The sequence below is a fragment of the Pseudoalteromonas sp. TAE79 genome (assembly GCF_000498015.1).
Lineage (GTDB): Bacteria > Pseudomonadota > Gammaproteobacteria > Enterobacterales > Alteromonadaceae > Pseudoalteromonas.
In genome coordinates this window covers 1-41,641 of record NZ_AUTL01000270.1, presented here as the reverse complement: position 1 = coordinate 41,641, position 41,641 = coordinate 1, and the positions used below count along the sequence as shown (strand labels likewise).

The window sequence follows — 41,641 nt, the reverse complement described above, 5'->3', positions numbered from 1 at the left end:
CTCCCTTCCGGGCCTGACCAGGTTCGCCTGCTAGTGTTGCGAGAGGACCAATAAGACTACCATTGAGGGCCTTGGTTGGCGCGGGAGGGATTATCTCTACTTTTGCTCTGTTATTCAAGGGATAATCTAAAAAGAAAGTGCGATTGCATACTTCATATACAATCGCGGTGCATTTAGCTGTTTTAGTGCGTATTAATTGGTCTCTAACTGCGCTTTTATATTACGAAGTGCTGCTTTTACTTTTTTCATGTTTTCTGGACCCATGCGTAAAAGTTGTTTTTGAGCAGCAGGTAATTGCTCCCACTCCGAAAATGCATACTGATACGTTACTGAATCGCGAAGTAGCGGTAACTCACCTTCAAGCTCTGGTGTATCGAGTAATAAATCGATAGCATCTTCCAAGGTTTGATTAAACTCATCATCACCGTAGCCAATTTCACTGTAAGCATTATTTATAAGTGGCTTGTACTCTTCGTACATACGCACAGCTTGTGCTGCACTCATACTCGTAAATATTTTTACGTACGGTGTGTAACGCTCATAACTATTAGGGTTTATTGTTAGAATATCCCCTTCATTTACGCTAAACGCCTCTTCAGGTTGAACAACAGGCGTGTGTTTTTTAGCTACTTTGCCTTTAGCCAAGTTATCTACAAATACCACACCACGGCGAATTACATCGTCGGTTACCATTAAGCTCATTACTGAGTCGCTTAGGTACTCGTCCATTTTAGCAACAACAACCGCATCACTTTCGTTAAGCGTTGGTAATGGTTTTACTTCAGGCACCGGCTCACTTGGGCTTTGTGCTGGCACTTCAAGCTCTGCTGGCTTTTCTGGCATAACTGATGGTGCGTCAACTACGGGATCGTTTTCAGGTTTAAGCTCCATCATTGGTTGCTCTTTTGGCGCTTGCTCTACCTCTGTGCGTGTTTGTGGCTCATCACTTGGCTTTAATAGTACAAACGCGGCTGCGCACACAACTATTATTAAAATAATAACGGCGAAAAGAAAATTGTTATTAGGCGGACGTTTTTGAACATCTGACGCTTCTGGTTTATCTGACATACAAACTCCATAAAAATTAAAAGTGCGTTATCACTCAGAGTACTCTGAATGGAAAAAATTCATTATGAGTAGTAACTATAAATACATAACTATTTTAGCTTACAAATATAAACATAAGCTTACTGTACTTACTACTACTCAGTTATCCTTTGATTCTTCTAGCTTAAAGGCTTACAGTTAATAAATAAAGTAAAGACGTTGAACAGTTTAAACACCAATATGAAAATCAAGCAAGTCGATCCAGAAAAACCCAAAATAGCCCTATTATTAACGGGCGGTGGCGCACGAGCTGCTTATCAAGTGGGTGTACTTAAAGCGCTCGCTCATAGCATGCCGCGTACAGCTCCATTACCGTTTAGAGTAATAAATGGCACCTCTGCTGGGGCTATTAACTCTGCGGCTTTAGCATGTTACGCCTCTTGTGCACATTTAGCTGTACGAAAACTTGAATCAGTTTGGAAAAACTTTTCGACCTCGATGGTTTATAAAAGTGACTTCTTAAGCGTATTTGGTCATATTGCGCGTAATATTTTAACTAGCTTTCAGTCAGAGCATATTAATCACCCACCAGCGAGTTTGCTAAATAACCGCCCACTACGTGGTTTGCTCAATGAGATTTTAGACTTGCACCGGATAGAGCGTAACTTACACCGTAATTATTTAGATGCGCTGTCTATTACAGCTTCTAGTTATACGACGGGCGACTCTGTTGCGTTTTTTCAATCAAATACGCAAACACCATGGCAACGCGCTAAACGCGAAGGCCAAGCCACTCGTATTAACGTTGAGCATTTAATGGCGTCGAGTGCTATTCCTATGGTGTTTCCAAGTGTAAATATTTATAACCATTACTTTGGTGATGGCTCTATACATCAGCTTTCTCCCTTGAGTCCCTCGATTCATTTAGGTGCTGAAAAAATATTTATTATTGGGGTCGACCAGCCTAAAGAGCTTCACCCACCGGGTTATTCGCCGCATTACCCTGGCTTATCAGCTGTTGCAGGGCATTTACTTGATAGCGTATTTACCGACACTATGCAGTCGGATTTAGAGCGACTGGAACGCGTTAACCGCACTTTAGGATTACTACCCGCTCGTGATAAACATCAAGAACTTAAGCAAATTGATACCTTTGTTATTAACCCTTCGCAAAACTTTAACGCCATTGCCGCGCAATATTACGACGATATGCCGTGGGCGATTAAAGTATTACTGCGTACAATCGGTGTTAAAAAACATTCGCAATCGAGTTTGACCAGTTACCTATTGTTTGAAAAACGCTATACCCAACATTTAATGCAAATTGGCTATGAAGATGGCATGGCGCTGTTGCCTAAAATGCGTGAGTTTTTAGAGTTAGATTAAGTCAAAACAAGCACATTATTCTATCCCGTCGAGCAGGTAGTGCTCTACCCGCTCAACACGCCTTGGTTTACCTTGTAGTACTAAAACGTCGTTAGGTAACAAGGTTGTTTGCGCTGATGGCGTGTCTATTTCGGATCCTTCTCTGCGAAGTGCTTTTACGAGTACTCGCCGCTTTTCTAAATTTAGATCTTCAATTGTTTTACTCACGGCATAAGCTTGCTTGGGCAATGCTACAACGTGTAAATATTCTAATCGGTCGGTTGAGGCATCTTCGCTATCTTTAAAATACCCTGCGTAAAAACTTTGCATTAATGGATAACGATTACGTCGCTCTTTACTTACTCGGCGAACAATACGTGTCATGGGTACGCCCGACATAGACAACACATGCGACACGAGCATTAAGCTCGCCTCTAACGACTCGGGCACCACTTCGGTTACACCTAGCGCTTTTAAATAATCGAGCTGGCTGTCGTCACGAGTCCTAATAAGTATTTTAACGTTAGGTGCTATTTGCTTTATGGCATCAATAACAACTTGCGCGTGATCAAACTCAGTAAAAGTAATAATCACCAACCGAGCTCGCTCTACTCCTGCGCACTTTAAAATATCTTTTTGCTTAACATAACCAAATATTACAGGCTCGNCGCCAGCCGCTTTGCCTTCTTGTACAAGTATTGGATTACTTTCGATGGCAACGTAGTCTATTGCTTCGGGCTTTAAAAAACGCGCTATAGTTTGTCCAACACGCGAAAAACCACAAATAACAACATGATCGCTATAAAGTGTACTACTTTGTGGCTCACTCTCCAGCGCTAAACTTGGCCGATCGAGTATGCCCAAACGATTTAAAATAAATGGCGTTTTATCAATCAAAAATGGTGTAAATGCCATTGAAAGCACACCCAGTGCAATTAAAAATGAAGCTTGCTCTGAATTTAATAACTGGTGCTGACCAGCAAGTGCGATAAGTACAAAACCAAATTCTCCCATTTGCCACAACATAATGCCACAGGCGAGTGAATCTTGGTTTCGTTCATGCATTAGCCGCGCACTAAGTGCTACTACCGTAATTTTTAATATGAGTAACCCAAGCAATGCGCCGATAATTATTACTATGTGCGCCAGTACAAATAAAATATCTAGCTGCATACCCACAGTTACAAAAAACAGCCCCATTAATATATCGCGAAATGGACGTATATCGGCCTCTAACTGATGCCTATAATGGCTCTCACCTAACATCATTCCCGCTAAAAATGCGCCCAATGCCATAGACAAGCCAAACATATACGTTAAAAAGCCCGCAAATAGCGCTACTAATATAGTGGTAAGTACAAACAATTCATCGGTTCGTACTTGCGCTATTTCTTTAAATACAATGGGCAATACCCATTTACCAATTGCCCAAAGGAGCACACATACAAATGCACCTTTACTTAGGGCAAAGGCTAAAGCCCAGACAATACTTTGTGAGTCGCTTGATGCAAATAAGGGAAGTATTATTAATAGAGGAACAACAGCAATATCTTGAAAAAGCAGCACACCAACGGCTAACTGCCCTCGTCGCTGATTAAGCTCACCCGTCTCTTTTAATAGCTTAACAACCACCGCAGTTGAAGAAAGCGCCATAATTGTGCCAATAGTAAAGCTGGTGAGTAGGGAAAAGTCTAAACAATATAAGATAATAATGAAGAGTAAGCTGGTTATGCCTACTTGCAGAGATCCCAGTCCAAATACTAGGTTTCGCATTGCCATTAACCGCGAGATAGAAAACTCTAACCCCAAACTAAATAACAAAAAGACAATACCAAGCTCTGCTACAAACTCTATTTCATGAGATTGCGCTAACCAACCAATACCATGACTACCGGCTAAAACCCCAGTTGCTAGGTACGCTAAAATAGGCGGCAAGCCAATGCGTTTAAAAAACCACACAAAAAGCACTGCCGCTACTAATAAGCCAAAAATTTGAGCATTAATACTTTGCAAATGCAGCCTCGCGCTTAAATTAAACTAGTCGCTTGTAAGTAAATATAGCAACCATATGTTTTTCAGGCAATTTTAAAATATGGCACAAAAATAGCTTAGTTATTGCAAAGTAACACCCTCGGGGGAGTATTTAATGGAAAACGTCCATATTTTGACGCAACGTGTGTCTGGTCGCGGTGACTTTTTGCCGTTTTCGGCTGAACATTCACCAACAAACGAAATAACAGAAACACATAAACTCGTTACAGAGCTACAAACAAGCTTAGTGATTGAGGATGTTTTAGCTATATACGCAAAATTTACAAAACAATTGTTAAATTTTTCTGGTTTACAGTTTCAATCAACATTAGGAACTACACAAACATCAGAAAGTGACACAAATAGTACTCCCTATATTTTTGATTTAGCTATTGGTAATGAACACTTAGGGCAACTAATTTACTTTAGTAAGTTTCCGCTTGGCCAAGCAATTGAGAAAAAATTACATACATTACATACTGCGTTGGTTTATCCACTTCGTAATGCGATGATGTATAACCGCGTACTAAAGCTTGCCACAAAGGATGCGTTAACCGGTTTAAATAATCGTAGTCAATTTAATGACTTTTTACTTCAAAAGCTTGAAAACTGTCGCCGTTATCAACGTCCATTTAGTTTAATGTTGCTTGATTTGGATAACTTTAAACAAGTTAACGACAACTTCGGCCATAAAATTGGTGACGATACACTTAAAGAATTTTCAAAAGTACTGTGTAGTAGTATACGCGGCACTGATTCGGTATTTAGATTTGGTGGTGATGAGTTTGCTTTACTTATTGAAGACCCTGAGTTTACAACTAATAAAGTGATTGCTGAGCGTATAATGTGCTTAGTAAGAAAATCGCCATTAATGTCTAAGTATAAAGTAACAACCAGTATTGGTTTTACTTTAGCTAACAGCCAAGATTGCGAAACTGAGATATTTGCTCGAGTAGATAAAGGTTTATACAAAGCAAAGGCATCAGGTAGAAACTGCGCAAAAGCATATTAGCCTTTACTTAACTGCATTAAATAAAAAAGCCTAGCTTCCCCCGCTAGGCTTTGCACTTACCAATTTATAAATAAACAACGCAGCACAAAAACCAAAAAAGAACCCGCTAATTAAATTAAGTAATGCAGTAATAGTCGCAAGCGGTGTAAATAATACTAAAAGCAGTGGCAGGCTCACGCCTAAAATAAAAAACAATCCACCTTTACCTAACCAATAAGCTAATAAAAGTACTGCAGATGCAATCCCACCAGCGACTGCATAACCTAACGTAACTATATTTAACTCAAGTAAAACATTAGCGATAACAGCAATAAGCGCTGTTATTAGCATACCCATTGGCGCTTTTGTTACTAACGATAAGCCAACATGCGGCTGTTTACTCATTTATTTACACTCCCAAAAAATACCATTTTCATCAACATGCTTAGCACTTATAAAATAACCAACCACTTGAACTAATTCATCATTATAAAAAATAAGTGGCACACTGGCGCGTAGCCACGGCGCTATTTTTGCATCTTTAAACCAATGCTTAACTGTATTACTACCAGGCTTTTTAAGTGGTTTTATACGCGCACTATTGCAATTAAAGCGCACTATTACTTGCTCATTAGCGTGTGGAGGTCTTACACCGCTACCAGCCCTTTTAATTAATAAACGCCCATCAGCAAGTTTTAGTTCTGAATGATTCAGCTCTGTATCTGTTAATACTTCACTTGGTGTTACAAAATACAAATAACCTTGATGCCGGTGTATTTGTCCATCTAGCAAGTCGATACGCATCTGTGAGTCGTTTTTTGCGCACATTGCTTGATTAATAATTTGCTCAAGTTGCTTTTGCGATGGCATCACTTGAGTAAATAGTGCAAGCCACGCACGTACTATATTTGCAATGCGCGCTGCGCTGTATTCACTTATTTGGCTAATGCACAGTGCTTGATGCTCGTTAACACACTTATTTAAATCAAGCTGGGTATATTCATCAAGTAGATTTTGTTGTTGCTGTAGTAGCTCAATACTTCGTGCAGTGCATTGCTCAAACCCATTAAAGCGCTCAGCTAACACAGGCACTATTTTTGAGCGTAAAAAGTTACGATCAAAACTTTCATCTGTATTAGAGTCATCGGTTATGTGGCGAATACTAAACTGCGCTGCAAACGCTTCTATATCGCTTCGCTTAACGTTCAACAATGGCCGAAAACATACACGGCCACTTTGCAGCAAACGCTCTTTATACATAGCACCAAGCCCTTTTAAACCCGAGCCACGCTTTAAGCGCAGTAAGAACGTTTCTACTTGGTCGTTTAAATGTTGGCCCAGTAAAATAATGCTGCCTTGTGGGCTTAGTTCATCAAGCGCTTTATAACGGGCGTCGCGTGCTTGGGCTTCAAGACTTGTGCGCGACTGCTGATCAATGACAACTTTCGCAGCTTCAAAAGGCACACTAAGCTCAATACATACGTTTTTGCAAAAGCGTTGCCAGTCATCAGCATACTGGCTCAAGCCATGGTGAACATAAATAGCCGAGACATTAATTGCAGGGTTATCTGCTTTTAAAGTGCGCATTAAATGCAACAACACCACAGAATCAACGCCACCAGAGAGCGCCACTGCAAAAGCAGTGTTGCCTTGCTCAATATAGCTATTTAGTGATTTTTTTAATTGCTGATAAATTGCTGATTTATGCATATGGGCGCACTTTAATATAAAAACTCTGAACATTTTAAAGCAAAAAAGCCGCATAAGCGGCTTTTTTTTAACATTTAATGCGTTTAGCAATAACCAAACGACATTAAACGTTTGTAACGTTGGTCAAGCATTTCTTCAAGCGTAAGCGCTTGAAGATCAGCTAAGTCACGTTTTAGGCGTTCTTTTAAGTTACGTGCCATACCATCGTAATTGCGGTGCGCTCCACCTAGAGGTTCATCAATTAAATTACTGATTAAATCTAGTTCTTTCACGCGCTCTGCAGTTACACCCATAGCTTCTGCTGCAAGTGGTGCTTTGTCGGCGCTTTTCCAAAGAATTGACGCACAACCTTCAGGCGAAATTACAGAATAAGTACTGTACTGCAACATGTTAACTCTGTCGCCAACACCAATTGCTAATGCACCACCTGAACCGCCTTCGCCTATAACCGTACATATTGTCGGCACTTTAAGTGTCGCCATTACTTTTAAGTTACGTGCGATTGCTTCAGATTGACCACGCTCTTCAGCGCCAACACCTGGGTATGCACCCGGTGTGTCGATAAAAGTCATGATTGGCATTTTAAAACGCTCAGCCATTTCCATTAAGCGTAATGCTTTACGGTAACCTTCTGGCTTTGGCATACCAAAGTTGCGTTTAATTTTTTCAGCAGTGTCACGGCCTTTTTGTTGGCCAATAACCATTACTGGTTCGCCATCTAAACGCGCAACGCCACCTAAAATAGCCGGATCGTTAGCAAAAGTACGATCGCCAGCAAACTCGTCAAATTCCGTGAAAATGCGCTCGATATAATCTCGAGTGTAAGGACGCAACGGATGACGTGCTAACTGTGATACTTGCCAAGCGCCTAAATTAGAAAAAATCTCCTGTTTTTGTTTGGCACTTTTTTCTTTTAGTTTGCTGACTTCCTCTTCTAACTCAAGGTCTAATTCGCCAGCGCGGCTTATATTTTGTAATTCTTCAATTTTTGCTTCTAATTCTGCAATTGGAAGCTCAAAATCAAGATAATTGAGGCTCATGCTCTAAACTACCTAATTAGTTAAATTCTAGTTCTACATCTTGCGCTGCCATTAATGATAACTTATGTATTAAGTCGTCACTTGGCGTAACACACCATTCGATCCCAAGAGTTAATTGAGCCAACGCATCTGGACGTTGGTAATAAACCTTGATCGGACACGTTCCCATTTTATAGGGTTCGAGTACTTTTTGTAATTTATCGAAGAAACCTGCCTCGACTTGCACCATGTTCAGCGTCATTTTAATCGCTTTAATACGTTTTTCACGCGCTTGAGCAATGGTGTTTATTTCTCTGGCGGTCATTGTAATACCACCGGAGAAGTTATCAAAGCTGACCTGTCCAGATATTACCAAGATATTGTTAACTTGGAGCATATCTTGGTACTTTTCAAACTCGTCTGAATACAAGCGTACATCAATCCGTGCACTCTTGTCATCTAAAGTTACTAAGGCCCAACGATTTCCTTTTTTATTAATTAATACCCTTGAAGCAATCACTAAACCTGCGGCCGTTGCAAATACATCACGGTTAGTTGGCTGTAAATCAACTATTTTCCCGCTGGTATAATGCCTAAGCTCACGTCGGTACTGATTTATCGGGTGCCCAGTTAAATAAAGGCCTAACGTTTCTTTTTCACCATCTAACCATTCGTTATCGGTGAGTCCCGTGGCTTTAATAAAGGCTTGTTCAACTTCGTCAGGCTCGGTGGCTAATAAACCAAACAAATCACTTTGCCCTAATAGCTCAGCTTTGTTGTGTTGATCAGCTGCACGCATTGCATCTTTTAAACTGGCCAGTAATGTAGCACGTCCAGATTGGGTTTTTTCTGGCCCTAAATTATCTAGTGCACCTGAGTAAATTAATTTTTCAGTGACGCGTTTATTTAAGCGTTTTAAATCAACTCGGGCACAAAAATCAAATAAATCTTTAAATGGGCCACCTTTCGCACGTGCTTCTAGGATTGCATCAACCGGTGCTTCACCCACGCCTTTAATAGCGCCGATGCCGTAAACAATTTCACCTTGTAGGTTTACTGTAAACTTAAACTCACCTGCATTTACGTCTGGCGGCAATAAAGTGAGCTTCATGTTTTCACATTCGTCCACCAAAATAACTATTTTGTCGGTGTTATCCATATCGGCCGACATTACCGCAGCCATAAATTCAGCAGGATGATGCGTTTTCATCCACAGCGTTTGATACGAAACGAGTGCATATGCCGCTGAGTGAGATTTATTAAATCCGTAACCTGCGAATTTTTCTACCAAGTCGAAAATTTTTATCGCGAGCTCGCCGTCAATGCCATTATTTCTTGCGCCATCTTCAAACGTTGAACGCTGCTTTGCCATTTCTTCGGGTTTTTTCTTACCCATTGCACGACGCAGCATGTCGGCGCCACCTAGCGTGTAGCCTGCTAGTACTTGCGCAATTTGCATTACTTGCTCTTGATACAAGATAATACCGTAGGTTGGATCAAGTATTGGTTTTAAGCTTTCGTGCTGATATTGCGCATCTGGGTATGAGATTTCTTCTCGGCCTAATTTTCGGTCGATAAAGTTATCTACCATGCCTGATTGCAGCGGACCTGGTCGGAACAAGGCCACAAGTGCAATCATATCTTCAAAGCAGTCGGGTTTAAGTCGGCGTACTAAGTCTTTCATACCGCGCGATTCTAGCTGAAATACAGCGGTCGTTTCGGCGCGAAGTAGTAGCTCAATACTTTTTTTATCATCCAGTGGAATAGTGTTTATATCGACAGGGTCTTTACCTTGGCGCTCCATGCGCACATTGGTCATATCGACCGCCCACTGCAATATAGTCAGTGTACGTAAACCCAAGAAATCGAACTTAACTAAGCCTGCCGTTTCTACGTCATTTTTATCAAACTGTGTGACCGGAAACTTACCTTCGTCATCGCAATAAAGCGCGGCAAAGTCGGTAATAGTGGTTGGCGATATTACTACGCCACCCGCATGTTTACCGGCGTTACGTGTACACCCTTCAAGGATGCGACACATGTCGATTAAATCTTTTACTTCGTTGTCGCCATCGTAGGCTTCTTGCAAGCGTGGTTCTATATCAAACGCTTTAGCAAGCGTCATCCCAGGATCGCCTGGAATCATTTTTGAAATACGATCAACAAACCCATAAGGATGCCCAAGCACTCGCCCTACATCGCGTATTACCGCTTTTGCAGCCATAGTACCAAAGGTAATAATTTGCGATACGGCGTTTCGACCATACAAAGCCGACACGTGATCAATTACCTCGTCACGTCTATCCATACAGAAATCGACGTCGAAATCGGGCATTGATACACGTTCTGGATTCAAAAATCGCTCAAAAAGCAAGTCGAATTCAAGTGGATCCAAATCGGTAATTTTAAGTGCGTACGCAACTAACGAACCCGCACCTGAACCACGACCAGGTCCAACAGGGATATTGTTATCTTTACTCCACTGAATAAACTCCATTACGATTAAGAAGTAACCGGGGAATCCCATTTGGTTAATTACGCCAAGCTCTATATCAAGTCGCTCGTCGTATTCAACACGTTTTACTTTTCGCTCTTCTTCATCGGGGAATAAAAACTGTAATCGCTCTTCAAGACCGTCTTCTGACACTTTAACTAAAAACTCATCAATCTTAAGTGAGCCAGTTGGGTAATCAGGTAAAAAGTAAGTCCCTAGCTGAACCGTTACATTACAACGTTTAGCTATTTCTACGGTATTTTGTAGCGCTTCTGGAATATCGCTAAACAGCTCAGCCATTTGCTCTGATGTTTTTAGATATTGTTCTTCAGAGAATCGCTTAGGGCGGCGTTTATCATCAAGCGTGTAGCCGTCAAAAATAGCAACGCGAATTTCGTGCGCTTCAAAGTTTTCTGGCTTCAAAAATACTACTTCGTTGGTAGCTACAACAGGTAACTGCTCTTTGGTAGCAAGCTCTACCGCCATGTGTAAGTAGTCTTCTTCAAGCGGTCGGTTAGTGCGAACTAGCTCAAGGTAGTAGTTATCGCTAAAATGCTGCTTGTAAAAACTAACTACCGATTCAATGACACTTGGGTTATTTTTTAATAACGCTTTACCTAAGTCACCGTCTTTAGCGCCAGAGAGAATAATTAAGCCCGTTTTATGTTCCACCAGCCATTCTCGGTCAATCACTGGCCGATGAAACACATGCCCACGCTGATACGCTTTAGATATTAACAAGGTAATATTTTTATAGCCGTCGTTGTCTTTGGCTAATATGGTTAAGCGGCTTGGCTCGTCAGGAAATTCAGGACTACGAACCCAAAAATCTGCCCCCACAATAGGCTTAATACCGGCGTTATGCGTGGCGCCATAAAAGCGCACTAAGCCACAAAAGTTCATTTGGTCGGTAATCGCAATGGCAGGCATTTGCAGCTCTTGTGCTTTAGCGACTATCGGCTTTGTTTTAGCAAGGCCATCAACCATCGAAAAGTCTGAATGAACTCTTAAATGAACAAAATCAGGAGCAGCCATGCTTAGCCCTCACCATTGGCTTNNNCTTGCGCCAAAACGCGCTGCACAGGTTTAAAGCTTTTACGATGCTCGTCAATTGCACCGTACTGTTCAAGCGCTGCAAAGTGCGCTTTTGTTGGATACCCTTTGTGCCCTGCAAAACCATATTCTGGGTGGCGTTTATCAAGCTCAAGCATTTCGTCATCGCGCGCTACTTTAGCTAAAATAGACGCTGCTGAAATTTCGGCCACTAAGCTATCACCTTTAACAACAGCTTGTGCTGGCATAGTGAGTTTTGGCAATCGATTACCATCTATAAATACAAATTCAGGTTGTGTGCTTAATGCCTCTACTGCGCGGGTCATGGCAAGCATAGTCGCGTGCAGAATATTTAACTCATCAATTTCAGTTGGGTTGCAACGACCATATGCGTAACACAATGCTTTTTCTTTTATTTCAATTGCGAGTGCTTGGCGTTTTTTATCTGTTAATTTTTTAGAATCTGCTAAGCCTGCAATAGGTTTTGAAGGATCTAAAATAACGGCGGNTACGTCGCCAACAAGTGGGCCGCGCCCTACTTCATCTACACCGGCAATTAAGGCTACGTTAGGTCTATCAATTTGCATTTATTAACTCCGCCACAGCATTTGCTGCTTGTTCGCTGGCATTTAATCTAATTTTTTCGTGAATAGCTAAAAAGCGTGCTTTTAGCGCTTTGTTATCAGTATTAAGCATAGGGGTAAGCGCGTTTGTTAAGTTAGTCACATTACACTCACTTTGTAAAAACTCAGGCACTAGCTCTTCGTCGGCTAATAAATTAGGTAGCGAAAAGTACTTAATATTAAACGTAAATAAAGTTTTAAAAATCCAATAGCTCAAAGGCTTTATTTTATAGCCCACAACCATTGGCTTTTTATAAAGCATGCCTTCGAGTGTTGCAGTGCCCGAGGCTAATAAAATAGCATCAGCAGCTTGCATCGCTAATTTAGATTGCCCATCAAGCAGGTTAACATTAAGGTTTGGCGCGGTAGCGTTTAATATATCACTAAACTGCGCTTTGCGTTTTTCGTTAACCAACGGAACCACAATTTTAAGATTGGGGTTTTTAGCTTGCAGCTCTGCAGCTGTTTTAATGTAAGTCTCGCTTAGCAAACCAACTTCAGAGCCTCGACTACCAGGAAGTAACGCCAGTACTTTGTCATCAAGGCTTAAGCCTAACTCTTCACGCGCTTTACTGTCGTCGTGCTCAAGCGCTATATCGTCTGCCAAAGTATGACCCACAAATGTACAAGACACTTGGTGTTTATCGTAAAACTCTTTTTCAAATGGCAGTAACGCAAGCACTAAGTTAGTGGCTGCACTTATTGTATGTATACGCTTTTCGCGCCACGCCCAAACAGACGGACTTACATACTGTACTGTTTTAATGCCCGCATCTTTAAGTGGCTTTTCAACACGTAAGTTAAAATCGGGTGCATCTATACCAATAAATACATCAGGTGGGTTATCTACAAAATGCTGCACGAGTTGTTTACGTATTTTAAGCAAACGCCGCAAACGCCCTAGCACCTCAACAAGCCCCATTACCGAAAGCTCATCCATGTCGTAAAGTGTTTTACAGCCCTGCGCTTGCATTTTAGGTCCTGCTATTCCTTCAAAAATGGCGTCCGGAAAATGTTTTTTAAGGGCTTTAATTAAACCTTCACCTAAAATATCGCCCGACAGTTCACCTGCCACAATACCAATTCGTAGTTGTTTTTTATCTTTATTCATTTGATTTTATTTCACAAGTAAATCAGGCGTTCATGCTTGTTAGTTTACCGTGTTTTACTGTTTGGTTAAACGCTTTAAATAACTGGTTTTTTATCACGTAAGTTAAGGCTTTATGTTGTTTGTTTTTAATACTGATGTAGCATAGGAAATATATATTAAGTTTTACTAATATGTATGTTGACAAAAATTGCACAAAAGTAAATACTATTACAAACTTTCAGTAATTACTGAAAGTTCATTAAACCTTAACTTTGCCAATTAAATGTTGCCCTGTTAATCCGTCACTCTCAAGGAGCCAATAATGATAGATGAAACCTTTGTGGATCTATCGCGATTACAGTTTGCTGTTACCGCTCTCTTTCATTTCTTATTCGTACCGTTAACGATAGGTATGACCTGGATTTTAGTTATTATGGAATCGGTTTATGTTATGACCGGTCGCGAAATTTATCGTGATATGACTAAGTTTTGGGGAAAATTGTTTGGTATTAACTTTGCAATTGGTGTGGCGACAGGCCTTACCATGGAATTTGAGTTTGGTACTAACTGGTCTTATTACTCCCATTACGTAGGTGATGTTTTTGGGGCTCCCCTGGCAATTGAAGGTTTAATGGCATTCTTTTTAGAATCGACCTTTGTAGGTATGTTCTTTTTAGGCTGGGACAGACTCTCTAAACGCCAACATTTAGGTGCAACCTTTTTAATGGCCATTGGTACTAACATGTCGGCGCTGTGGATTTTGATTGCCAACGGTTGGATGCAAAACCCAGTAGGTGCTGAATTTAACTATCAAACCATGCGCATGGAAATGACCAGCTTTGCTGAGCTTGTGTTTAATCCTGTAGCACAAGTTAAGTTTATTCATACCGTATCGGCAGGTTATGTAGCTGCATCTATGTTTGTACTGGGCATAAGTAGTTGGTACATATTAAAAGGTCGTGATTTAGCGTTTGCTAAACGTTCTTTTTCGGTCGCATCGGGCTTTGGTTTAGCATCAATTTTATGTGTAATTTTACTCGGTGACGAATCAGGCTACGAAGTAGGCGAAGTCCAAAAAGTGAAACTTGCCACAATTGAAGCCGAATGGCACACAGAAGAAGCTCCGGCTGCGTTTACCGCATTTGGTTTTCCTGATTCAGAAGAGCAAGTAACACATGCGGCGGTTAAAATACCTTACGCACTTGGGTTAATTGCTACGCGCTCACTAGATGAGCAAGTAACGGGTATTAACGACCTAGAAAAACAACATGAAGTACGTATTCGCAACGGTATGATTGCTTATGAATACCTTACAAAACTCAGAAACGGTGAAGATACGCCAGATAATATTGCCAAATTTAATACTCTAAAAGATGATTTAGGGTATGGCTTGCTACTTAAGCGCTACACACCTGATGTTGTAGATGCTACTGAAGAACAAATTCAAAAAGCTGTTAAAGACTCTTTTCCTAAAGTAGGCCCTATGTTTTGGTCATTTAGGATTATGGTTGCCTGTGGTGTGGCCATGCTAGGTGTATTTATATTGGCATTTTACTACAACGCACACCGCGTTATTGAGCAAAAACGCTGGTTGTTATGGGCTGCCGTATTGAGTATTCCACTACCTTGGATAGCGATTGAGTTTGGCTGGATTGTTGCCGAGTATGGTCGTCAACCTTGGGCTATATCTGAAATACTGCCGACCTTTTTAGCCACGTCGTCACTAACAGTAAACGATATTTTAATTAGCTTAACTGGGTTTATTGTTTTCTATACTGGTTTAGCCATTGTTGAAGGTTGGTTGATGATCCGCTTTGTTAAGCAAGGGCCAAGCTCGCTACATACTGGTAAGTATCATTTTGAATTACAAAACAAAGCGGATAAAACTGAAGGAGAGCAATCATGATTTTTGATTATGAAACATTAAAAATGCTTTGGTGGTTGATCATTGGTGTGCTGCTTATTGGTTTTGCTATTACCGATGGTATGGATATGGGCGTTGCTATGTTGCTTCGCCTCGTTGGTAAAACAGATTCAGAGCGCCGCACAGTAATAAACACAATTGGCCCACATTGGGATGGTAACCAAGTATGGTTTATAACGGCAGGCGGCGCGTTATTTGCGGCGTGGCCTATGGTTTATGCAGCTGCATTTTCGGGCTTTTACTTTGCCATGATGCTAGTACTCTTTGCTTTGTTTTTTAGACCACTTGGATTTGATTACCGCAGTAAAGTAGACTCAAAACGCTGGCGCAATAACTGGGATTGGGGCTTGCTTGCAGGCAGCGCAATTCCAGCATTAGTATTTGGTGTTGCGTTTGGTAATTTATTTTTAGGCGTACCGTTTAATATTGATAACCTTATGCGTGTTAGCTACCAAGGATCATTTTTTGGCTTGCTTAACCCATTTGGATTACTTGCAGGTTTAGTGAGTATTACCATGTTAGTTGCGCATGCGGGTATGTGGTTACAACTTCGTACAGCAAGTGTGGTCGCAGAGCGTTCGGGTCAATATGGTCGCTATTCTCTTATTGTGTTTATCGTGTTATTTGCTGCAGCTGGTTTTTGGGTGGCTAACTTAACGGGTTACCAAGTTGTATCTATGGCTGATACACAAAGTCATGCAGATCCTCTAGCTAAAGTAGTCACTACAGCGCAAGGTGCGTGGCTTAGCAATTACAGTGAACGCCCATGGACTATGACCTTTCCTATTTTAGCGTTTGTAATGGCACTAAGTGCGCTATTGTTTTCTAAATTGAACAAACCAGCACTTGGACTTATTTCAACAAGCTTAATGTTAATTGGCGTGATTATGACGGCCGGTGTTTCACTGTTCCCATTTATTATGCCATCAAGCAATAATCCAAATATTAGCTTAACAATTTGGGATGCGGTATCGAGCCATAAAACGCTCAATGTAATGTTTGTTGCAGTGTGTATTTTTGTTCCACTTATTTTAACTTACACCACCTGGTGTTATGTAAAAATGTGGCGCAGAGTAACGGTTGAAGAAATTGAAAACAACACTCACGGTAGCTACTAAGGAGACTAAACTATGTGGTATTTCGCTTGGATTTTAGGTGTACTTTTGGCCTGTACCTTAGGTGTAATAAATGTAATGTGGTACGAATTTCATCAAAATAAAAACAGCATTGCTGATGATGAACAAGCCATGCACGATTTATTAAATGATGCTAACAACACAAAAGATGACGACTAACCCCCGACCAGATCGCGCGCAGCAGCAATCACTGCGCGCTTTTTTAAAGCGTCAAAGTAAACCCGCTGCAGTGTGGTTAAAGTTAAGCATTGCACTGGGTACTTTTAACGCATTACTGATGATTGCAGGTGCTTATTTACTGGCTCAAGCTATTCATAATGTAATGTTTGAAGGTAATAACTTAGCCCAAGTCACTCATTTATTATGGCCCTTAGCAGGCATTATTTTATTGCGCGCGGTGTTTTTAGCGTTAAGTGAACGCTTAAGTGCATTTGCTGCGCTTAAAATAAAATCGGCTATGCGCCAAACACTTCTAAATAAGCTCAGCTTACTTGGCCCAAGCTATATAGAACAACACGGCCAAGGCGCTACATTAAACACCCTGCATAATGGCGTTGAAGCACTTCACGACTATTATGCTAAATACTTGCCAGGTGTTGCTTACAGCGCGCTTATTCCGCTGGCAATATTGGTAGTTATTTTTCCGACAGATTATAAAGCAGGGCTGATATTTTTATTAACCGCCCCACTTATTCCTTTTTTCATGATTTTAGTAGGCTCTAAAGCCGAAGCTTTAAACCAAAAACGCTGGAAGCAACTTGCTGTACTGGGCAATTACTTTTTTGACCGCGTGCAAGGTTTAACTCAACTAAAACTATTTAATGCAACACGTACCGAACTTAAGCAAATAGCTAAAATTTCAGACGACTTTAGACACGCGACACTCGATGTTTTAAAAATCGCGTTTTTATCATCATTTGCACTTGAGTTTTTAGCTACCATTAGCGTAGCACTCGTTGCCGTAATTATTGGTTTTAGACTATTTTTTGGCACTCTTGATTTTGCCACTGGCTTTGTGGTGCTACTTTTAGCGCCTGAATTTTATTTACCACTGCGCCAGCTAGGTAGCCANGCGGCCGATATGGTTGCGATTTTAAATGCACCACTGCCAAGTGACGTAAATGCGCCAGTAACTACAAGCGCACCTGAAAACAATTTAACTTTAAATACAATTGATTCAATAAGTATTACCGACCTTAATTTTATATACCCAGGTAGTAACGAAGGGATTAAAAATATAAATTTAACATTGCCAAATAAAGGCTTAATTGCAGTTGTGGGCAGTAGTGGATCAGGTAAAAGTACGTTGTTTGATTGCCTATTAGGGTTTCATCCTAAGGTGATAAACCACCTATCTATTAATGATCAGAGTTTAAGTACAACCGATATTACTTACCTGCAAAATAACATTGCATGGATACCACAAAAAGCGACGCTGTTTTACGACACCATTGCTGCCAACATTAAATTGGCCAAACCAACTGCCACACAGCAAGAGCTTGAACATGCAGCAAAGCAAGCTGGTGTGCTTGAATTTATAAATACCCTACCCGATGGTTTTAACACGCTGATAGGTGAACAAGGGGAAGGGCTTTCTGGCGGACAAAAGCAACGTATCGCACTGGCTCGCGCATTTATAAAGCAAGCACCAGTCTTAGTGCTTGATGAGCCTACAGCGCACCTTGATAGCCAAACAGAGCAGCTTATTCAAGATGCTATTAATGAATACGCTAAAAACAACTTAGTATTAGTCATTGCTCATCGATTAAATACCGTTAAACACGCTAGTAATATAGTTGTTATGCACGATGGAAAAATAGCTGAGCAAGGTCACTTTGATAAACTTGCAGCGCAAAATGGTGTATTTGCTAACTTATTAAAAACAGCTAAACAAGGGGTGGCGCATGCATAACTTTATTCGCTTATTAAAGCTTTGCGCTCCTCATTACAAAGCAATGCTACTAGGCACATTTTTAGCGACGATTACTGTATTAGCTAATGTGGGTTTATTGGCTATATCTGGCTGGTTTTTAGCATCAATGGCGGCTGCAGGTATTGCGGGCGTGCAAATGAACTACTTTACTCCAGCAGGTACGATTCGGTTTTTAGCAATCGTACGAACTGCATCGCGCTATGGCGAACGCCTAGTTACTCATAACGCCACGTTTTTATTACTAAGTGAAATACGTACCAATGTATTTGCAACGTTAAGTAAGCTTAACAACGTTGATTTAGCAATGAGCCGCAGCGCCGATTTAGTTAACCGATTACAAAACGATGTAGACGCACTCGACAAGTTTTATTTAAACGTTTTACTGCCTATGCTGGTCGCTCTTTTGAGTGTGCCAATCATCATGTTGTTTATGTCGGCCTATAATGGCAACGTCGCCCTTATTTGCTTTACTGGTATTATACTTATTGGTGTGGTTATACCTGCCCTACTCAGCGCAAAGCTCACTAAAAACAGCCATAAAGAAACACAACTTAGTGCACAACTTCGCTCTGAGCTTTCAGATACACTCACAGGACTTAGAGAGCTTAGTATTTATCAAGCCCGTTCGCAGCAGCTTGATAAGTGCGATGAATTAAGCGAGCAGTATAATCAGCAATTATTTATTCGCCACAAAGCACTGGCAAACTCAGATGGGATGAGCTTGTTGGTTGTTCAATTAGCCATGCTTGCTAGCATAGCAACCATTGTCCCGCTGGTTTACGCCAACAGTATGGTAAATGTAGAACTTGCTATGTTAAGCCTATTTGTATTGGCAAGTTTTGAAAGCGTATTGCTACTACCTAACGCGTTTATAGAGCTTCCTAGTGTACTAAAAGCAGCAGAGCGATTATTTTCGCTTGAAGATAAAGCAGCTAACTCACAAGTTAAAGATACACATGTAGACGTTGATGAAAAATTTAGTGCGCAAAATAATACATTGGCACTTAACAATATCAGCTATCAATATGGTGAACAAATAGCACTAACTGATGTTAGCTTTGAGTTGATACCCCAGCAAAAAGTAGCGATTGTCGGTAGAAGCGGCAGCGGTAAAACCACGCTTGTAAATTTACTTACTGGTTTATGGCCTTTGCAACAAGGGAGCATCACTCTAAATAATCAAAATAGTGTTGTTAATTTACATTCATTAAATAGCGATATACGCGCAAACGTTATAAATATACTCGCTCAGCAGCATCATATTTTTGATGGCACACTGAGTGAAAATTTGCGTTATGCCGCACCGAGTGCCACTAAAGAGCAATTGATTGAAGCGCTAACGTTAGCGCAATTAAGCCCATGGTTTAATGAACTAAAAGAAGGCTTAAAAACACGATTAGGCACTGGCGGACGTAACGTATCGCAAGGCCAATCTAGGCGTATAGCCATCGCGCAAGCATTACTTAAAAACCCTGCTATTTTAGTCCTTGATGAACCAACAGAAGGTCTCGATAATCAATCTAAGCAAGGGGTAATGCAAGCAATCATGCATGTTATGAATAACACGAGTGTACTCACAATTACGCACGATCCGGCTCTTCTTACTCAAATGGATAATGTTGTATGGCTAGAAGACGGTAAATTAGTGGCACAAGGCTCTCACAAAGAGCTCAGTAGCGCTTATCCAGATTATGTAGCACTAACTACCCGGTTTTAATACCTCTACAGACACGTCTATAACGCCGACTTTAGGGTCGGCTATCTTTTTAAACATACTTTTTGATAAATCAATAATACGACCTCGCACATACGGGCCTCTGTCATTTATTCTTACTGTGACTGATTTATTATTAGCTAGGTTGGTAACAATTACTTTAGTACCAAAATCGAATTCTAAATGGGCAGCCGTTGCAGCTTGTTGGCTAAAGCGCTCTCCGTTGGCAGTTGTTCTCCCGTGGTATTTATCAGCATAAAAAGATGCTTTACCAACTTGTGTGATTTCCCCAGTAGATGATTTAACAATAGGCTGGCTACTACAAGCGGCTAAAGCTGAAGTAATAAAAAGAGTGACAACTAACTTAGGTAAACGCATAGGATGACTTTTATTATACAAATTAGATGCATACTAACTTGAGTTCGCTGAGTATTAACTGAATTGGGTCTAAACCATGGGCAATAAAAAACCACCTTCGATTTATCATCTAGGGTGGTTTTTTAATGCTTAAAGCAAAGCCTGTAATTACCTTACGATGCCGCGCTCTGAGTTTTTAACAAAGTCGACCATCAATTTCACAGCAGGATACTTTGCGGCATCCTCACTAAGCGACTCAATAGCTTCTTCAGCACCTAAGCTTTTACGATAAAATGCTTTGTATGCTCGGCGTACAGCCATAATTTCATCACTTTCGAAACCACGACGCTTCATGCCTTCTTTATTGATAGCTGCAGGACCTGCAGGCATACCAATGGTAGTAACAAATGGTGGTACATCTTTGTTAACACCTGAATACATACCAATAAAGGCATGTGCACCAATTTTACAAAACTGATGAACACCCGAATTACCACCAAGGATAACCCAGTCACCAACATGTACATGGCCGGCTACACTTGCGTTGTTAGCAAAAATTACGTTATCGCCAATTACCGCGTCATGTGCAACGTGGGTATAAGCCATAAACAAATTATTACTACCAATTTTAGTAACGCCTTGGTCTTGAATCGTTCCGCGGTGAATTGTGGCACATTCACGGATAACGTTGTTATCACCCATGATCAATGTAGTTGGCTCGTTATTGTATTTTTTGTCTTGGCAAGCTTCGCCTACAGACGCAAATTGAAAAATATGATTGCCAGAGCCAATAGTTGACGGCCCTTTAACAACAACGTGAGACTCAATAATACAGTTATCACCGATAACAACATCATTGCCAATATAACTATACGGACCAACTGAGACATTGTTGCCTAGTTTAGCGCCAGGTTCGATTATTGCTGTAGAATGGATCACTATTAAAACTCTCTTCTCGCACACATAATTTCGGCACTACATACTATTTTGCCGTCGACTCTAGCTTCTGCAGCAAACTTCCAAATGTTGCGACGTTCTTTTAAAAACTCAACATGAAGATGCATTGTATCGCCAGGAATTACAGGTTGTTTAAAACGTGCATTATCAACAGCTGCAAACAAATATAATTCGTTTTCGCTACGATTTTCTACTGTTTTAAAACCTAATAAACCCGTTGCTTGCGCCATTGATTCTAATATTAGCACACCAGGAAAAATTGGCTGATTTGGAAAGTGCCCAGTAAAAATTGGTTCATTTATAGAAACATTTTTAATAGCATGTAAAGACTTGCCAGGTGTAAAATCAATAACACGATCAATTAATAGCATCGGGTAACGGTGCGGTAATAAATTTAAAATTTCTTGAATATCAAGGCTATTTAATTCGTTTGCCAAAATAGCATCCTTATTAGTGTTCAACGTTATGACTTAGCCAATGCTTCAAGCGCTTTAAGACGAGATTTCATGTCTGAAAGGTTACGCAAGTGAGCAATAGTTTTACGCCATTCTTTGTTTGTTGTATGGGGCATACCAGATGAGTAAATACCTGGTTCGGTGATTGATTTTGTCACCATACTCATGCCGGTAATTATAACACCATCACATACAGACATGTGACCATTAATTGCAACCATGCCACCAATTTGACAGTTCTTGCCAATGGTAACGCTTCCTGCAAGAACAGTGCAGCCCGCAATTGCGGTGCCTGAATTAACTTCAACGTTGTGCGCTATTTGACACTGATTATCGATAATAACATTGCTATGAATGATGGTATTGTCCAGTGCACCACGATCAATTGTCGTACTAGCACCGATTTCAACTTTGTTGCCTATAATCACTGAACCAAGCTGAGGTATCTTAACCCACTGCCCGCGCTCATTTGCATAGCCAAACCCATCACTACCTACAACACTATTTGCTTGAAACAAACAATCTGAACCAATTTCAACATCGTGATAAATAGTCACACTAGGCCAAAGCTTAGTGCCAGAACCTATTTTAACACATTCGCCGATAAAACTGTTCGGACCAATTTGCGCGTTGTCACCAATCACTGCATTAGCTTCAATGACTGCGTTAGCACCAATAGCGGCGCTGTCACTAACAATCGCTGTTGGATGCACCGTAGCGCTTGGATGAATACCTGTAAATGCTGATCGTGGCGTCGTATCCATAAATTGCGCTAATTTTGCGTAACTTACATACGGATTAGCAACAATAACTTTGCTACCACTAAAGTACTCTGCATCGGCTTGGCTTACTATTACAGCGCTAGCTTGAGTGGTCTCAAGTTGCGAGCGATATTTTGAGTTCGCTAAAAATGCAATATGCCCAGAATGGGCATTTGCAAGTGTCGCTATTTTTTTTATTTCTAAAGCGCCATCACCCTGAAGTTCGGCGCCTAGAAGTTCCGCTATTTGCGAAAGCGTATAATTTTGCATAGAGTGATTATTTCTTACTAACTGCGGCTACAACTTTAGACGAAAGATCAGTTACTTCTTTAGGGTTAAAGTAAATTGTTGTGTCTTTTACTTTAACTTCGTCAAAGTCGCCGTCTTTAGCAATTTCTTCAATTGTTTTGATGATCACACCTTGAACTTTAGCAAGCTCTTGGTTTTGGCGCGCTTTGATTTCTTGCTCTAAAGGACGGCCTTGTTCAGCAAGATTTTTTTGCATGCCCTGAATTTTTTCACGTAATGTATCTTTTTGAGCTTGGCTCATAGTGGTACTTTCACGTTTAAATTTTTCAGCTTCAAAACGAATATCGCCTTGTAGCTTTTCAAGCTCTTGACGGCGCTCAGCAAACTCAGTTTGTAAAGACTGTTCAATTTTAGCCATTTGAGGTATTTGCTTGTAGATTTCTTGCATATCAACAATACCTACTTTATGTGCAAGTGCACTCGCAGAAGTACCCATCAATAACGTTGCTAGAACAGCTACTGCCGTTGATTTAAATAATTTAGTCATAAAAAACTCCTTTAAAAAGTGTTACTAATGTTAAAGCTGATGGTTTTCGTATCGTCATCTTCTTCTTTTTGCAATGGATACGCAAAACTGATCAGCATTGGACCCATTGGAGAGATCCACTGTAATGAAAGACCGGTTGACACCCTAAAGCGCATAGGGTCTGAATAGTCATCTAATTTAGCACGCTCATCAGGTGCTAAGTTTTGGAAACGGTCTACATTAAACTCTGTATCCCATACATTTGCTGCATCAACAAAGAAGCTCGTACGTACAGAGCTGGTATTTTCTTCATCTAAGAATGGCGTAGGAACAATTAGCTCCATACCTGCCACTGCTTTAGCATTACCACCAATACGGCCTTGCGGCACTAGAATATCAAATTCTGATGCGCCACCAATGCTACCGGTTGTAGTACCGTCTGCACCTGGCGTACCTGGAATAGACTGCGGTATACGCGATACAGCACGTGGTAATATTGTATTACGGTCAAAGCCACGAAGTTCCATTTCCGTTATACGGAAGTATTCTTGGAATGGAAGTGTTTGCTCATACCCGTTTGTAGAACCATAACCATTACCATAACCAAGTGCTGCACGGGTTGAGAATACCCAACGGTGGTCATTTGATATAGGCCAGTAAAAACGCGAATCGTAATTCAGTTTAAAGTACTGAAGATCTGAGTTAGGCGTTGTTGCTGTTAAATTTAGAGTTTGACGCGAACCCGCTGTTGGGAATAAACCACGGTTAACAGTAATACGCGACCAACCAACACTCAGCTCGTACTTAGTAAAGTCAAAGCCTGCATCTGGGTTGTCTGGATCTAAGAATGTTTCACGAAGTACACGCGTTTGCTCGTACTCTGCAATATCCGAAAGCTCTTCTTTTATCCAACGAGCGCCAAAGTTAACACGATTTACAGCATCAATTGGAAAACCAATATTTGTGCCTAAACCATAACTTTTTGATTTGTACTCAACAAGGCTAAATTTACTTGCATCGTAGTTTCTGTAAAAGATGCTACTGCCTTGCGATACACCATCTGGCGTAAAGTATGGGTCTGTGTACGATAAGCTTAAGCTTTCAGAACCTGTAGAGGTATTAAGGTTTAAACCAATTTGGTTACCTGTGCCTAAAAAGTTAGATTCTGTTACACCAATATTAAACTGCAGACCTAAGTAAGAACCATAAGCAAGACCAGCATTAAAGCTACCTGCAGATTGCTCTTTTACAGTAAAGTCTACATCTACTTGGTCATCCACACCGGGTACAGGCACTACGTTAAAATCAACAGTTTCCATGTAAGGCAAACGTTGAATTTGTAGTTTTGAACGCTCAAGGTTTTGATTAGATAACCAGGCACCTTCAAGTTGTGTCATTTCACGGCGAAGTACTTCATCAGCTGTATTTTGGTTACCACCAACAATAATACGACGAACATATACACGCTTACCTGGATTAACCGATAGTGTTAGTTGTACTTCTTGCTTTTCGTCGTCAATTTCTGGAATTGTACGAACTTCAGCATTAGCGTAACCAAAACGTGCTAAGTAGCTTTTAATAAATTCTTCTGACGAAGTAACTACAGAACCGTTATAAAGCTCACCCGCTCTAAGTGGGATAACACTTTTAATTAAGTCTTCACGGCCAAGCAAGTCACCAATAAAGTCAAAGCCTTTAACGGTATATTTTACGCCTTCAGTTAAGTTAGCTGTAACGTAAACTGATTCACGTTCAGGGCTCACTGATACTTGCGTTGAATCGATATTAAAACGTAGGTAACCACGGTCTAAATAATAACTACGAATTTTTTCTAAATCGCCTTCAATGGTTTGCTTTTGGTAGCGATCGCTACCCATAAACTGCCACCAAGGTAAATCTTGCTGCGATTCAGCAAGTTTAAGAAGCTCTTCATTAGAAAAAAGTTCATTACCCACTAAGTTAATTTGTCGGATAGAAGCTGCATCACCTTCATCAAACTCTAATTTAAGTTTAACGCGGTTACGAGGCAACTTAGTAATACTGATATCTACTTTAGCGTTGTATTTACCAATACTGTGGAAAAACTCAACTAAGCCCTTTTCGATACTATCGATAACGGTTTTATCAAGTGGTTCACCTTGTCGAATATCTTGCTGATCAAGAGACTCATTAAGCTGCTCGTCTTTAATGTCTTTATTGCCTTCAAACTCAATGAAGCTGATGGTAGGACGTTCCGTTACTTTAAAAATAACGTTGTTGCCATCACGAAGGGCTTTTATGTTATCAAAGTGCCCAGAACGATAAAGTGACTTTATTGTTTTTGAAATCGTATAGTCATCAACATTATCGCCTACGTTAATAGGAATATGTGTTAGCGCTGCACCAAGTGCTACACGCTGCAAACCTTCAACTTTCAGGTCTTCAACAATAAAGGAGTTTTGGCCTAGGGCTGCAAAACTTGCACCCAATAAACTTGTTACTGCCAAATGTTTTTTTATAGCCATTTTATTATCTTTATCCTTTACAACTGTATTACCGCATAACACCCTACTAAAGTGGTGCTTTACAATCGTGTTCTAATTAGTAATTTGCCACGCTGTAAAACTACAAACGCGATACATCATTGAACAAAGCGAAACATGTTAGAAAAATGAGCAACAAGGCGCCCACTTTAAAACCAAACTCTTGTGTCTTTTCAGAGACCGGCTTTTTACGAAAAAGTTCAATTATGTAATACATTAAGTGTCCACCATCAAGCACTGGTAAGGGTAATAAATTAAATACACCCAAGTTAACGCTTATTAAGGCTAAAAAGCTTAAAAAGGCCACTAACCCATAGCTTACGCTAGTTCCAGCGCCTACTGCAATGCCCACAGGGCCACTTAAATTCTTAACCGAAACCTGGCCTGTAATTAAATTACCAATCATGTCAAAACTGAGTGTAATTAAGCGCCACGTTTCTTTTGTGCCTCGCACGATACTATCGAGCGGGCCGTAATGTCTAGTCTCTACATAACCATCAGGCCATTGCTGTACAACAGGAGCAACGCCTAAAAAGCCTTGCTCAATACCGTTATTATCAATGCGCCCTTTAGGGGTTACTGTAATGGCTTTTATAGTATCTTGTCTTTTTACACTAAATTGTAAAGATTTGTTAGCTGATTGCGTAATAAGATTAACTAATTGCTGCCAATTGCTTATTGTTTCACCGTTTACAGCCAAAATTTTGTCATTAACTTGTAAATTAGCGTGTTCTGCAGCTGAGTCTTTAGTTACGGCGGCAATTGTTAAAGTGGCTTGAGGTCTAAACGGTACAATACCTAACGAGCTTAGTGGTGGCACGTCTTGCTGTTCTAGTTTCCACCCCTCTAAATTAAGCGTTTTAACACGTGGTTGAAGGTTTTTATCGCGCACTATCACTTCAACGCTTTCTTCACCTAAATTAGACATAAGTGCAAACGTGGCATCTTGCCATGTCGTTATATCATCATCACCAATTTTTATAATATGTTGAGAAGGCATAATGCCCGCTTGCTCTGCCCGGCTACCCTCGGTAATGCTACCTACCACAGGCTTTACCGACTGCACACCCACCATATACATTACAGCAAGAGCAAAAATGGCAAACAAAAAGTTGGCCATTGGACCCGCTGCAACTATGGCAATACGTGCTTGTACAGATTTAGCGTTAAACGACAAGTGACGTTGGTTTGCCGGCACGTCATCAACACGCTCATCAAGCATTTTTACATAACCGCCTAATGGAATAGCCGCAATCACATATTCGGTATTATATTTATCGTGCCATTTTAACAATGGCTTACCAAAGCCAATTGAAAAACGCAGCACTTTAACGCCCATTTTTCGTGCAACCCAAAAATGGCCATATTCATGTATGGCCACTAAAATACCAAGCGCTAAAATAAATGAGCCAAGATTCCAAAAAAAATCAAACATATTAATGCGCCACTTTTGTTATAAATTCTGAAGCGCTAATACGCGCTAATTTATCGCACTCTAAAATTTCATCTAAGCTTTGTACATTGGTATACGTTGCAGCTTCAAGCGTTTGTGCATTTATTTTGTATATATCAGTAAAACCAATTTTACCGTTTAAGAATGCACTTACTGCTATCTCATTTGCAGCATTAACCGTTGTAGTCGCGCCCTGCCCTGCACTACACGCATCAATCGCTAATTGTAAATTTGGATAGCGAGAAAAGTCAGGCTTGGTGAATGAGAAATCACATATATCAGAGAAGTTTAACGGTTTAACGCCTGCATTAATTCGCTCCGGGTATGCAAGTGCATGGGCAATTGGCGTGCGCATATCAGGGTTACCCATTTGCGCTAAAATAGAACCATCGTGATACTGCACCATTGAGTGAATAATACTTTGTGGATGAATCACTACGTCTATATCACTGGTGTCGCAATTGAATAACCACTTAGCTTCAATAAACTCTAAGCCTTTATTCATCATAGTGGCCGAGTCTACTGATATTTTTTTACCCATCGACCAGTTAGGATGCGCCACGGCTTCACTTACAGTTACATCTTTTAGTGTGTTTATATCGCGCGTTAAAAACGGGCCACCAGAACCGGTTAGCAAAATTTTACTTACGCCATGTTGCTGTAAATTTTGATCGCCTTTGGCATTTTGTAACGAAGAAGGTAGACATTGAAAAATAGCATTATGTTCGCTATCAATTGGCAGCAAGGTCGCTTTATGTTGTTTAACTTTATCAATAAACAACTGACCTGACATAACTAACGATTCTTTATTAGCAAGGAGTACTTTTTTACCTGCTTCTACTGCACTTAATGTTGGCAGTAAACCAGCTGCACCTACAATTGCCGACATCACGACATCAACATCTGGGTGAGCACATAAGTCGCACATTGCTTGCTCGCCGTGCATAACAAGCGTTTGGCATGGTGTATTAGCTAAATAAGCAGATAGCTGCTCAGCGGCTTNTAGCCATAATCGCATAAAGTGGTTCGTGTTCAATACACAGCTCAGCCATTTTCTTTGCGTTTTGCCCTGCAGCTAAAACAAAAACATCAAACAAATCTTTATTGCGCGATACAACATCTAGTGTATTTAAACCAATTGAACCTGTTGCGCCTAAAATAACCAGCAATTGCTTTTGGCTCATAAACTAAGAGTCCACGCATAGCACATTACAAACATTGGAGCTGCAGCCGTTAAGCTGTCAATGCGATCTAGAATACCGCCGTGCCCTGGTAAACAACGGCCGCTATCTTTTAAACCGGCTTCACGTTTAAACATGCTTTCAAGTAAATCACCTACCGCAGAGAACAATGCAATAAATGCAGTCATTATCGCGTAGATAGGCCAAACACCTAAGTCAACATCGGTAAAGTGACAAAATGCTAAAACAAAAATGATAGAAGCGACTACACCGCCTGCTAACCCTTCAATTGTTTTATTAGGGCTCACTTTTGGCATAAGTTTATGCTTACCAAAGCTCTTACCTGAAAAATAAGCACCAACGTCTGCACTCCACACTATACCCAATACGACTAAAATAAGTACAGAGCCAAAATGTGTTGATTCAGCATATTGCGCACTGCGCAGCGTATTTAGTGCAAGCCATAACGGCACAAGTGTGAGTAGCCCTGCAATGCCGCGCATTACTAAACCTTCATTCCACGCTTTAGCCATTTCTGGATAGCGCCAAATTAAATAACTAGCAACAATCCACCAAGCAAACGAAAGCGTAAATACGTAATTTGCATCACCTACTAGCTTGCCATTTTCCCATAGTGATTCAATAGGCCAATGTAAATTAAGCAGGCCAAGTAAGGCTGCAATCAATACAACAAAAGCACCACGTTTGAGCTTATCGCATAAACCCATAAACGCAGACCATTCCCATGCGCCTAATAATACTATTGCACCGGCAAAGTAACTAAATAACGTAAGCGGTGTATAAAAAACCAAAGCTAATGCCGATGGTGCAAGCACAAGTGAGGTTAAAATTCGTTGTTTTAACAAAATGTGACCCTTATTCTATTTAGGTTTGAGCGAGTAATTGTTTTATTTGTTCGCCCGTACAACCAAAACGTCGCTCTCTGGCAACGTAACACGCTATAGCCTCAGCAAATGCTGCTTCATTAAAATCAGGCCAAAGTGTCTCGGTAAAGTAAAGTTCTGCATAAGCAACTTGCCATAGTAAAAAATTACTAATACGAACATCGCCACCAGTGCGAATAAGTAAATCAGGTTCAGCCTGATCTGCCATGCTCATATGCTGTGCTAAGCGCTCTTCTGTAATATCTTCTGCGTTGAGTGTGCCTTGCGCAACTTGCAAAGCAAGTTGTTTAGCCGCGTTAGCCATATCCCAACGACCACCGTAATTAGCTGCAACATTTAAGCGCAATCCGGTATTATTTTCAGTCAGCTTATGCGCAGCGTCTACCTTGCTACGTAATCCTTCAGAAAATCGTGATAAATCTCCAATAATGGTCAGTTTTACATTGTTTTTATGAAGCTTTTTAACTTCCTTTGTTAAAACAAATAAGAAAAGCTCCATTAAAGTGTTTACTTCGTCTTCAGGGCGGCGCCAGTTTTCACTACTAAAAGCAAATAAGGTTAACGATTGTATCCCTAATTTAGTACAAAACTGAACAGATTGACGAACTGCGTCTACGCCTTTTTTATGCCCATACACACGAGGTCTATTTCTAGCTTGTGCCCAACGTCCGTTCCCATCCATGATGATAGCAACATGTTTAGGTAAACATTGCTGTGAAATTGTGTCAGCATCTAGAACCATAAATATCGAGTATTCCATAAAAAAACGCCGCCTAGTATACCCTAGACGGCGTTTCAAAACTAATAATTTTAATAGGTCCTGTCGACCTTTCAGGATTGTAATTTATTCAATCTAGGCAGAACCCTTTGGGCAGCGCGTTTTTAGATTTTATGCATTGCTATCGCCTAATAATGGGGAATAACCTCACTACGTAGGCTCTGCCTTGCCTTAAAACCAAACACACTACTGCAAACTCTACCTTAAAAGATAAACAGGCCCTACTTAGATTTCCATTAACTCTGCTTCTTTAGCAGCTAATAGCGTATCCATTTCTTTGATAAACTTATCTGTAAGTTTTTGAATCGCATCATCTGATTGACGCGCTTCATCTTCAGATATTTCTTTATCTTTTAATAAACCTTTTACATCGCCATTAGCATCACGACGAATGTTACGAATAGCAACACGACCGCCTTCAACTTCGCCACGTACAATTTTGATTAGGTCTTTACGACGTTCTTCTGTAAGTGGAGGAAGTGGTACACGAATAACAGTACCTGCCGACATAGGGTTTAAACCTAAGTCAGACGCCATAATTGCTTTTTCAACAGCTTGCGCTAAAGACTTATCAAATACACCAATAGCAAGTGTACGAGAATCTTCAATTGTTACGTTAGCAACTTGGTTTAAAGGCGTTGGTGCACCGTAGTACGACACCATAATGCCATCTAGGATTGCAGGATGTGCACGGCCAGTACGAATTTTAGATAATTGGCTACCTAGTGCAGTTACACTTTTTTGCATGCGCGCTTGCGCGTCTTTTTGAATATCGTTAATCACGGTTTAATCCTAATTATTTGATTATTTCATCTGAGGCTTGTGAAGAAATAAGTGTTCCTTCTTCTTCACCCATAATTACGCGTTTTAGCGCGCCTGATTTATTCATATTAAATACGCTCAATGGCATATTGTGATCGCGGGCTAGAGTAAATGCCGCTAAATCCATAACTTTTAATTCTTTTTCAATGATTTCATTGTAGCTTAAGTGGCTGTAAAGCGTCGCTTCTGGGTTTTTAACAGGATCATCACTGTACACGCCATCCACTTTAGTCGCTTTAATTACTGTATCCGCTTCAATTTCGATACCGCGTAAACACGCTGCAGAATCGGTAGTAAAAAATGGGTTACCGGTGCCCGCTGCAAAAATAACAACGCGGCCAGTTTTCAATAAACTAATTGCTTCAGCCCAGTTATAAGCGTCACATACACCATTTAGCGGAATAGCCGACATTAAACGACAGTTTACAAATGCACGGTGTAGCGCATCACGCATTGCAAGGCCATTCATAACCGTTGCAAGCATACCCATGTGGTCGCCTACTACGCGGTTCATACCGGCTTCTGCAAGTGAACCACCGCGTAAAAAGTTACCTCCACCAATAACTAAACCCACTTCTACGTCAAGCTCTACTAGCTCTTTAATTTCTTGTGCCATACGGTCTAAAACTTTAGGGTCGATGCCGAAGCCTTCGTCTCCCATTAAAGCTTCACCACTTAATTTGAGAAGAACACGTCTAAAAATAGGTTTGCGATTGATAGTCATAGTATAGGGGCCAACTTTTATTGAATTATGGATAAAAAATAACCGCGCTTATGTTAAACATAAAAGCGCGGTTATTTTAAAGAATTTCTAGCTGTGAAGCAAAACCAAATAGTACTTTAATTGCATCTAATTTCCTTTTGCATCACAAATAGTTAATCTTACTGACCTTTAGCAGCTGCAATTTGAGCAGCAACTTCAGCAGCAAAATCTTCTTCTTTCTTCTCGATACCTTCACCAACTTCTACACGTACAAAGCCAGTAACTGTTGCGTTTTTCTCTTTAAGAATATCGCCAACAGATTTTTTAGGTTCCATGATGAAAGCTTGACCAGTAAGAGAAACCTCACCAGTGAATTTTTTCATGCGACCAACAACCATCTTCTCAGCGATTTCAGCAGGCTTGCCTTCATTCATAGCGATTTCGATTTGTACTTGCTTTTCTTTTTCTACAACGTCAGCTGGTACGTCAGAAGGAGTTAAGTACTCTGGACGTGAAGCAGCAACGTGCATTGCAACGTGCTTAAGTGTTTCTTCATCAGCAACACCTGCAACAACAACACCGATACGGTCGCCATGACGGTACTCAACTAGGTTTTCACCAGCGATGTACTGCAGACGACGTACGTTGATGTTTTCGCCAATTTTAGTTACTAGCTCAACACGGTCTTCTTCAAACTTAGCTTGTAAGTCTTCAATAGTAAGAGTGTCAGCAATTGCAGCTTCAGCAACTTTATCAGCAAATGCTAAAAAGCTTACGTCTTTTGCAACGAAGTCTGTTTGACAGTTAACTTCTACTAGTACTGCAACACCAGCGTTTTGCTTGATGATGATAGTACCTTCAGCAGCAATGTTACCTGCTTTTTTAGCAGCTTTAGCAGCGCCACTTTTACGCATGTTTTCAATCGCTAACTCGATGTCGCCATCAGTCTCAGTTAACGCTTTTTTACAATCCATCATGCCAGCGCCTGTGCGCTCGCGTAATTCTTTAACTAGGGCAGTAGTTACAGCCATTAGTAAATCCTCAAATCTGAAATCTGGTTTAGATAAGCGGGTTACCCGCTCTACAAGAATAACAAGTCTTCACCTTAAAAAGATGAAGACTTGATGATAGCTAATTACTCAGCTTCAACGAAATCGTCTTTCTCAGCTTGAGCAACGATGTTATTCTCGCGACCTTCAGTGATAGCAGCTGCAACAGCGCTAGTGTAAAGGCTTACAGCACGGATAGCATCATCGTTACCAGGAACGATGTAATCAACGCCGTCTGGGTTAGAGTTAGTATCAACGATTGCAACAACAGGGATACCTAGGTTGTTTGCTTCACGGATAGCAATGTGCTCGTGGTCAGCATCGATAACGAAAAGCGCGTCTGGAAGACCGCCCATGTTTTTGATACCACCAAGGCTCTTTTCAAGCTTTTCCATTTCGCGGTTAAGCATTAACGTTTCTTTCTTAGTTAATTTCTCGAAAGTACCGTCTTGGCTTTGTACTTCAAGGTCTTTAAGACGCTTGATTGATTGACGTACAGTTTTCCAGTTAGTCAACATACCACCTAACCAACGGTGATTTACGAAGAACTGATCGCTTTCTAAAGCAGCTGCTTTAACTGCGTCGCTTGCTGCGCGCTTAGTACCAACGAAAAGAACTTTACCTTTGTTAGCTGCAGCACTTGATAAAAACTTAAGTGCGTCGTTGAACATTGGTACAGTTTGCTCAAGGTTGATGATATGTACACGGTTACGTGTGCCGAAGATGAAAGGCTTCATCTTAGGGTTCCAGTAACGTGCTTGGTGACCAAAGTGAACACCAGCTTGAAGCATATCGCGCATTGAAACGTTTGCCATTTTATAGATCCTCTATAGTTGTTTAGGGTTAGGCCTCCACATATCCCATAGCACCAACACCGAAGTAATTAAACTTCAAATGCACCCAAGTGTATGTGACGATACGTGTGTGTGTTAAAATAAAATTGTGTTTGCCTTAAATACAAAAAATCATTTAAGAATTTATTTGTAAAAAGACGGCGCGCTTTATACCATATTAAAATTAAATACTCAACGTCGCGTGCAAAATTTGTTCGGCGATAAATGTTAGAAACTCAACTTTGGAGCCTCAATGAGCGCTATTATCAAGACCCCTGAAGAAATAGAGAAAATGCGCGTAGCTGGGCGCTTAGCGGCCGATGTACTTGAAATGATCGGCCCTCATGTAGTGCCGGGTGTTACCACCGATGAGCTAAATACACTTTGTCATGATTATATTGTTAATGTGCAACAAGCAATCCCTGCTCCGTTAAATTATCATGGCTTTCCAAAATCAGTTTGTACGTCAGTTAATCATGTTATTTGTCACGGAATTCCAAATGACAAAGCATTAAAAGAAGGCGACAGCGTAAATATTGACGTAACTGTCATTAAAGATGGCTACCACGGCGATACTTCTAAAATGTTCCACGTTGGTACACCAAACATCCAAGCTAAGCGTCTTGCAGAAGTAACACAAGAAAGCTTATACCTTGCTATTAAAATGGTAAAACCAGGTGTGCGCTTAGGTGATATTGGCTCTGCTATTCAAAAATATGCAGAAAGTTTTAATTACTCTATTGTTCGTGAATATTGCGGCCACGGTATTGGCGCAGGATTTCATGAAGAACCACAAGTAATGCACTACGGTAAAGCGGGTACTGGCGAAACTTTAAAAGCGGGCATGTGCTTAACAATTGAACCAATGGTTAATGCGGGTAAACGCCAATGTAAGCTACTTAAAGATGATTGGACTGTAGTAACTCGCGACCGCAGCTTGTCTGCACAGTGGGAACATACTTTATTAGTGACTGAAAATGGTGTTGAAATTTTAACGCTACGATCAGATGATACTATCGACAGGATCATAGAACACTAATAATAAATAAGAAATTAGGAGCCAGCCCACGTGGCATTACCCAACAAAGTAAAAAAGTTGCTCAGCGATGCAGAGCAACTTAGTGATTATCGCGATTGTTCTAGCTATTTTTATAAATGGTTACATAACGAATTTTCTAAACAACCGGTTGGGAATTTAATTAATGCCCGGGCTGAGTTTATTGACCGCCTACTAATTAAGCTTTTTCATGTTTACGACTTAGCGCGCGAACCTGATTTAGCACTAATAGCAGTAGGCGGATACGGACGTGGCGAGCTACATCCCTACTCCGACATCGATTTTTTATTGCTTGTAACTAAACCACCAAGCGAAGAAATATGCGAAAAAATAGGCCAGTTTGTCACCATGCTATGGGATCTCAACTTAGAGATTGGCCACAGCGTGCGCACGATAGAACAAGCCATTGAGCAAAAACGTGAAGACGTTACTTTTGCCACCAGTTTACTCGAAAGCCGCCTTATTTTTGGTAATCATATTGAGTTTGAAAAACTCAAAACGCATATTCTAGAAACCCCCGTATGGCGCTCCGGTGAGTTTTTTACTGCCAAAGTTCAAGAACAAAACTTACGTCACAAAAAGTGCCATGGCACCGCGTATAATCTTGAGCCAAACATTAAAGAAAACCCCGGTGGCCTGCGCGACTTGCAAACCATTATTTGGGTCGCAAAAAAGCACTTTAGAACCGAAACCCTGCAAGAGTTAATAAGTCACGGCTACTTAACCCATGAAGAGTTTCAAGAGCTTTCAGAGTGCCTAGAGAACCTATGGAATATTCGCTTTGCACTGCATCTAGCCGCAGGTCGGGCTGAAAACCGCTTATTGTTTGATCATCAACCACAAGCCGCCGAAATTTTAGGTTTTGGTAGCGACGGTAAAGCCTCTGTTGAGCGTATGATGAAGCGCTTATTTAGAATAATGAGCCGCGTGCGCGAACTTAACCAAATGCTACTTTCATACTTTGAGCAAAGTATCATGCCCGAAAGTAGTGAAAAAACGGTGATAGTACTCGACAGAAACTTTGAGCAAGTGGGCCATCAAATACGCGTAAAAGATCCATCTGTATTTTTTAGACGTGACCAACTTTTTGTATTGTTTGAGCACATAGCAGACAACCCTGCAATAACGCATATTTACCCAAGCACTATTCGTACAATCCGCCAAGTACGCCGCCGTTTATTGGGGGATTTACAAGATTATGCAGCCTGTCGTGAAGCTTTTTTACGCTTAGTTAAACACCCTAATGGTATGGGCCGCGCATTTACGTTAATGCACAAGCACGGCATGCTTGCCGCCTACTTACCGCAGTGGCGTAATATATTTGGACAAATGCAGTTCGATTTGTTTCACGCCTACACCGTAGATGAGCATACTCACAAATTAATCAAAAATATTTACGAATACTTTGATAAAACTGGCATTAGCGAGTTTCCTATTTGTAGTGAAATAGTCACTCGAATGGACAAACCAGAGCTACTTTATTTAGCCGGTATATTTCACGACATTGCTAAGGGACGAGGGGGAGATCACTCTGAACTTGGCGCTGTTGATGCTATAGCCTTTGCTAAACTACATGGTTTTTCATCCTCTGATGCAAAATTAGTAGCATGGCTTGTAAGTAACCATTTACTTATGTCGGTTACCGCGCAGCGTAAAGATATTAACGACCCTGCTGTAATAAAAGACTTTGCAACACGTATTAAAACAGAGCGCCAACTCGACTATTTATATTGTTTAACCGTTGCCGACATCCGTGCAACCAACGACAACTTATGGAACGATTGGAAAAACACCCTACTGCGTGAATTGTACTTGCACACGCAGCGCGCATTACGCTTAGGGCTTGAAAACCCAATGGATCAGCGCGACCAAATTCGCGATAAAAAGCACCAAGCTAAACAACGTCTACTCAACTTAGGTTACCCTGAGAATAAAATTGATTTAATTTGGAGTCGCTTTAAAGCCAACTACTTTACCGCCTTTAGCGAACAGCAAATATCGTGGCAAAGTGAGCATTTATTAACTAGCACCGATTTAAGCCAACCTAGTGTCATTGTATCTAACAAAGCAATGCATGGGGGTACACAAGTATTTGTATACAGCCCCTACTCTGGTGCGCTTTTTGCGAGATTAGTGAGTGTAATTGGCTCTAAAAAAGCACAAATACAGCACGCGCAAGTACTGACCACAAAAGATGGTTACGTCCTGTTTAGCTTTGTAATACTTGAAGTAAGTGGCGACCCTATTGCAAGTGGTCGAGCGCAATCAATTAAACGCGGGCTTGAGCAAGCACTTAGCGATCCGCGTAAAAAAATTCGCTTTAAAAAGAGCCGCTCTCAACGCTTTAAAGATTTTAATATTAAACCTAAAATTGTGTTGCGCCCACATGCACGCAAAGACCGTAGCTTAATAGAAATTCAAGCCGTCGATATACAAGGTTTACTAACCAAAATAGCCGAAGTTTTCCAAGCGCATTTACTACACATTCACGCTGCCCGTATTACAACGGTAGGTGAACGTGCAGAGGATTTCTTTGTTGTATCTAATAACGAATACCAAGCGCTGACTGATGAAGAGCAAGCAAAAATTCATCAGGCATTACGTAAAAAATTCAACGCCGAAACAGAATAGAGGACACACATGTCAGATTTAAAAACGATGATCGAAAACGCATGGGACAACCGCGATAGCATTAGCCCAAGCACAGTATCAAGCGACGTAAAACAAGCCATTATTGATGCACTTGATTTGCTTGATAGCGGCGCAGCACGCGTTGCTGAAAAAATATCAGGTGAATGGGTTGTACACCAGTGGCTTAAAAAAGCCGTTTTACTGTCGTTTCGTATTCGCGACAACCAACCAATGAACGACGGCGTAAACCAGTTTTACGACAAAGTACCACTTAAATTTAGCGACTACACGCCAGAGCAATTTCAGCAAGGTGGTATGCGCGTAGTACCAAACGCAGTAGCACGTAAAGGCAGCTTTGTAGGTAAAAACGTCGTACTTATGCCATCGTACGTAAATATTGGCGCATACGTTGACGACGGCACCATGGTTGATACATGGGCGACTGTAGGCTCATGTGCACAAATTGGTAAGAACGTACATTTATCAGGTGGCGTAGGCATAGGCGGCGTTTTAGAGCCTCTACAAGCTAATCCAACTATCATTGAAGACAACTGCTTTATTGGCGCACGTTCTGAAATTGTTGAAGGCGTAATTGTTGAAGAAGGCGCAGTAATTTCAATGGGCGTTTACATCAGCCAAAGCACTCGTATTTATGACCGCGAAACTGGCGAAATTCACTACGGCCGCGTACCAGCAGGCGCAGTAGTTGTACCAGGCGCACTACCGTCAAAAGATGGTACTCACAGCCTATACGCTGCAATCATCGTAAAAAAAGTAGATAAGCAAACACGTGAAAAAGTAGGTATAAACGCCCTACTACGCTCAATTGATGAGTAATAGTCGATTGGGTTGAGTGAAACGAAACCCAACGATACGTTGAAGTTAAGTGTTTTAGCTAAACTTTAATTATATATAGAAAGCTCTAAGCCCTTTGGTTTGGAGCTTTTTTAAATTCTTCTAAATGAAGTTTTAGTACTAGACACTTCTACATCAAAATTTAATGAACTCAAAAAAGACTTTAAGCCTTTAACAGCTAACTCATTATTTTCTGATGGTCCTATTATAATTTCATCAATTGAATTTTTAGGAAAAGGTATCGCTCTATATGGGGCTATAATGCCAGACTTTAGGGTTCTGTAGCATAAAGGAAAAAACTCTTTCACTCCATTTTCAAGCTCTATAAAATCAATATTAGAGGAGTCTATAAAATCAAAATAACCCTTTTCAGTATTTTCATTTAATGAGACTAAACCAGGGTAAAAAAGAGTAAAACGATACTCTTCTTCATATTCGAATGCTTGATCTTTTATGCTAGCAATCTTAAAAATCGCTTCATTAAAAATTTCAATTGCAGCAATAGCACATTTTTCATTTAGGTCATTTCCATTTAAATTTGGATCTAACACATAACTTAAAACCTCAGGCAGATAGTGTTCTTCAATTAAAGAATGAAGCATTTCCTCAGTTGGTTGGTAATCAACATCATCATAGCCACTCAAAAGTTTTCTTTGCCTAAAGTACTCATCATCAAATAGCTTTTCTTTATTAAACTTTATGCAATATGAAGTTTGCTCTGACCCGTAAGTTAGCCAGTGGTTTAGGCTATCACGCTTAGTTGTAAATGAAGTGGTATAAATTTCATCAATGGTATTATTATCAATTATGTTCCATAGAAAATTTAAAAAATGATTTGCGAGATGCACGTCCTTACTTCGCATTTCTTTTTGGGTAACATCTAAAGGTATATTTTTGTGTTTGGCATAAATTTCTTCGAGTTTGATTTGTGAAAACTCAGACAAACTCCCTCTGAGTGATTTTATTCTATCAATACCTTGCTTTATTTCTCTAAAATCATTTAGATACTCTGCGTTAGTAGCCCATAAACTTTTGCTCTCTAAAATTCCCTTTAAACCATCTGCAGAAGTGTAATGATAAACATATTCCATATTTAAAATCCCAAGTAATGTTAATCTTTAGTTTAACCTTGATAAGTGGCAACAATAAAATTTGATAATCTTAAACAAGAGACTGAATTAGCCAACACACCCAAGATATAATAAGGTAGTAAAGTATAATTGAAAGTTAGCAATTAATATTAAGGATTAATATGACAAAAACTGCTTTACGCTCAACTATTTTGCTACCGGTATTTTTACCTGCAGTGGTTATTATTCTGCTCTTGGTAATTGGTACAATTAGCAACCCTGAACTCGCAGGGCAAGTATTCAGCGTTACCCTCAAGTGGATAACAGAAACCTTTGGTTGGTTTTATATGTTATCAGTCGCTATTTTCTTAGTTTTCATTGTTTGTGTAGCAGCCTCCAGCTGGGGAAATATCAAGCTGGGCCCTGATCATGCGCAGCCGCAATACAGTTTCGCTGAATGGTTTGCTATGCTATTTTCGGCCGGTTACGGAGTCGCATTACTTTATTTTGGTGTAGCAGAGCCCGTGCTCCATTATGCATCTCCGCCCGCAGGCGCAGCAGAAACCGTCGACGCTGCCAAGCAAGCTATGCAAATTGCATTTTTTCATTGGGGTTTTCACATATGGGCAATCTATGGGATTGTCGGTTTAGTCCTTGCGTATTTTGCATTTCGTCATGGCCTCCCACTGTCGATTCGCTCAGCGTTGTATCCACTTATTGGTGATAAAATATATGGTCCTATTGGTCACACTGTTGATGTGTTTGCCATATTAGGCACGTTATTTGGCATTGCCACAACGTTAGGACTTTCCGTTACCCAAATTAATGCTGGGCTGCATTATTTGTGGCCAAGTATCCCTATTAATACCACAGTACAAATTACTGCTATTGCCATTATTACCGCAGCAGCTACTCTCTCAGTAGTGGCTGGGATGGATAAAGGTGTAAAGCGCTTATCTATTGTAAACATGACTCTTGCAGTGTCGTTAATGGCCTTTGTATTTTTTATTGGCCCTACTATTCATATTCTTGAATCGTTTTTACAAAATACCGGCAGCTACCTTAGCGGTATTGTTGAGCGTACTTTTAATTTACAAGCGTACAGCCGTAGTGATTGGATTGGTAACTGGACCCTATTTATATTTGGCTGGACTATTGCTTGGGCACCCTTTGTTGGCATGTTTATCGCTAAAATTAGCCGCGGCAGAACCATCAGGCAATTTGTTGTTGGCGTGATGCTAGTCCCGACTATTTTTACCTTTTTATGGTTTTCTGTGTTTGGTGATACCGCGTTAAATCTAATAATGAATGAAGGGTTCAATACTTTAATTACTGATGTTCAAGCAAACCAAGCTGTTGCATTGTTTCAGTTATTTGAGGTGTTACCGTTATCATTTATTATTTCGCTACTTACCGTTATTCTAATCATTACCTTTTTTGTTACTTCGTCTGACTCAGGATCATTAGTTATTGATTCTCTCGCCTCTGGAGGTAATATTAATACACCCGCATGGCAACGCGTGTTTTGGGCTGTGCTAGAGGGCGCGGTGGCTGCTGTTTTATTAGTGGCAGGTGGGTTAAGTGCGCTACAAACTATGACTATAGCCAGTGCCTTACCCTTTGCGATTATTATGCTTATTGCAACCGCTGGGCTTTGGCGAGCACTCACCATTGAAGGCCATCGCGATACTAGTTTACAAGCACATGCGCTTAATGGCCGTAATATTAACTTATCTCATTGGAAGCGCCGTTTAGCCGCCATGGTTAATTACCCCAATAAAGAAAAAGTACACACCTTCATTAGTAGTGTGGTAGTACAAGCAATGCAAGCCGTTCAGGCTGAATTAAAAGCGCGACAATGGCATGCAGAGGTTGATTTTGATACCGACTTAGGCCGTGCTCATTTAACTGTGCTACGCCATGAGCATGTTGATTTTGTGTATGACATTCGTCTAACCGAACACCCTATGCCAAGCTTTGCCTATTCTGAGCTGAAACCTGAGATTGATAACATCGAAATGTATTACAAGGCTGATGTTTTCTTACGCCGTGGTGGGCAATCTTACGATGTGTATGGTTACAGTGAAGATGATATTGTGAAGGATATTCTTGATCAATTTGAGAATTACTTACACTTTTTAGGTAACAGCCCAGGTGAACTACCTTGGGATATGGCCGAACACGATGACATGTTAAATAGCGATAAACCTTAAATAAGCATCGTATTTAATACACAATTATTGCAATAAAAAAGGCACTGAAAAGCTGTCTCTTGATCACAAGTCTGACTCAAGAGATTTTGCTAAATCGTAGCCTTCCAGGATGGCTTGTAACTTAAGCCATCCTT

Annotated in this window: 33 protein-coding genes and 1 pseudogene; 11 read left to right on the top strand and 23 right to left on the bottom strand. The window is 40.6% G+C overall.

The window, feature by feature from the left end; translation table 11 throughout:
• Positions 1–192: 192 nt before the first annotated feature.
• Complete coding sequence (locus L655_RS0121910; RefSeq protein WP_024606287.1) at positions 193–1,068, bottom strand: DUF3014 domain-containing protein; 876 nt, start codon at positions 1,066–1,068, stop codon at positions 193–195.
• A gap of 219 nt (positions 1,069–1,287) precedes the next feature.
• Between L655_RS0121910 and L655_RS0121905 the strand changes: the two genes are divergently transcribed.
• Entirely contained in the window at positions 1,288–2,433 is a 1,146-nt protein-coding gene (locus L655_RS0121905; RefSeq protein WP_024606286.1) for a patatin-like phospholipase family protein, read from the top strand.
• Positions 2,434–2,448: 15 nt separating this feature from the next.
• Here L655_RS0121905 and L655_RS0121900 read toward each other — a convergent pair whose 3' ends face one another.
• Positions 2,449–4,425: a monovalent cation:proton antiporter-2 (CPA2) family protein gene (locus L655_RS0121900; protein ID WP_024606285.1), complete on the bottom strand. Its 1,977-nt coding sequence runs from the start codon at positions 4,423–4,425 to the stop codon at positions 2,449–2,451.
• Positions 4,426–4,558: 133 nt separating this feature from the next.
• Here L655_RS0121900 and L655_RS0121895 point away from each other — a divergent pair, with 133 nt between their 5' ends.
• Positions 4,559–5,455 carry a GGDEF domain-containing protein gene (locus tag L655_RS0121895; RefSeq protein ID WP_024606284.1) on the top strand — a complete coding sequence of 299 codons (897 nt, stop codon included), beginning with the start codon at positions 4,559–4,561 and terminating at the stop codon, positions 5,453–5,455.
• Between the two features lie 30 nt (positions 5,456–5,485).
• Here the strand turns inward: L655_RS0121895 and L655_RS0121890 are convergent, their stop codons facing one another.
• From L655_RS0121890 to lpxB, 6 genes are all read right to left on the bottom strand, one after another.
• Positions 5,486–5,839, bottom strand: coding sequence for a hypothetical protein (locus L655_RS0121890; protein WP_024606283.1), 354 nt, complete (start codon positions 5,837–5,839; stop codon positions 5,486–5,488).
• Positions 5,840–7,144 (bottom strand): tRNA lysidine(34) synthetase TilS, encoded by a 1,305-nt coding sequence (gene tilS / locus L655_RS0121885; protein WP_024606282.1) that lies wholly within the window; start codon positions 7,142–7,144, stop codon positions 5,840–5,842. It lies immediately after the preceding gene.
• 83 nt (positions 7,145–7,227) lie between these two features.
• Entirely contained in the window at positions 7,228–8,184 is a 957-nt protein-coding gene (accA, locus tag L655_RS0121880) for an acetyl-CoA carboxylase carboxyl transferase subunit alpha (protein ID WP_024599973.1), read from the bottom strand.
• Between the two features lie 16 nt (positions 8,185–8,200).
• Complete coding sequence (dnaE, locus tag L655_RS0121875; RefSeq protein WP_024606281.1) at positions 8,201–11,692, bottom strand: DNA polymerase III subunit alpha; 3,492 nt, start codon at positions 11,690–11,692, stop codon at positions 8,201–8,203.
• Between the two features lie 2 nt (positions 11,693–11,694).
• The gene (gene rnhB, locus L655_RS0121870) at positions 11,695–12,297 is read right to left on the bottom strand and encodes a ribonuclease HII (protein WP_024606280.1); all 603 of its coding nucleotides are present in this window, start codon (positions 12,295–12,297) and stop codon (positions 11,695–11,697) included.
• Positions 12,287–13,444, bottom strand: a complete 1,158-nt coding sequence (gene lpxB / locus L655_RS0121865) for a lipid-A-disaccharide synthase (protein ID WP_024606279.1) — start codon at positions 13,442–13,444, stop codon at positions 12,287–12,289. The genes rnhB and lpxB overlap by 11 nt, the downstream gene beginning before the upstream one ends.
• A 301-nt stretch (positions 13,445–13,745) precedes the next feature.
• On the opposite strand from lpxB, the gene L655_RS0121860 reads away from it, so the two are divergent.
• The 5 genes from L655_RS0121860 (at position 13,746) to cydC (ending at position 20,133) form a co-directional block, all read left to right on the top strand.
• Positions 13,746–15,329 (top strand): cytochrome ubiquinol oxidase subunit I, encoded by a 1,584-nt coding sequence (locus L655_RS0121860; RefSeq protein ID WP_024606278.1) that lies wholly within the window; start codon positions 13,746–13,748, stop codon positions 15,327–15,329.
• Positions 15,326–16,465, top strand: a complete 1,140-nt coding sequence (gene cydB, locus L655_RS0121855; protein ID WP_024606277.1) for a cytochrome d ubiquinol oxidase subunit II — start codon at positions 15,326–15,328, stop codon at positions 16,463–16,465. The genes L655_RS0121860 and cydB overlap by 4 nt, the downstream gene beginning before the upstream one ends.
• Positions 16,466–16,477: 12 nt before the next feature.
• Positions 16,478–16,642, top strand: a complete 165-nt coding sequence (gene cydX, locus L655_RS0121850; protein WP_002958303.1) for a cytochrome bd-I oxidase subunit CydX — start codon at positions 16,478–16,480, stop codon at positions 16,640–16,642.
• Positions 16,632–18,395 carry a thiol reductant ABC exporter subunit CydD gene (gene cydD, locus L655_RS0121845; protein WP_024606276.1) on the top strand — a complete coding sequence of 588 codons (1,764 nt, stop codon included), beginning with the start codon at positions 16,632–16,634 and terminating at the stop codon, positions 18,393–18,395. Before cydX ends, cydD begins: the two co-directional genes overlap by 11 nt.
• Positions 18,388–20,133, top strand: coding sequence for a thiol reductant ABC exporter subunit CydC (gene cydC, locus L655_RS0121840; protein ID WP_024606275.1), 1,746 nt, complete (start codon positions 18,388–18,390; stop codon positions 20,131–20,133). The genes cydD and cydC overlap by 8 nt, the downstream gene beginning before the upstream one ends.
• Here the strand turns inward: cydC and L655_RS0121835 are convergent.
• The 14 genes and pseudogenes from L655_RS0121835 to rpsB all read right to left on the bottom strand — a co-directional run bounded on the left by L655_RS0121835 (position 20,116) and on the right by rpsB (position 33,663).
• Positions 20,116–20,508 (bottom strand): septal ring lytic transglycosylase RlpA family protein, encoded by a 393-nt coding sequence (locus L655_RS0121835; protein ID WP_024606274.1) that lies wholly within the window; start codon positions 20,506–20,508, stop codon positions 20,116–20,118. The genes cydC and L655_RS0121835 overlap by 18 nt on opposite strands.
• Before the next feature lie 147 nt (positions 20,509–20,655).
• Entirely contained in the window at positions 20,656–21,426 is a 771-nt protein-coding gene (lpxA, locus tag L655_RS0121830) for an acyl-ACP--UDP-N-acetylglucosamine O-acyltransferase (protein WP_007580998.1), read from the bottom strand.
• A 2-nt stretch (positions 21,427–21,428) separates the two neighbouring features.
• A complete protein-coding gene (fabZ, locus tag L655_RS0121825) occupies positions 21,429–21,881 on the bottom strand; it encodes a 3-hydroxyacyl-ACP dehydratase FabZ (RefSeq protein WP_024606273.1) in 453 nt (150 codons plus the stop codon).
• A gap of 26 nt (positions 21,882–21,907) precedes the next feature.
• Positions 21,908–22,930 carry a UDP-3-O-(3-hydroxymyristoyl)glucosamine N-acyltransferase gene (gene lpxD, locus L655_RS0121820; protein WP_024606272.1) on the bottom strand — a complete coding sequence of 341 codons (1,023 nt, stop codon included), beginning with the start codon at positions 22,928–22,930 and terminating at the stop codon, positions 21,908–21,910.
• 7 nt (positions 22,931–22,937) lie between these two features.
• Positions 22,938–23,456, bottom strand: coding sequence for an OmpH family outer membrane protein (locus L655_RS0121815; protein ID WP_024606271.1), 519 nt, complete (start codon positions 23,454–23,456; stop codon positions 22,938–22,940).
• An 11-nt stretch (positions 23,457–23,467) separates the two neighbouring features.
• Positions 23,468–25,939, bottom strand: a complete 2,472-nt coding sequence (gene bamA / locus L655_RS0121810) for an outer membrane protein assembly factor BamA (RefSeq protein ID WP_024606270.1) — start codon at positions 25,937–25,939, stop codon at positions 23,468–23,470.
• Positions 25,940–26,039: 100 nt separating this feature from the next.
• Positions 26,040–27,392: a sigma E protease regulator RseP gene (gene rseP / locus L655_RS0121805; protein WP_024606269.1), complete on the bottom strand. Its 1,353-nt coding sequence runs from the start codon at positions 27,390–27,392 to the stop codon at positions 26,040–26,042.
• A 1-nt stretch (position 27,393) separates the two neighbouring features.
• Positions 27,394–28,594 (bottom strand): annotated as a pseudogene (gene ispC / locus L655_RS01000000126035) (1-deoxy-D-xylulose-5-phosphate reductoisomerase).
• Positions 28,591–29,457 carry a phosphatidate cytidylyltransferase gene (locus tag L655_RS0121795; RefSeq protein ID WP_024606268.1) on the bottom strand — a complete coding sequence of 289 codons (867 nt, stop codon included), beginning with the start codon at positions 29,455–29,457 and terminating at the stop codon, positions 28,591–28,593. The pseudogene ispC and the gene L655_RS0121795 overlap by 4 nt, the downstream one beginning before the upstream one ends.
• Positions 29,458–29,476: 19 nt before the next feature.
• Positions 29,477–30,256, bottom strand: coding sequence for an isoprenyl transferase (locus tag L655_RS0121790; protein WP_024596497.1), 780 nt, complete (start codon positions 30,254–30,256; stop codon positions 29,477–29,479).
• Positions 30,257–30,499: 243 nt separating this feature from the next.
• Positions 30,500–31,057: a ribosome recycling factor gene (gene frr, locus L655_RS0121785; RefSeq protein ID WP_002958318.1), complete on the bottom strand. Its 558-nt coding sequence runs from the start codon at positions 31,055–31,057 to the stop codon at positions 30,500–30,502.
• A gap of 13 nt (positions 31,058–31,070) precedes the next feature.
• On the bottom strand, positions 31,071–31,820 hold the full coding sequence (pyrH, locus tag L655_RS0121780) for a UMP kinase (protein ID WP_024596498.1): 750 nt from the start codon (positions 31,818–31,820) through the stop codon (positions 31,071–31,073).
• 158 nt (positions 31,821–31,978) lie between these two features.
• Positions 31,979–32,830, bottom strand: coding sequence for a translation elongation factor Ts (gene tsf / locus L655_RS0121775; RefSeq protein ID WP_002958320.1), 852 nt, complete (start codon positions 32,828–32,830; stop codon positions 31,979–31,981).
• Positions 32,831–32,934: 104 nt separating this feature from the next.
• A complete protein-coding gene (gene rpsB / locus L655_RS0121770) occupies positions 32,935–33,663 on the bottom strand; it encodes a 30S ribosomal protein S2 (RefSeq protein WP_024596499.1) in 729 nt (242 codons plus the stop codon).
• 271 nt (positions 33,664–33,934) lie between these two features.
• Between rpsB and map the strand changes: the two genes are divergently transcribed.
• Genes map through dapD form a run of 3 tightly spaced genes read left to right on the top strand, consistent with a single transcriptional unit; the run spans position 33,935 to position 38,206 of the window.
• Entirely contained in the window at positions 33,935–34,720 is a 786-nt protein-coding gene (map, locus tag L655_RS0121765) for a type I methionyl aminopeptidase (protein ID WP_002958322.1), read from the top strand.
• A 30-nt stretch (positions 34,721–34,750) separates the two neighbouring features.
• Positions 34,751–37,369 carry a [protein-PII] uridylyltransferase gene (gene glnD, locus L655_RS0121760; RefSeq protein WP_002958323.1) on the top strand — a complete coding sequence of 873 codons (2,619 nt, stop codon included), beginning with the start codon at positions 34,751–34,753 and terminating at the stop codon, positions 37,367–37,369.
• A 9-nt stretch (positions 37,370–37,378) separates the two neighbouring features.
• Positions 37,379–38,206: a 2,3,4,5-tetrahydropyridine-2,6-dicarboxylate N-succinyltransferase gene (gene dapD / locus L655_RS0121755; RefSeq protein WP_002958324.1), complete on the top strand. Its 828-nt coding sequence runs from the start codon at positions 37,379–37,381 to the stop codon at positions 38,204–38,206.
• Positions 38,207–38,316: 110 nt separating this feature from the next.
• Here dapD and L655_RS0121750 read toward each other — a convergent pair whose 3' ends face one another.
• A complete protein-coding gene (locus tag L655_RS0121750; protein WP_024596500.1) occupies positions 38,317–39,315 on the bottom strand; it encodes a DUF2971 domain-containing protein in 999 nt (332 codons plus the stop codon).
• A 161-nt stretch (positions 39,316–39,476) separates the two neighbouring features.
• Here L655_RS0121750 and L655_RS0121745 point away from each other — a divergent pair, with 161 nt between their 5' ends.
• Positions 39,477–41,507, top strand: a complete 2,031-nt coding sequence (locus L655_RS0121745) for a BCCT family transporter (RefSeq protein ID WP_024606267.1) — start codon at positions 39,477–39,479, stop codon at positions 41,505–41,507.
• The last annotated feature ends 134 nt before the right edge of the window (positions 41,508–41,641 follow it).

Coding starts and splice junctions, on each gene's coding strand:
- L655_RS0121910 (WP_024606287.1), bottom strand. CDS start 1,068: ATGTCAGATAAACCAGAAGCGTCAGATGTTCAAAAACGTCCGCCTAAT.
- L655_RS0121905 (WP_024606286.1), top strand. CDS start 1,288: ATGAAAATCAAGCAAGTCGATCCAGAAAAACCCAAAATAGCCCTATTA.
- L655_RS0121895 (WP_024606284.1), top strand. CDS start 4,559: ATGGAAAACGTCCATATTTTGACGCAACGTGTGTCTGGTCGCGGTGAC.
- L655_RS0121890 (WP_024606283.1), bottom strand. CDS start 5,839: ATGAGTAAACAGCCGCATGTTGGCTTATCGTTAGTAACAAAAGCGCCA.
- tilS (WP_024606282.1), bottom strand. CDS start 7,144: ATGCATAAATCAGCAATTTATCAGCAATTAAAAAAATCACTAAATAGC.
- accA (WP_024599973.1), bottom strand. CDS start 8,184: ATGAGCCTCAATTATCTTGATTTTGAGCTTCCAATTGCAGAATTAGAA.
- dnaE (WP_024606281.1), bottom strand. CDS start 11,692: ATGGCTGCTCCTGATTTTGTTCATTTAAGAGTTCATTCAGACTTTTCG.
- lpxB (WP_024606279.1), bottom strand. CDS start 13,444: ATGAATAAAGATAAAAAACAACTACGAATTGGTATTGTGGCAGGTGAA.
- L655_RS0121860 (WP_024606278.1), top strand. CDS start 13,746: ATGATAGATGAAACCTTTGTGGATCTATCGCGATTACAGTTTGCTGTT.
- cydB (WP_024606277.1), top strand. CDS start 15,326: ATGATTTTTGATTATGAAACATTAAAAATGCTTTGGTGGTTGATCATT.
- cydX (WP_002958303.1), top strand. CDS start 16,478: ATGTGGTATTTCGCTTGGATTTTAGGTGTACTTTTGGCCTGTACCTTA.
- cydC (WP_024606275.1), top strand. CDS start 18,388: ATGCATAACTTTATTCGCTTATTAAAGCTTTGCGCTCCTCATTACAAA.
- L655_RS0121835 (WP_024606274.1), bottom strand. CDS start 20,508: ATGCGTTTACCTAAGTTAGTTGTCACTCTTTTTATTACTTCAGCTTTA.
- lpxD (WP_024606272.1), bottom strand. CDS start 22,930: ATGCAAAATTATACGCTTTCGCAAATAGCGGAACTTCTAGGCGCCGAA.
- L655_RS0121815 (WP_024606271.1), bottom strand. CDS start 23,456: ATGACTAAATTATTTAAATCAACGGCAGTAGCTGTTCTAGCAACGTTA.
- bamA (WP_024606270.1), bottom strand. CDS start 25,939: ATGGCTATAAAAAAACATTTGGCAGTAACAAGTTTATTGGGTGCAAGT.
- rseP (WP_024606269.1), bottom strand. CDS start 27,392: ATGTTTGATTTTTTTTGGAATCTTGGCTCATTTATTTTAGCGCTTGGT.
- L655_RS0121790 (WP_024596497.1), bottom strand. CDS start 30,256: ATGGAATACTCGATATTTATGGTTCTAGATGCTGACACAATTTCACAG.
- pyrH (WP_024596498.1), bottom strand. CDS start 31,820: ATGACTATCAATCGCAAACCTATTTTTAGACGTGTTCTTCTCAAATTA.
- tsf (WP_002958320.1), bottom strand. CDS start 32,830: ATGGCTGTAACTACTGCCCTAGTTAAAGAATTACGCGAGCGCACAGGC.
- rpsB (WP_024596499.1), bottom strand. CDS start 33,663: ATGGCAAACGTTTCAATGCGCGATATGCTTCAAGCTGGTGTTCACTTT.
- map (WP_002958322.1), top strand. CDS start 33,935: ATGAGCGCTATTATCAAGACCCCTGAAGAAATAGAGAAAATGCGCGTA.
- dapD (WP_002958324.1), top strand. CDS start 37,379: ATGTCAGATTTAAAAACGATGATCGAAAACGCATGGGACAACCGCGAT.
- L655_RS0121750 (WP_024596500.1), bottom strand. CDS start 39,315: ATGGAATATGTTTATCATTACACTTCTGCAGATGGTTTAAAGGGAATT.
- L655_RS0121745 (WP_024606267.1), top strand. CDS start 39,477: ATGACAAAAACTGCTTTACGCTCAACTATTTTGCTACCGGTATTTTTA.